We start from the raw sequence: 54,391 nt of genomic DNA on the forward strand, positions 1-54,391 counted from the left end.
GAGGGCCAGGCCGCCTTCCGCGCCGGCCTCGCCGCCATGACCATCGACGGCACGTTCCGGCTGGGCGCCTTCCGCTCCATCGAGAACTTCGAGTGGGGCGTCACCGAGCTGCCGGCCGGCCCCGACGGCACGCGCTCCAACTATTCGAGCTACTTCGCCAACGGCATCGGCGCGTCCGCCGAGGGCGAGGAGCTCGAGGCGGCGGAGAAGTTCCTGGCCTACATCACATCCCCCGAGGCGATGGAGATCTGGCTCGAGACCGTGGGCGAGCTGCCCGCGCGTCGCGAGGTGGCGCTGACCGAGGCGAACCTCGCCGACCCGATCTACGGGCCGTTCCTGCGCGGGCTCGACTACGCCCACACCACGCTGTTCGTGGACGAGGCGGCGCAGCGCCAGCTGATCATCGACGCCACGAACCGCATCCTCCTCCAGGACGTCGCGCCGGCCGACGCGCTGGCGGACGCGGCCGAGGAGGAGCAGGAGCTCATCGACGCGCGCAACTGAGCGCTCGACGATCCGCATGGAAAACGGGGGAGGGAGGTCGATCATGGCGCAGACGAACGATGCGAGCGCCGCGCTGCGGGCGCCCTCCCCCGGCCTCGCCGAGGAGCCGGCCCGCGGCTGGCATCGGCTCTCCATGAGCCAGAAGCAGGTCGTCTGGGCGTGGGGCTTCCTCGCCGTGCCGATCCTGTTCTACGCGGGCATCCGCTTCTACCCGACGCTCGACGCGTTCTGGCTGTCGCTTACGGACTGGAACCTCTTGCGTCCCGCCCGCTTCATCGGGCTCGAGAACTACGCGGAGCTCGTCTCCGATCCGGACTTCTGGCAGGTGTTCGAGAACACCTTCGCCTACCTGCTCATCGGCACGCCCACGAGCATCGTCATCGCCTTCGTGATCGCCTACTACCTCGATCGCGTGCGGTTCATGCACGGCTTCATCCGGGCGCTCTACTTCCTGCCCTTCCTGACGACGGCGGCGGCCATGGCCTGGGTCTGGCGCTGGTTCTACCAGCCCCCGCCCATCGGCGCGATCAACGGCTTCCTCGGCAGCTTCGGCATTCCCGCGCAGCCCTTCCTGCGCTCCACCGAGCAGGCGCTGCCGGCGATCATGGTCACCGCGATCTGGGCCGGGCTCGGCTTCCAGATCATCATCTTCATGGCGGGGCTGCGGGCGATCCCGGGCACGTACTACGAGGCCGCCCGTATCGACGGGCTCGGCGAATTCGCGATCCTGCGCAAGATCACGCTGCCGCTGCTCAAGCCGACGACGGTGTTCCTCGTCGTGCTCTCCTCCATCGGCTTCCTGCGGATCTTCGACCAGGTCTACAACATGACCACGAACGATCCCGGCGGGCCGCTCGGCTCCACGAAGCCGCTCGTGCTGATGATCTACCAGAGCGCCTTCTCGTCCTACGAGATGGGCTACGCCGCGGCGCAGACCGTGGTGCTCTTCTCGATCCTGCTCGCGGTCTCGCTCCTGCAGCTCTGGATCCTGAGGGAGAGGACATGAGCGCGCGTACCGACATCCTCGACGCGCCGGCGGGCCCGCGCCCGCTGCGCCCCGGCCGCATCGTCGCCTGGACGCTGCTCCTCATCGGCGGCGTCGTCATGGTGACGCCGCTCCTCTTCATGTTCTCGACCTCGCTGAAGACGGCGGGCCAGGTCTACGACCTGCGGCTCATCCCGGCGAACCCGACGCTCGCGAACTACGTCGAGGTGCTGTCCGACGGGCGCTTCCTGCGCTGGTTCGTGAACTCCACCATCGTCGCCGTCGCCGTCACCCTGTCGAACCTCTTCTTCGACAGCCTGGTGGGCTACACGCTGGCGAAGTTCCGCTTCCGCGGGCGGATGATCGTCTTCATCGCGATCCTCTCGACGCTGATGATCCCCACCGAGATGCTCGTCATCCCCTGGTACCTGATGGCGAGCCAGCTCGGCTGGCTCGACACCTATTGGGGCATCATGTTCCCCGGCATGATGACGGCCTTCGGCACCTTCCTGATGAAGCAGTTCTTCGAGGGCGTGCCCGACGACTTCCTGGAGGCGGCGCGCATCGACGGGCTCAACGAGTTCCAGATCTGGTGGAAGGTGGCGATGCCGCTCGTCACTCCCGCCCTGTCCGCGCTCGCGATCTTCACCTTCCTCGGCAACTGGACGGCCTTCTTCTGGCCGCTGATCTCGGTGACGAGCCGCGAGCTCTACACGCTCCCCGTCGGGCTCTCGAGCTTCGCCGTCGAGCAGTCGATCCAATGGGAGATGATCATGACGGGCGCCGCGCTCGCCACCATCCCGACGCTCCTCGTCTTCATCGCGCTCCAGCGCTACATCGTGCGCGGCGTCATGCTCGCGGGGCTCAAGGGATGAGCGAGACTTCCCCGCAGGCGCGCGACGCGAGCGTCTTCCCCGATCCGGTCTACGCCCGCACGGTGCTGGCGCCGCTCTTCGACGCGGCGAAGACCTCCCACGTCGAGGGCTTTCGCGCCGTCGACGCCGCCCATTGCGTCATGCTCGCCGAGACCGGCATCCTGACGCGGCAGGAGGCCGGCGCCATCGCGCGCGCGCTCGCGGCGATCGAGCGCGAGATCGAGCCGGCTACCCTCGTCTATACGGGCGAGGTGGAGGACTATTTCTTCCTCGTCGAGCGCGAGCTGAAGGCCCGCGTCGGCGCCGATCTCGGCGGGCGGCTCCACACTGCGCGCTCCCGCAACGACATCGACCACACGCTCTTCAAGCTCGCGCTCAAGGCGCGCCTCGACGCGATCCTCGCCCGCGCGCGCACGCTGCTCGATGCGCTGATCGAGACGGCGAGCCGCGAGCGCGCCACGATCATCGTCGCCTACACCCACGGCCAGCCGGCGCAGCCGACCACCTTCGGGCATTATCTCGCGGCCATGATCGAGGTGCTGCTGCGCGACATGGCGCGGCTGGAGGAGGCGCGCGGCATCGTGGATCTCTGCCCGATGGGCGCCGCCGCGATCACGACGTCGGGCTTTCCCATCGACCGCGGGCTCGTCGCCCGTCTCCTCGGCTTCTCCGCGCCGCTGCGCAATTCCTATTCCTGCATCGCGGCGGTGGACTACCAGACGGCGACGTTCTCGGCGCTGGAGCTGCTCTTCCTGCATCTCGGCCGGCCGATCCAGGACTTCCAGGTCTGGTCGAGCTTCGAGGTGGGGCAGCTCTACGTGCCCAACGCGCTCGTGCAGATCTCCTCGATCATGCCGCAGAAGCGCAATCCCGTGCCCATCGAGCACCTGCGGCATCTGGCGAGCCAGGTCGTGGGCCGCGCCCGGGCGATGCGCGACGTGATGCACAACACGCCCTTCACCGACATGAACGACTCGGAGGGCGAGACCCAGGAGATGGGCTACCAGGCCTTCGCGGTCGCCGAGCGCGCGCTCGACCTCCTCGCCGCGCTCGTCGCGCAGGTGAGCATCGATCCCGCGCGCGTCGCGACCAACATCGCGCGCTCGTGCATCACCATCACCGAGCTCGCCGACACGCTGGTGCGCCGCGAGGGCCTCTCCTTCCGCGAGGCGCACGAGATCGCGGCGCAGACGGCGAAGGCGGTGGTCGCCGCCGGCGGCGATCTCGCCGCGAACGGCTTTTCGCCCTTCGCCGAGGCGTTCCGGCACGCGACGGGTCGCGCGAGCGCGCTCGACGAGGCGGCGTTCGCACAGGCCGTGTCGCCCGAGCATTTCGTCGCCGTGCGCGACCGGTTCGGCGGGCCGGCGGCGGCGCCGATGGAGGAGGCGCTTGGCGCCTATCGCGCGGCGTCCGACGGCCTCGCCGCGCGGGCGGCGGCGCGCGCGGCGCGCGAGCGCGAGGCTGCGGCCGAACGCACCCGGGCCTTCGAGGCCCTGATGGAGGTGAGGTGAGATGGCGACGATCGAGCTCGAGAACATCGTCAAGCGCTTCGGGTCGGCCACCGTCGTCCACGGCCTCGACCTCGCCATCGCCGACGGCGAGTTCGTCGCCCTCGTCGGGCCGTCGGGCTGCGGCAAGTCGACGACGCTGCGCATGATCGCGGGGCTGGAGGACGTCTCCGCGGGCACGCTGAGGATCGGAGGGGTCGTCGTGAACCATCACGAGCCCAAGCGCCGCAACGTGGCGATGGTCTTCCAGAACTACGCCATCTACCCCCACCTGACGGTGCGCGAGAACATCGCCTTCGGCCTCTACACGTCGGGCCTGCCCAAGGAGAAGAAGGCCGCGCGCGTCGACGAGGCGGCGCGCATCCTCGGGCTCGAGGACCTGCTCGAGCGGCGCCCGGCGGCGCTCTCGGGCGGGCAGCGCCAGCGCGTCGCCATCGGCCGCGCCATGGTGCGCAACCCCTCCGCCTTCCTGTTCGACGAGCCGCTCTCGAACCTCGACGCCCAGCTGCGCAACCAGATGCGCATCGAGATCAAGCGCCTCCACCAGCGCATCGGCGCCACCACCGTCTACGTCACTCACGACCAGGTCGAGGCGATGACGATGGCCGACCGCATCGTCGTCATGCGCGACGGGCGCATCCTGCAGATCGGCTCGCCGAGCGATCTCTACGACGCGCCCGCCGACGTCTTCACCGCCCGCTTCATCGGCACGCCGGCGATGAACCTCCTGCCCGCGCGCCACGCGGGCGAGGCCATCGCCGTGGACGGCGCGACGGGCACGATCCCCGCGCCGCCCTTCACGCGGGGGAGCGAGCGGCTCCTCGTGGGCGTACGCCCGCAGGACATGCGGGTCGCGTCGGACGAGGACGCGCAGGGCGCGCTCACGCTCACGGGAACCGTCACGGCCGTGGAGCCGCTGGGGCCGGAGACGCACGTGCATCTCGACACCGCGGGCGGCCCCGTGATCGCGCTGGCCGAGGGGCGCGGCGCGCCGGCCGTGGGCGCGCCGGCGACGGCGTTCGCACGTCTCGAGACGCTGCACTTCTTCGACGCGCAGACGGAGCGGGCGCTCTCCGGCAGAGCTGGCGCCGACGGCGCGCGGCGCACATGAGCGCGGGACGGGCGACGCACCACATGAGGCATCGCGACCGACGCACCGGCGCCGTCCTCTGCGTGGGGCGCATCTATTGCGATCTCGTCTTCACCGGCATCGAGGGCTTTCCCGCACTCGGCCGGGAGGTCTATGCGCGCGACATGGCCCTCGTCGCCGGCGGGGGCGCCTACATCGCCGCCGTGCACGCGGCCTCGCTCGGCCGCCGCACGGCCCTCGTGGCGCGCCTCGGGACGGACCGCCTCTCGACGGGGCTCGAGGACGAGCTGGCTGCGAGCGGCATCGACCTCTCCTTCCTCGACCGCGCGGCGCAGGCCGGCCCACAGGTGACGGTGGCCATGGTCGCGCAAGGCGAGCGCGCCTTCCTCACGCGGCGCGCCGGCCACGTCCTGCCCGCGACGCTCGACGCCGCCCTCGCCTGGGACGAGGCGGTGCATCTGCATATCGCCGAATACGCGACGCTCGCGGAGATCCCCGACCTCGTCGCCCGCGCTCGCGCGCAGGGGCTTTCGATCTCGCTCGACCCGAGCTGGGACGACGCGCTCATCCGCACGCCGGGCCTCGTCGAGGCCTGCGCCGGCGTCGATCTCTTCCTGCCCAACCTGGAGGAGGCCACCGCCATCACCGGCGAGACGAGCCCGGACCGCGCGCTCGCGGCCCTCGCCGCCCGCTTTCCCGCGGTGGCGCTGAAGGCCGGGGCCGACGGCGCCTTCTTCGCGGGCGGGGGCGTGCGCCTCCATCGCGCCGCAGAGCCCGTCCCCGTGATCGACACGACGGGCGCGGGCGACGCGTTCAACGCGGGCTTCGTCCACGCCTGGCTGTCGGGCGCGCCGCCGCAGGACGCGCTCGATCGCGCCATCGCGGCGGCGAGCGTCGCGATCCAGGGGCCCGGCGGGCGAGGCGCGCTCGTCTTCTGATCAGCTTTGCCCGAGAAGCGCGTCGATCTCGGCGCGCGTCGGCATGGAGGCCGCCGCGCCGGGGCGCGTGACGGAGATGGAGGCCGCCGCGCAGCCGAAGCGCGCGGCCTCGACGAGATCGCGCCCCTCCGCCAATGCCGTGGAGAAGGCGCCGGTGAAGGCGTCGCCCGCCCCCGTCGTCTCCACCACCGGGCCGACCTCGAAGGCCGGCAGTTGGACGCTGCGGGATCGATCGTGGACGAGCACGCCGCGGGCGCCCAGCGTGATCACCGCCGCGCCGGCACCGCGTGCGATGAGCGCGTCCGCCGCCCGCGCGGCGTCCTCCAGCGTCTCGACGGCGATGCCGGTGAGCGCCTCGGCCTCGCTCTCGTTGGGCGTGACCATGTCGCAGAGCGCGAGCGTCGCGTCCTCGAGGGGCGCGGCGGGCGCCGGGTTCAGGATCGTGCGCACGCCGGCCGCGCGCGCGATCTCGAGGGCGCGGATCGCGGCGGGCATGGGCTGCTCGAGCTGCGTCACGAACACCGCCGCGCCTTCGAGGAGCGCGGCCTGCGCCTCCACGTCGGCGGGAGTGAGCGTGCCGGCCGCGCCGGGCGCCACGATGATGGCGTTGTCGCCGCTCGCCTCGTCCACGAAGATGAAGGCAGCGCCCGTGTAGCTCCCGGCGTCCTGCGTCACGGCGGGGGTCACGCCCGCCTCGCGCCAGGTGGCGAGCGCCATCTCCGCGAAGGTGTCGCGCCCGAGCTTCGTGACGATGTGCGCGTCGCCTCCGGCCCTGGCCGCGGCAACGGCCTGGTTCGAGCCCTTGCCGCCGGGCCCGAGCGCGAAGGAGCGCCCGAGGATCGTCTCGCCCATGCGCGGCTGGCGCGCCGCGCGATAGGCGGTGTCGGCGACGAAGACGCCCAGGATCACGATCCGCCCGGCCATGCCCAGCCCCTCCCCGTCGTCCTGCGCGCCTCAGCCCGCCTCAGCCAGCCTCAGCCAGCCTTGGCGACCCCGATCTCGATCTCGCCGCCCTTGAGCGCGCCCTTGGCGAGGAAGCCCGCGGGCGTCTCCTCCGTCCAGCGCAGGGAGGCGGCGAGGGTCTCGCCCGTGACCATCGCCTCGAAGGCGGCCACGTCGGCGCGCGCGCCGTCCTCCCCGCGCAATTCGAGCACGATGCGATCCGCCACGTCGAGGCCGGCATCCTTGCGCGCCGTCTGCACGAGGCGGATCAGGTCGCGCGCCACGCCCTCGCGCTCGAGCTCGGCGTCGAGCGCCGTGTCGAGGACGACGACGCCCGTTCCCGACGCGAAGGGCATTGCGTCGACGCCGCCCTTGGCCTCGAATCGGAACTGGAACTCGCCCGGCTCGATCACCGCCCCCTCGACGGCGACGCGTCCCGCCTCGCCCGGCGCCCAGGCGCCGTCGAGACCCGCCTTGCGCACCGCGCCGAGCGCCTTGCCCAGCCGCTTGCCGACCTTCGGGTCGACGGCGACCACGGTCTTGCCGAAGCGGCCGGGATCGTCGACGAGGACGACCTCCTTCACGTTGACCTCGTCGGCGACGAGATCCTTCATCGGCGCGAGCGTCGCGCAATCGGCGAAGGCCACCGTCAGCGAGCGCAGCGGCTGGCGCACGCGCAAGCCCTTCTCGGTGCGGATCGAGAGCGCCGCCGAGCAGACCTCGCGGGCGAGGTCCATGCGCCGCACCAGCTCCGGGTCCGACGGGATCGCGGCGGCGTCCGGCCAGTCCGCGAGGTGCACGCTCTCCCCGTCGCAGAGCACGGAATGGACGTGCTCGGTGAGGAAGGGCAGGAACGGCGCGAGCGCCCGCGTCGCCGTCACGAGCACGGTGTAGAGCGTGTCGTAGGCGTCGCGCTTGTCGGGCGTCATCTCCGCGCCCCAGAACCGGTCGCGCGACCGCCGGATGTACCAGTTGTTGAGCGTGTCGATGAAGGGCAGGTAGGCGGCGCAAGCCCGCGGAATGTCGAGCTCGTCGAGCGCGCCCTCGACGCCGCGCACGAAATCGCCGGTCTTCGCGAGGATGTAGCGATCGAGCTCGCCCGTGGCGTCCGTGCGGTACGTGGCGCGGTAGCCGTCCGTGTTGGCGTAGAGCGAGAAGAAGTACACCGCGTTCCAATAGGGCAGCATCACCTGCCGCACGGTCTCGGCGATGGCGCGTCCGTCCTTGGGCATGGCGAGGTCGCCGCCGGTCAGGAGCGGCGAGGAGACCATGTACCAGCGCAGCGCATCCGCCCCGTGCGTGTTGAACACGTCCACGGGGTCGGGATAGTTCTTCAGTCGCTTGGAGAGCTTCTGCTTGTTCTCGTCGAGCACGACGCCGTGGCAGACGCAGGACTTGAACGGCGCGCGGTCGAAGAGCGCGGTGGAGAGCACCATCAGCGTGTAGAACCAGCCGCGGGTCTGGGCCACGTACTCGACGATGAAGTCGCCGGGGAAGTGGCTCTCGAACCAGTCCTTGTTCTCGAACGGATAGTGTACCTGCGCGAAGGGCATGGAGCCCGATTCGAACCAGCAGTCGAACACGTCCTCGATGCGGCGCATGGTGGACTTGCCGGTCGGATCGTCCGGGTTCGGGCGCGTCAGCGCGTCGATGGCCGGGCGGTGCAGGTCCTCGAGCTTCACGCCGAAGTCCCGCTCCAGCTCCTCGATGGAGCCGTAGACGTCCACGCGCGGATAGTTCGTGTCGTCCGACTTCCACACGGGAAGCGGCGAGCCCCAGAAGCGGTTGCGCGAGATGTTCCAGTCGTGCGCGTTCTCCAGCCACTTGCCGAAGAGGCCGTCGCGCACGTGATCGGGCACCCAGCGGATGTCCTTGTTCAGCTCGACCATGCGGTCACGGAAGGCCGAGACCTTCACGTACCAGGACTGCACCGCCTTGTAGATCAGCGGCTGATCCGTGCGCCAGCAATGCGGATAGGAGTGGTCGTAGCTCTCGTGGCGCAGCACCCGCCCCTCGGCCTTGAGGTCGCGGATGATGTCCTTGTTGGCCTCGAAGACGTTCTTGCCCGCATAGGGCGGCACCTGGTCGGTGAAGTTGCCGGCGAGGTCCACGGGGTCGATCACCGGGATGCCGGCGGCGGTGGCCACCCGCATGTCGTCCTCGCCGAAGGCGGGCGCGAGATGCACCACGCCCGTGCCGCCGTCGAGCTCGACGAAGTCGCCCGCGATCACCTGGAAGGCGTTGGGCGCATCCTCGAAGAACGGGAAGAGCGGCGTGTAGCGGCGCCCGACGAGGTCGGAGCCCTTCACCGTGCCGACCGGCTCGTAGCCCTCGAGCTCCTTCGCATAGGCCTCGACCCGCGCCTGCGCGACGATCGCCCGCTCACCGCCCTTGGCGAGCACCGCGTAGTCGGCATCGGGATTGACCGCGAGCGCGAGGTTCGAGGGCAGCGTCCAGGGCGTCGTCGTCCAGGCGTAGAGCTTGGGCGCGATCTCCTCGCCCGGCGCCTTGTCCAGCGTGAAGCCGACCGTCAGCGCCGGGTCCTGGCGCATGCGGTAGGAGTTGTCGAGCCGCGTCTCGAAGTTCGAGAGTGGCGTCTGCACGGCCCAGGAATAGGGCACGACGCGGTAGCCCTCGTAGATCAAGCCCTTGTCCCACAACGTCTTGAACGCCCACAGCACGCTCTCCATGAAGGAGCGGTCCATGGTCTTGTAGTCGTTGCGGAAATCGACCCAGCGGCCCTGGCGCCCGACGTAGTATTCCCAGTCGTCCGTGAACTGCAGCACCGAGCGCCGGCAATGCGCGTTGAAGCGCTCGATGCCGTATTCCACGATGGACTGGCGGCCGGAGAGGTTCAGCTCCTTCTCCGAATGCAGCTCCGCCGGAAGCCCGTGGCAATCCCAGCCGAAGCGCCGGTCCACCGCCTTGCCCTTCATGGTCTGGTAGCGCGGCACCAGGTCTTTCACGAAGCCGGTGACCAGGTGCCCGTAATGCGGCAGGCCGTTGGCGAAGGGAGGCCCGTCGTAGAAGACGAATTCCTCGGCTCCCGCCTCCTTCCTCTGCTCGATCGAGCGCTCGAACGTCCGCTCGCTCTTCCAGCGCGCGGCGATCTTCTCCTCGAGATCGGGGAAGTTCGGGTTCTGCTCGACATTGGCGTAGGCGCGGGTCACGGGGCGGCCTCTTCATCTGTGCGGACCCGGTGAATTAAGCCCTCCCGCGCGGCGATGCAACGATGTGCGAAACCCCGCGGGCGCAAGGCGGACATGCGCCGCCCTCGCGGCGGTCGACAAGCCGCTCCGCCTCCCGCATCGTGCGCCGCGTTCGATCACGCGAGACGAGACGGAGGCGATCATGGCGGCAGCGGCACCCGGAGACGAGATCGGCGCGCGGGCGATGGCGATGATCGCCGATCTCGCCCGCCACACGGACGAGCCCGGCCGCCTCACCCGCCTCTACCTCTCCCCCGCCCATCGCGCCTGTGCGGACGCGACCGCCGCGCTCATGCGCGATGCCGGGCTCGCCGTGAGCGAGGACGCGCTCGGCACGATCGTCGGGCGCCGCGAGGGCCCGACGCCGGACGCGCCGACGCTGATGATCGGCTCGCATATCGACAGCGTCGTGAACGCCGGCATCTACGACGGGCCGCTCGGCGTCGTCTGCGGCATCCTCGCCGCCGACCTCCTGCGGAACGAGAGCCTGCCCTTCGCCCTCGAGATCCTCGCCTTCGGGGACGAGGAGAACGTGCGCTTCCCCACCTCCCTCGCCTCCTCCTCGGCGCTCGCCGGACATTTCAAGCCGGAATGGCTCGAGGGGCGCGACGCGGGCGGGACCAGCCTGCGCGAGGCGCTCCTCGCCTTCGGCGGCGATCCGGAGGGCATCGCGGCCATCGCCCGCGACCCGGCGCGGACGCTCGGCTATCTCGAGGTCCACATCGAGCAGGGCCCGGTGCTGGAAGCGCGCGACCTCGCGGTGGGCGTCGTCACCGCGATCAACGGCGCGACGCGCGCGCGCTGCACCGTCGAGGGCATGGCGGGTCACGCGGGCACCGTGCCCATGGGCATGCGCCAGGACGCGCTCGCGGCCACCGCGGAGATGATCGCCCTCGTCGAGCGCGCCGGCACCGCCGCCCGCGACGCGGTCGCGACCGTCGGCGTGTGCGAGGTCGAGCCCGGCGCGCTCAACGTGATCCCGGCACGCACGCGCTTCACCCTCGACATCCGCGCGCCCGACGACGCCGTGCGCGCCGCCCTCGTCGAGGAGATCGTCTCGGGCTGCCGCGCCATCGCCGAGCGCCGCGGCGTGACCTTCGCCGAGGAGCGCTTCATGGACCAGGCGGCCACCGCCATGGACGAGCGCCTCGCCGCCGCGCTGGAGACCGGCGCCGCCCGCGCCGGCGAGGCGACGATCCGCCTCCCCTCCGGCGCCGGCCACGACGCCGTCGCCACCGCCCGCCTGTGCCCCTCCGCCATGCTCTTCGTGCGCTGCGCGGGCGGCATCAGCCACAACCCGGCCGAGAGCATCGATGCGGCCGATGCGGGGGCGGCGGTGCGGACGCTGGTGGAGGCGGTGCGGGTGCTGGGGCAGGGGGCGGGGGGCTGACGTCCCCATTGCGCCGCGGCCCCGCTTCGCCCATCGTGGCGCGCCGGCGGTGGTGACCGGCGGCTCATACGTCCTTCGGATCGATCGGGGGGGAGATGGCGGTCGAGCTGATACCGCACGAGCTGCGCGCGCGGGTGCTCGCGGAGGTGCACGCGCGGCCGTCCGCGTCCATGGACGCGCCCCGGCGCATCCTGCACTACGCCTTCATGACCGACGGCGAGGCCGCTCAGCGCGATCGCGAGGCGCTCGCGGCCTTCTGCACGAGCCTCGGGCTCGAGGGGCCGGGCGCCGGCGCCAAGCACCATCGCGTGGCGTTCTCGGGAACGCTGCTGCGCTGGGAGAGCCACAGCGAGTTCACCACGTATTCCTGGGAATTCGGCGACGCGAGCGTCACCGACGCGCCGGCGCCCCAGCCCTTCCGCCCGGCGGTGGACGGGCTCATGGGCGTCATGCGTCTCGTGCCGCAGCCCGGTCCCCTGATGGTCGCCGCCGACCTGCACCTCCTGCCGGCCGAGGCCCTGCCGAAGGGGCCGCAGGGCGTGTTCGGCGACGTCCACCTCGCCGCCGCCACTGTCGAGGGCGGCTCGGCCACCATCGCCACCGATTTCCGCACGGACGCCCACGGCTTCGTGCGCATCCTCGTCGTCGACAACGGCATGGAGCGCACCCAGGCCGGTGCCATCGTCCAGCGCGTGCTCGAGGTCGAGACCTACCGCACGCTCACGCTCCTCGGCCTGCCGGAGGCGCAGCGCATCGGCCCCTCCGTGCGCAAGATCGAGACGGACCTGCCCCTCGTCATGAGCGCCATGGAGCGCTCGGACGGGCTCGCCCGCAATCGCGAGCTCCTCGACCGCATCACCGGTCTCGCCGCCGAGCTCGAATCCGGCGCGGCCGCGGCGCTCTTCCGTTTCGGCGCCACGCGGGCCTATTCCGATCTCGTGCGCCTGCGCCTCGGGGCACTGGAGGAGAAGGCGCTCGCGGGCACCGATTCCTGGTCGGAATTCCTGGATCGGCGGCTGCAGCCGGCGATCCGCACCTGCGCCTCCATGGAGGAGCGCCAGGCCAACCTCTCGCGCAAGCTCACCCGCGCCGCCCAGCTCCTGCGCACGCGCATCGACATCGAGCTCGAGAGCCAGAACCGCGACCTCCTGCGCGCCATGAACGAGCGCGCCCGCATCCAGCTGCGCCTCCAGCAGACCGTCGAGGGGCTGTCGGCGGCGGCGATCACCTACTACATCTCGGGGCTCATCTTCTACGTCCTGCGCGGCCTCCAGGAGGGCGGCGCCTCGGCGGTCGATCCCTATGTCGGCACGGCGATCGCGGTGCCGATCGTGCTCGCGCTCATTCTCCTCCTGGTGCGGCGGCTGAGAAAGCGCCATATGGACGAGGACGAGCACGAGACGACCCGCACGAAGGAGGAGGATCGGCGATGAAGGACCTGATGGGGCTCATGAAGCAGGCCCAGGCCATGCAGGAGAAGATGCAGGAGACCCAGGCCGAGCTCGAGGAGATGATCGTCGAGGGCCAGGCCGGCGCCGGCGCCGTCACCGTGCGCCTCTCCGGCAAGGGCGCGCTCAAGGGCGTCACCATCGACCCCTCGCTGATGGTGCCCGACGAGAAGGAGATCCTCGAGGACCTCATCGTCGCCGCCTGCAACGACGGTCGCGCCAAGGCGGAGCGGGCGATGCAGGAGCGGATGTCCGAGATCACCAAGGGCCTGCCGTTGCCGCCGGGCATGAAGCTGTTCTGAGCGGCGCGTAGCGAGAGCACACAGACCATGGCCCGCGGCGTCGCCGGTCCCGAGATCGAGCGCCTGATCCAGCTTCTCGCGCGCCTGCCGGGCCTCGGCCCGCGCTCGGCGCGCCGGGCGGCGCTGGCGCTCATGCAGAAGCGCGAGGGGCTGCTCGTGCCGCTGGCGGAGGCGATGCGCATCGCCGCCGAGCGCGTCGTCGTATGCTCCACCTGCGGCAACGTCGACACGTCGGACCCCTGCGCCGTCTGCGCCGACCCGAGCCGCGACCCGTCGATCATCGTGGTGGTGGAAGACGTCTCCGACCTGTGGGCGCTGGAGCGCGCGGGCGCCCTGCACGCGCGCTATCACGTGCTCGGCGGCGTGCTCTCCGCGCTCGACGGCATCGGGCCCGACCAGCTGACCATCGCGGGCCTCCTCGCCCGCGCCCAGGATCCCGCCGTGCGCGAGGTGATCGTCGCGCTCGGCGCCACCGTCGACGGCCAGACCACCGCCCATTATCTGACGGAGGCGCTCGCGAGCCTCCCCGTCAGCGTCACCCGCCTCGCCCACGGCGTCCCCGTCGGCGGCGAGCTCGACTATCTCGACGAGGGCACGCTGTCCGCGGCGCTGAAGCGGCGAACGGCGGTGTAGGAGAGGCGCTTCTCCGGCGAAACCTTCTCCGGCGAAACCTTCGCCGTCGCCACCCGTTCTCGCCGCATGACCAGCACCGCCACGCTCCCCCGCCTCGCCCTCGCCGCCGCCCTCCTCGCCGCCACGGCTCTCACCGCCGCCGCGCAGGACGTGCGGACCGGCGACCTTTCCGCGCTTCGCGAGGAGGCGCTCGCGGAGGTTAACGCCGCGCGCGAGGCGAACGGGCTCGCCACGCTCGCGGCCGGGCCGACGCTCGACGAGATCGCGCAGGGCCATGCCGAGGACATGCTGGCGCGGGGCTATTTCGCCCATGTCTCGCCCGACGGCGAGAGCGTCGCCGACCGCTTCCACGAGGCCGGGGGCGCGCGAAGCGAGATCGTCGCCGAGAACCTGGCGCGTTGCGACGGCTGCGACATTCCCCCCGACGTCGCCCGTGTGGAGGCCTTCCAGGAGGGGCTGATGGAGAGCCCCGAGCATCGCGACAACATCCTGCGAGGCGGGCTTTCGCGCTTCGGCTACGGCATCGCCGCCGATCCGGCGAGCGGCCGCACGGTCGCGGTGCAGACCTTCGCCGGCCCGGGTACGCCGCGCGGGCTCGATGCGGGCGCGAGCGCCGAGCCCATCGGGCCGGACGCGCGCGTCGCGGCGGCGCGCGAGGCCCTGAACGCCCTGCGCGCGGAAGCGGGCGTCGCCTCGCTCGACGCGGACGAGGCGCTCGTCGCCGCCGCCCGCGATCTCCTGCCGCAGACGGGGGGATCGCTCGAGCCGCCCGCCCTCGATCTCGCCGGAGCGCTGCCGGCGGACGCCGCACGCCGCTTCGCGGGCGTCCGCGCTCTGGCGGCGACGTGCTCCGGCTGCGGCGCGGAGCCGACGCGGGCGGACGTGGAGAGCTTCGTCGCGCAGTGGGAAGAGGCCCGCGGCGAGACGCTGACGGGCGCCGATCTCGACCGCTTCGGCTTCGCGCTCGGTGCGGACGGAGCCGGCGCCAAGACGGCGGTGCTGCTCCTCGCAGGCACGCGGTGAGCGCCGACGTCAGGTCGGCGGCGACAGGGTCGCGTAGACGTCGCCGGAATTCGCCTCGTGCGGCAGCGTGTGGATGCGCTCCGCCATGGCGGCGGCTCCCATGAAGCCGGGCTCCTCCAGGCGCGCGCTCTCGCCGAGCGAGAGGGCGAAGCGGTAGTTCCCGAGCCCGGCGAGGCGCGTGAGGCAACGATGCGCCACGTCCCGCGCGATCGTGGTGAACTCGAAGGAGAGCGCGGCCACCGGATAGGAGAGGCCGGCGAGCACCTTGTCCTCGAACCCCTCCACGTCGATCTTCACGAAATCGGGCCGGCCGTGGGCGTTCACCAGGGCGTCCAGCGTCACGCAGGGGACGACGATCTCCGCGTCCCAGGCCTGCCCCTCCCAGCCCCGCGCGCCCGCGGCAGCGGCGACGAAGTCGCGCGAGGCGGTGGAGACGGTCGGATTCGCGCTGTTGACGGCGAGGCGGATCTCGCCGGCCGCGTCCCCGACGGCGGCCTGGACGAGCCGTACGCCCGCGTCGCGGCCGTGGATGAGGCGCAGCGCCCGGAAGCAGGCCGGCTGCGGCTCGAGCGCCACCACCCGCGCGCCGAGCCGCCGGAACGACGCCGTGCGATCGCCCACATGCGCACCGATGTCGAAGGCGAGGCCGCCCTCCGGGACGTGGGGGCGATAGAGCGCGTCGAGGGCGGCGGCGCGCGCCGGATCGCCGTGATAGAGGCGCAACGAACGCCCGACGGTGGTCGCGCGGCGCGTCATGCGGCGGCCCGCCGTGGTCGCGCCGGCACGGGGAGCGTCCGCTCGCCGGCGAGCGCGCGGATCTCGGCCGGCGGATCGATCTCCTCGGGGATCGCGCACAGGCCCGCCCGCGCCAGCGCCCGGCCGGCCTCCGGCGCGGCGGTGAGGACGGCGAAGGGGATCGCGAGAAGATAGCCGGCGCACATCACCAGCGCCACGGGCCAGGCGGCGGGCACGAGCCAGAGCACGAGCCCCATCATGCCGATGCCGAAGGCGGTCGTCGACCAAAGCCCGCGGGCGGCGTCGCGCCAGGAGAGCCCGTGCGCGTCGCGCGCCTGGCCGTTCCAGACGGTGGCGCGGCCGAAGGCGAGGCCGATCATGAAGAGGGTGAGCCGCAGGGAGGCCGCGGCGCCGAGCAGGGCCGAGAAGACGAACTCGATCGCCCCGCTCGCGAGGAAGCGACGCCGCCCGCCATAGGCCGCCATGCCGCCGGGCGTGAGCGCGACGTCGAGCAGGCCGAGCGCGCGCGGCGCGAGCGAGAGCGCGAGGAAGGCCGTGTAGAAGGCGATCGCCGCGCCGACGGGGAAGACATCCGGGTCGGTCGTCGCGGCGACGAGGGGCGCGAGGGCGAGGATCGCCGTCATGGCCGGCACGGCGGCGAACATCATGATCGCGCTGATGAGCTGCATGCGGCTCGTCGGCAGGAGACCCTTCATGAGGAGGAGAACGGGGCTGAGGTATTGAAGGTTCCCTTGGCACCACCTCAGATCGCGCTTCGAGAAGTCGAGGAAGGTCGGCGGATTGTCCTCCCACGACCCGCCCTCGCGCGGGATCACCCGAACCTCGTACCCGGCGCGACGCATCAGCACCGCTTCCACCTGGTCGTGCGAGAGGACATGGCCGGCGAGCGGGCCGCTGCCGGGCAGGGTCGGCAGCCGGCAATGCTCCCGGAACGGCGCGATGCGCACGAGCGCATTGTGCCCCCAATAGGGGCCGCATTCGGCCGTCCACCAGGCGGAGCCCAGCGTGTAGGGGCGCATGCCCTGGCGCATGCCGAACTGGAAGATGCGCGCGAAGGCGCTCGTCGAGGGCGCGCCGACGACGAGGCTCTGGAGGATGCCGATCTGCGGATGGGCCTCCATGATGCGCGTCATGCGCACGATCTCCTCCCCCGACATCAGGCTGTCGGCGTCGAGCGGCAGCATGAGGTCGAAGCGCGCGCCGTGCGTCTCGACGAAGTCGCGCACGTTGCCGGCCTTGAAGCCGATATTCTCCGAACGGCGGCGATAGAGGATGCGCGCACCGGCGCCCGCGTCGCGACGCCAGGCGGCCACCTCCGCCTCCTCCGCCGCGGCGATCGCCGGATCGGAGGTGTCGCTCAGCACGAGATACGAGTAGGCCTCGCCCTCCCCCGTCGCCTCCAGGCTGTCGCGCACGATGGCGAGCCGGCGAACGGCGCGCGCGGGATCCTCGTTGCGCAGGGTCATGAACACGCCGACGCGCCCGCGCACCGGCACCGGGCGTGCGCCGGCCGCCGCGAAGGGCGCCACCGCGAGGACGGGATCGGCCGCGCGCCGGGCGATGACGAAGCCGATCGTGGCGTTGACGAGGCCGAGCACCGTCCACGGCGCCGCGAGCGCGAAGCAGACGAGCATCACCGCGTCGAGCAGCGTGAGCCCTTCCGCCGCGAGAATCGCCGTCGCCGGGACGATCAGCGCGAGGACGCCCGCGAGCGTCAGCCCCGCCACCAGCCGCCTGCGCCCCCGCACGGTCGCGCTGGTCCGGACGGGGGCCGCGCGCGTATGGGAAGGAACCGGCGCCGCAGCGGCGGCGTCATGCCTACGCTCGGCGAGCGGGCGCAGGTCGGGCGATCGCACGAGATCGTTCATCGAGCCGTCCTCAGGAAGACATCGGGGAAGACGCTGGAGGAGCCATGCCGCGCGACGGCGAGACGAAGGAGCGATACGCCGTGACGGACGCCTCGGAGGAGACCCGAGCACGCGCACTGTGGTACGTGTCGAAGGGCCGTGCGGTTTTGTGCGAGGAGGGGATCGGGGCGAAAAAGCCCGATCACGTTCGCGTGCGCACGCTCTGGAGCGCGCTTTCGCGGGGTACCGAGCGGCTCGTGGCCGAAGGCCGCGTGCCGGCCTCCGAATACGGCCGCATGCGCGCGCCGCTGCAGGAGGGCGACTTCCCCTTTCCCGTGAAATACGGCTACAGCGCCGTCGGCCGCGTCGAGGACGGGCCGCATGCGCTCGTCGGCCGCCTCGTCTTCGCGCTCGCCCCGCATGCGGAGATCTTCGACGCGCCGCTCGCCTTCGTGCAGCCCGTGCCCGATCACGTTCCCGCACGGCGCGTCGTCCTCGCGTCCAACATGGAGACGGCGCTCAACGCGCTGTGGGACGGCGGCGCGGCACCGGGCGACCGGATCGTCGTCGTCGGCGCGGGCGTGGTGGGCTGCCTCGTGGCGTCGCTCGCCGCGCGCATTCCCGGCGCGGAGGTGACGCTCGTCGACGTCGACCTCTCCCGGCGCGAGATCGCGCAGGCGCTCGGCTGCCGCTTCTCGAAGCCGCTCGATTCGCCCGGCGACGCCGATCTCGTCGTCCACACCTCGGCGACGTCGGCCGGCCTCTCCTGCGCGCTGGCCTGCGCCGGCGACGAGGCGCGCGTCGTCGAGCTCTCCTGGTACGGCGAGGCGACGACGGAGGTCTCGCTCGGCGCGCGCTTCCATTCCGCGCGCCTCGCGCTCGTCTCGAGCCAGGTCGGCCGCGTCGCGACGCCCAAGCGCGCGCGCTGGAGCCACGCCCGGCGCCTCGCCAAGGCGATCGACCTCCTCGACGATCCGCGCCTCGACGCGCTGATCACGCACGAGATCGCCTTCGACGATCTCCCCGACGCGATCCCCCGCCTGCTCGCCCCGGGTGCGCCGGGGCTCGCCACCGCCATCCGCTATTCCTGAACGCCATCACACGAGGAGCTCTCCCGCATGTACGCCGTCGAAGTCCGCGACCACGTCATGATCGCCCATTCGTTCAAGGGCGATCTCTTCGGCCCCGCCCAGAAGCTGCACGGCGCGACCTTCGTCATCGACGTCGCCTTCTTCCGCGAGAGCCTGACCGCGGACGCCGTGGTCGTGGACATTGGCCGCGCCCACGATGCGCTCAAGGCGACGCTCACGCCGCTCAACTACCAGAACCTCGACGAGCTGCCGCAATTCGCCGGCGAGAACACGACGACGGAATTCCTCTGCAAGCACGTCTTCGACGCCATGGCGTCCGCGGCCCGCGAGGGCCGGCTCGGGCCCGGCGGCGAGGGGATCGCCAAGATCCGGGTGAAGATCGAGGAGAGCCACGTGGCGCGGGCCTGGTACGAGGCGGCGCTCTGACGATGGCGACCCTCGCGGCGGCCTTCGCCGTCCCCGGCGCCCTCGAGACGCCGACCGGCGGTTACGCCTATGCGCGCGAGATCCTCGCGCGCTTTCCCACCCACGGGATCGACGCGCAGGTCGTGCGGCTGCCAGGCGGCTTCCCGAACCCGACGACGGAGGATCTCGTCGAGACGGCGCGTCTCCTCGCCGCGGTGCCCGGCGAGGCCGCCCTCCTCGTCGACGGCCTCGCCTACGGCGCCCTGCCGGCGGCGACGCTCGACGCCTTCGCGCGCCCGCTCGTGGCGCTGGTGCATCATCCGCTCGGCCTGGAGAGCGGCATCGCGCCCGACCGCGCCGCCGCCCTGATCGAGACGGAGCGCCGGGCGCTCGCGCGAGCGACGCGGGTCGTCACCACGAGCCCGACGACGGCGCGCACCCTCGTCTCCGATTTCGGCGTCCCGCCCGATCGCCTCACCGTCGCCGAGCCCGGCACCGAGCCGGCGGCGCGGGCCGCGGGAGCGCCCGCGGGCGCGCCGCCGGCGCTCGTCGCCATGGGCGCCGTCACGCCGCGCAAGGGATACGACGTCCTGATCGCCGCCCTCGCCCGCCTCGCAGACAGGCCGTGGAGCCTCACCATCGTCGGCGCGACGGACCGCGCGCCGGACCTCGCGGCCGCGCTCGCGGCGCAGGTCCGCGAGGCCGGGCTCGCCGAGCGCATCCGCTTCACCGGCGCCGTCGACGACGCGACGCGCGACGCGCTGATGGCGGGGGCGGACGCCTTCGTCTCGGCCTCGCTCTACGAGGGCTACGGCATGGTGCTGGCCGAGGCCATGGCGCGCGGCCTGCCGCTCGTGGCCTCCACCGGCGGGGCGGCGGCGGAAACCGCGCCGGACGCGGCCGCGCTGAAGGTGCCGCCCGGCGACGTCGACGCCCTCGCCGACGCACTCGCCCGCATGCTGGGCGACGACGCCCTGAGACGGCGCCTCGCGGACGCCTCCTTCGCCGCGGGACGGCGCCTGCCCACCTGGGACGACACGACGGCGCGGATCGCCCGCGTCCTGCACGACAGCCTGGAGACCACCCGATGAGCGGCTTCTCGCCCGATTGGCTCGACCTGCGTGAGGGAGCCGACCACCGCGCGCGCGACGCCGCGCTGGAGGCGCGGCTCGCAGACTACCTCGCCGGGCGCGAGACGATCACGGTCGTCGATCTCGGCTGCGGCCTCGGCTCGAACCTGCGCGGGCTCTCCCGCGTGCTGCCCGGTCGCCAATCCTGGCGGCTCGTCGACCACGATCCGACGCTCCTCGCCGGCGCACGCGAGCGCCTCGCCGCCTGGGCCGACGCGGCCCGCGACGACGGCGGCGGCGGGCTGAGGCTGGAGAAGGACGGCCGGCAGATCACGGTCTCCTTCGCGCAGGCCGACCTCGCGGGCGACCTCGACGGCGCCCTCGCTTGTAGCGCCGGCGGCGCGCCCGACCTCGTGACGGCGGCGGCGCTCTTCGATCTGTGCGGTGCGAGCTTCCTCACGCGCTTCGCGCAGGCCGTGGCGGCGCGGCGCGCGGCCTTCCACACGGTGCTCACCTACGACGGCCGCGAGACCTGGGAGCCGGCGCACCCCCTCGATGCGGCGTTCCGCGACGCCTTCGTCGCGCATCAGGGCGAGGACAAGGGCTTCGGCCCGTCGCTGGGCCCGGCGGCGACGGCGCATCTCGCGCGCGCCTTCGCGGATGCCGGCTATGCGGCGCACCAGGGCGAGAGCCCGTGGCGGCTCGAGGCGCCGCGGGACGCCGCCCTGATCCGCGCGCTGGCGGAGGGACAGGCGCAGGCCGTGGCGGAGACGGGCCGGCTCGCGCCCGACGCCGTCGCGTCCTGGCGCGCGGCTCGGATCGAGGCGCCGCGCGCCACGATCGGTCACGCGGACCTGCTCTGCCTGCCGTGAGGGCGGCGCGGCCGGCCGAGGCGAGACCAGATCAGGCGAGACCGGATCAGGCGAGCCCGGCTCAGGCGAGTCCCTGGACGAAGCGCCGGTCGATGCGATCCTTCAGCCACCAGACGAGCCGCCCCTCCAGAGCGAGGTGTCGCCCGCGCGCGGCGATGGCGCGCCCGTCGGCGGTGGACATGAGGACGAGCCAGTTCGTCTGCGGGGAATAGGGCACGAGCGGCTCGCCGCGAACGGCGCGACGCAGGTTCTCGGCGAGGATCGGCCCCTGGCGCACGGCGAAGACGCCGGCCTTCGGGCGCGGATCCGTGACGGAGCCCGCGCAATCGCCCGCCGCGAAGACGCGCGGATCGCCGACGCTGCGCAGCGTCGCGTCAACCGCGAGGAAGCCGCGCGCGTCCGCCGCGAGCCCCGATCGCGCGACGAGGGGCGGCGGCGCGGCGCCCACCGCGACGAGGGTCGCCCGCGAGGCGATTGTCCGCCCGCTCGCGAGAATGACGGCCTCGGGCTCGACGCGCGCGACGCGGTCGTTCTCCACGAGCGCGATCGACGCCTGCGCGAGCCGCGCGCGGGCGATGCGGCGGGCGCGGCCGTTGAGCTCCGGCAGCAGGGCGTGCGCCGTGACGATTGTGAGGGTCGGGCCCTGCTCACTCCTAGCCTCCGCCCGCAGGCGGCGCGCCAGCGCGAAGGCGAGGCACAGCCCCGCCGCCCCGCCGCCGACGACGACCACGTCTCGTGGGCCGTCCGGCTCCCTCACCGCGGAAATCAGGCGATCGATCTTGGCGAGGAGATCCCCGATCGGCTTGACCGCGATGGCGTGCTCCCGCGCGCCGGGGATGCGAGAGAGATCCGGCGTGATGCCGATGTCGAGCGACACGAGATCGTAGGGCACGTGCGCGCCGTCCCCGAGCACGACCTCGCGCGCGTCGCGATCGATGCGCTCGGCCGCGCCCAGCACGAAGCGACCGCCGGCCTCTTCGACGAGGCGGCGCACGTCGATGTGCATCGCCTCGCGCGCATAGAGCCCGGCGACGTGCCCTGGCAGCATGCCGGAATAGGGCGAGGTCTCGGCCGGCGAGACCAGCGTGAGCGCGATCCCCGGCTCCGGCCGCTTGCGCAGCGCATCGAGCACCAGGGCGTGGCTGTGCCCGCCGCCCACCAGAACCAGCTTCGTCATGCTCCCCCCATACGCCCGTCCCGCGCCTCGAGGCCCGCGCCGGATACCCGCGCCACCATGGTCTCCTTCGCTCTCGCAGGCGAAGTGTTGCATCCCGCCCACAGGTTTGCGCGTCTCCCCTCTGATATGGTCGCTTTTCTCAACCCGTCAGGCCCCGCGAGAATGGCGCGTCAACGCTCCCCCCAGAGAGATCCCGCCGCGGACGCGGCCGCGCTCCTGCGACGCCTCGGCTTCGCCATCCTAATGATCGGCCTGCCGATCGCCGCCCTCGTGGCGCGCCGCGGCGTCGTGGTGATGGCGCCTGTGGGGATCGCTCTGCTCGTCATCGCGGCGCTGATCGACGGCGAGCACCGGCGCGTGTCGCACGCGGTCCAATCCCTGGCCGGGCGGCTCGCCGGCATCGCCGGGATCGTCGTCCTGGGCTGGGCGCTGCTGTCGCTGGCCTGGGCGCCCTTCGCCGCGCCCGCGGCGGAGCGCCTGGGCAATCTCGCGGCGACGCTGGCCGTCGGCGTCGCCGGCTACCTCGCGCTGCCGGTGCGCATGCGCTCGGCCAACCTCTACCCGCTCGCCATCGGCGTGGGCGCCGCGGCGCTCCTCGCCATCGGGCTGCTCGCGATCGAGGACCGTCCCGCCTGGGACGAGGAGACGATCACCCGCGATCGCGGCGTCGTGGCGCTGGCGCTCCTGGTCTGGCCCGCCGCCGCCTGGCTGCATTCGCGCGGGCGCGACCTCCAGAGCGTCGCGATCGTGATGGCGGTGGCGGTCGCGACCGGTCTCGCGCCCACCCCGCTCGCCTTCGCGGGCTTCGCCACGGGCGCGGCCGTCTATCTCGTGGCGGCCTCCCGCCTCGTTCTCGCGGCGCGGATCGTCGCCTATGGCGGCGCGGGCCTCGTCCTCGCCGCGCCGCTCCTCGCGCTCGCCCTCGCCTCGCTCGATCCGGCGCTGGCCACCTGGCGGGAGATGATCGCGAGCGTGCCGGTGCGGCTCGTCACCGGCTACGGCTTCGAGACGGCTCTGCGCGGCCCGAGCGTCGGGCTGGTGCCGGCGGGCGGGCCGGAGACGACGCTCTTCGAGATCTGGGTCGATCTCGGCCTCGTCGGCGCCGCCGCGCTGGCCGTGGCGGTCTGGTCGGCGGCGCTGGGCGCGAGCCGCGTCGACGCCGCCGTGGCGCCCGGCGCGCTCGCCGCCGTCGCCGCGGGCCTCGCCCTCGTGGTGACCGGGGCGAGCTACACGGAGATGTGGTTCGTCACGAGCGCCGTGGTCGCGGCGCTCCTCTTCGCCGCCGTGGAGCGCGGCCAGTTCCGCACCCAGCGCCCGAAGGCGATCCTGAGCGCGATCCTGCGCCGGGGGCGGCGGGCGGAGCGGTGAGCGGGCCTATCCATGTCTTGACGATCGGACATGAATGTCCGATATGACTTCGTAGTGGGTCGACCTTGGACAAGCGAGAGCGGTTCATCGCGGAACTTCGCCAGGAAGCGAAGGCTCGAGGCTTCTTCTTCGAGGTGACGCGCGCTCGCGGCAAAGGCGGCCACGTCATGATCTGGGTCGGAGACCGGGTGACGACGCTTCCGTCACGCGAGATCGATCCGAAGACCGCTCGCAAGATCCGGAAGGTACTGGATCTCGATTGATCGCCTGGAGGCACGCATATGCGGACCTACACCTATCCGGCCCTGATCGAGGACGGTGACGAGCATGGGCTCGTCGTCACCTTCCCGAACGTGCCCGAAGCCGTGACCCAGGGCGACGATCGCGACGATGCGCGCGCCATGGCCGTTGAGGCTCTGGGGCTCGCTCTGCTCACCTATCCGAAGCGCGGGCTCGCGCTCCCACCCGCGTCGGCCGGGCTCGAGGGGCACGAGCCGATCACGGTCGATGCAGAGACCGCGGCGAAGCTCGCCGTGCTGGAGGCGTTCGTCGCGTCCGGCATGGGGAAGGTCGAGCTCGCCAAGCGGCTCGGCAAGGACGAGAAGGAGGTCAGGCGCATCCTCGATCCGATGCACCCGACCAAGCTGCCGACGCTCGAAGCCGCCCTCAATGCGCTGGGCCGCCGGCTCGTCGTCGGCATCGTCGACGTCTGACGGGCCTCAAGCCGCGTCCTTCACCGCGAGCCGGCCCTCGTGCACCGCGTGGCAGGCGACGCCGCCGGCGAGCGGGGGGCGCTCCACGCGGCAGCGCTCGTTGGCGAAGGGGCAGCGCGGATTGAAGGTGCAGCCCGAGGGCGGGTTGATCGGGTTGGGGATCTCGCCCGCCACCGGCTCGCGGTCGCGACCGGACATGGCGAGGTCGGGCACCGCGTCGAGCAGCATGCGCGTGTAGGGGTGCTTGGGGTTCTGGAACATCTCCCGCCCGCCCGAGATCTCGACGATGCGGCCCAGATACATCACGCCGATCCGCGTCGCCATGTGGCGCACGACGGCGAGGTTGTGGGAGATGAACAGGTAGGTGAGCCCGAACTTGTCCTGCAGGTCCCGCATCAGGTTGAGGATCTGCGCCTGGACCGAGACGTCCAGCGCCGAGGTCGGCTCGTCGCACACGAGGAATTCCGCTTCCGACGCGAGCGCGCGGGCGATGGCCACGCGCTGACGCTGGCCGCCGGAGAACTCGTGGGGGTATTTCACCCCGTCGTCGGGATGCAGGCCCACCAGAGTCAGCAGCTCGCCCACGCGCGCGCGGATGTCCGCCTCGCCCTCGACGAGCTTGAAGGCTCGGATCGGCTCGGCCACGATCTGCTGGACGCGCCAGCGCGGGTTGAGCGAGGCGTAGGGATCCTGGAACACCATCTGGATGCGCCGGCGCAGGAGCTGGCGCTCGACCTGCGCCTTGGTGTCGCTCATCGAGATGCCGTCGATCGTCACCCCGCCGCCCGAGGGCGGCAGGAGGCCCACGACCATGCGCGCCACCGTGGACTTGCCCGAGCCGGATTCGCCCACGAGCGCGAAGGTCTCGCCGCGGGGAATGTCGAAGGAGACGCCGTCCACCGCCTTGAGGTACTGCTTCTCGCCGCCCTCGATCACACGGTTGAGCCACGGCTTCGAGACGTCGAAGGAGCGGGAGAGATCGCTGACGCGGACGAAGGGGGTGGTCATCACGCGGCCTCCTCGGGCTTCTTCGCGGCGGCGAGGGTCTTGCCCTCGCCGAGGAAATGCGGCCCGGAGGCCGCGTCGTAGAGATGGCAGGCGACGCGATGCCCGCGCCAGGGCAGCGGGTCGGGCCGGTCCACCGTGCAGCGCCCGAAGCGGTAGCCGCAGCGCGGGTTGAAGGCGCAGCCCGGCGGGATGCGGTTCAAGCGGGGCATGGAGCCCGGGATCTGCACGAGCCGCGCGTCCTCGCCGGCGAGCGTGGGGATCGCGCCCATCAGCCCCTCCGCATAGGGATGGAGCGGGTTCTGGACGACGTCGTGGACGGGGCCGATCTCGGCGATGCGCCCGGCATACATCACGGCCACGCGGTCGGCCGTCTCGGCGATGACGCCCATGTCGTGGGTGACGAGCATGATCGCCGTGCCGTGCTCGCGCCCGAGCCGCTTGAGGAGCGTGATGATCTGGGCCTGGACCGAGACGTCGAGCGCCGTCGTCGGCTCGTCGGCGATGATCAGCTCGGGCTCCGCGCACAGGGCGAGCGCGATGACCACGCGCTGGCGCATGCCGCCGGAGAACTCGTGCGGATAGGAATCGATGCGCTTCTCCGGCGCCGGGATGCCGACCTCCGCCAGCAGGTCGACGGCGCGCCGGCGCGCCTGCGTCGGCGAGAGGTCGGTGTGCGTCGTGATCGTCTCGATGAGCTGCTCGGAGATCTTGTAGAGCGGGTTGAGCGAGGTCAGCGGGTCCTGGAAGATCATGCCGATGCGCTTGCCGCGCACCTTGCGCATCTCCTCGGGCGGCAAGTTGTCCACGCGCTGCCCCGACAGCAGGATCTCGCCCCCGGCGATGCGCCCGGGCGGGTCGATGAGCCCGATCACCGCCGAGCCCGTCACCGACTTGCCGGCGCCCGATTCGCCCACGACGCCGAGCACCTCGCCCTTGCCGATGTCGAAAGAGACGCCGTCGATCGCCTTGAGCACGCCGCGGCGGGTGTGGAACTCGACCCGGAGGTCGCGGACGGAGAGGACGGGGTCGCTCATCGATGGTGCTTTCCGGCTGCGGCCGTGCTATAAGGCGTCAAAACGTGGAGGCCGTTCATGTCGGGTCCTATCATCATTCTCGTCTGACGAAGCTCACTGCGGGGGCGAGGCGAGATAGCGGTCGATTGCCTTCTGGGCCTGGTCTGCCGCCGATAGCATGTCTTCGCCGAGGCGCATCAAGCCGTCGACTGCCGCACTCTGCCGATCGTCCGCGAGATGCTCGTACATTCCGGCTGAAAACGCTCGTACCAACGCCGTCATCCTGCGGTCATGATCGAAGAACGCGACGATCGCGTCAATTACGTCGACCGGCAATAGGTCGAGGTCGCCCTTCAGGTCGTCGAACGCGATCAGCATCTCGATTGCCGCTCCTTGGGGCGTCTCTTTCTCCTCGGACGCAGCGTCCGTTGTGGCGGCTTCGCCCTTCGCCTTCGTGGAGACGTTCTCCAAAAAGGTCCGGCGCGTCTGCTCGATGACATCAGCGGAAAATTGCTGACGAAGGGGCAGGGCAGCGATCGCAATGACGCGTTGCGTCGCCACGAGAAGCCCTCGGACACGATCGCGTCGCCTCCTCAGCTCCATTTCGCGCTCGATCTCCTTCTCGGCGCGCACGCGATGGCGCCAAAGGTATATGGAGGCAAGCGCGGCGACGACGCCGCCGAGCGCAATGATGAGCGCAGCGCTGAGGGACCCGGTCGACATTTCACCTCAGCTTCGGATTGAGCGCGTCCCGCAGCCAATCCCCGAGCAGGTTGATGGACAGGGCCAGGAGCACCAGTGCCATGGCCGGGAAGAACAGGATCCACCACTCGCCCGAGAACAGGAATTGCTGGCCGATGCGGATCAGCGTGCCGAGCGAGGGCTGGGTCGGCGGCATGCCGGCACCCAGGAAGGAGAGCGTCGCCTCCTCGATGATGGCGAGCGCGAGGTTGATCGTCGCGATCACCAGCACCGGCCCCGTGACGTTCGGCAGCACGTGCTTGACCATGACGACGAAGGGCTTGAGCCCGATCAGCCGCGCGGCGTCGACATAGACCTTCGACTTCTCGACGAGCGTCGTCGCGCGCACCGTGCGGGCGTATTGCGCCCAGTTCGAGATGCCGATGGCGAGGATGAGCACGAACAGCGTCGCCTGCTCCTGCTGCGCCGGCGGGATGACGCCGCGCGCGATGCCGAAGACGAGGAGCGCGACGAGGATCGCCGGGAAGGAGAGCTGGATGTCCGCGACGCGCATGATCAGCGCCTCCGTGCGCCCGCCGAGATAGCCGGCGAGGAGGCCCAGCGTCACGCCCACGGTCAGCGAGAACAGGACCGAGGCGACGCCCACGAGGAGCGACACCCGCGCGCCGTAGAACACGGCGGAGAACATGTCGCGGCCCTGCGGGTCCGTGCCGAACACGTAGGTGTTGCCGGTGAACTCGTTGACCTCCCCGGGCGGCGTGAAGCCGTCCATCAGGTTGAGCTGGCTCGCGTCGAACGGGTCCTGCGGCGCGATGAGCGGCGCGAAGACGGCCGCCAGGATCATCGTCAGCGCGACGAGGGCCGAAAGGATCGTCACCGGCGAGCGCCGGAAGGAATAGGCGACGTCCGAATCCCAGGCGCGGGCGAGAACGCCCATGCGCGCGGCGGGCGTCTCGATCATGTCGCCGGTGGTGGGGCCGTGCGCCGTGTCGACCACGGGCTTCGATCCGGGAGTGGTGTCCGCCATCGCCGCCTCCTTACTTCGCGAGCGCCTTGCCGCCGCGCAGACGCGGATCGAGCAGGACGTAGGTGAGATCGACGAGGAGGTTCACGACGACGAAGACGAAGGCGACGAAGACGAGATAGGCCGCCATCACCGGCACGTCGGCGAACTGCACGGCCTGCACGAAGAGCGAGCCGAGACCGGGCCACTGGAACACCGTCTCGGTGACGATGGCGAAGGCGATGATCGAGCCGAGCTGGAGGCCCGCGATGGTCACGACGGGGATCAACGTGTTGCGCAGCGCGTGGCGGAACTCGATCGTCCGCTCCGGGATGCCGCGGGCGCGGGCGAAGCGGATGAAGTCGGCGCGCATCACCTCGAGCATCTCCGAGCGCACGAGGCGCATGATCAGCGTCAGCTGGAAGAAGCCGAGCGTGAGCACCGGGAGCACCAGCGACTTCAGTCCGGATTCGGTCAGGAGCCCCGTCGTCCACCAGCCGATCCGCACCGTCTCGCCGCGCCCGAAGGAGGGCAGCCAGCGCAGCTCCACGGCGAAGACGTAGATCAGGCCGATGCCGATGAGGAAGGTCGGCAGCGAGACGCCGACGAGGGAGACCGTCATCACCACGTTGGCGAGGAAGCCGTCGCGCCGGATCGCGGCATAGACGCCGAAGCCGACGCCGATGACGGTGGCGAAGAGCGCCGAGAGGATCGCGAGCTCGAGGGTGGCGGGCAGGCGCTCGACCATGAGCGCGGAGACCGGCCGCGCCTGGCGGTACGAGACGCCGAAATCGCCCTGCACGGCGTTGCCGACGAAGATCGCGAACTGGACCGGGAAGGGCCGCTCGAGGCCCAGCCGCTCGCGCAGCTCCTGGCGATCCTGCAGCGTCGCTTCCTGCCCGACCATGTTGGCGACGGGGTCGCCGACGAAGCGGAACATGGAGAAGGCGATGAAGGCGACGGCGAGGAGCACGAGCGCGCCCTGCGCGAGGCTCCTGAGGATGTAGGCGATCATCTGGGGCTTGGTGTCCGGGTCCGGTGGAGGGAGGCGGCGGACCGCCTCCCGGGAGCGCGTGCCGCCCGGCGCGAGCGCGCCGGGCGACGTGACGCGGCCTCAGGGCTGAGGCATCTCGACGTACTTCATCTTCGGCTGGTTCTCGGCATCCACCGGGATGTCGATCTCGTCCGACATGGCGTAGGAGAGCATCTGGGTGTGGACGGGGATGTAGATCGTCTCGTCCTTCAGGATCTCCCAGATGTCGGCGATGGTCTCGTTGCGCGCGTCGATGTCCGTGTTCGAGGCGAGCGACTTGATCATCTCGTCCACCTCGGGGTTCGAGTACCCGGTGGGGTTCCAGGTGCCGTAGGAGCCGCCGTCACGCGTATGGTAGAGGAACGAGAAGATGTACTCGCTGTCGAAGGTCGGCACGCCCCAGCCGAGCAGGTAGAGGTCCGTCTCCGGCGGCTCGCGCTGGAGCAGCGGGAAGTGCAGCGAGCGCGACTGGGAGACCAGGTTCACGTCGATGCCGATCTGGCCGAAGGCGCTCACCGCCGCCTGGCAGATCGCCTCGTCGTTCAGGTAGCGATCGTTGGGGCAGTGCATCGTCGCGGTGAAGCCGTCGCCGTAGCCGGCCTCTTCCATCAGCGCGCGGGCGGCCTCGATGTCGGCCGCCGGGTACTCGTCGAGCGCCTCGGTCCAGCCGTTGACGAAGGGCGGCGAGATGATGCCCGCGGGCATCGACTGGCCGCGCATGACCACGCGCTGGATGGCATCGCGGTTGATCGCCATGTTCATGGCCTGGCGCACGCGTACGTCCGCGAACGGGTTGGCGCCCTCGACGTCGTCGGTGGCGAGATCCTCCGAGCCGACGTCCATGCCGAAGAAGATCACCCGGTTCTCGGCGCCGAGATTGACCCGCAGGCCGCTCTCGGAGGAGAGGCGCTCGATGTCCTGGACGGGCACGTCCTGGACGAAGTCGACCTCGCCCGACAGCAGCGCCGCCACGCGGGTCGCCGCCTCGGTGATCGGGGTGTAGACGATCTCGGCGGCGCCGACGGGGAACTGGTCGAGACCCCAGTAATTCTCGTTGCGGCGAAGCACCGTGCGGACCTCGGCCTCACGGGACTCGAGCGTGTAGGGGCCCGTGCCGTTGGCATTGCGCACGGCGTAGGTCTCCTCGCCCTCCGCGTAGTTCTGCGGCTCGACGACGTCGTTCTCGACCGACCACTCCTCGTCCATGATGAACGTGTTGGTGAGGTTGTTCGGGAGCAGCGGGTTCGGCCCCGAGGAGACGATGCGCACCGTGTAGTCGTCGATCTTCTCCGCGCCCGTCACCGTGGAGTGCAGGCCCTTCATGTCGGAGGTCGGCGAGGTGGCGCGCTCGATGGAGAACACGACGTCGTCGGCGTTGAAGGGGTTTCCGTTGTGGAAGGTCACGCCCTCGCGCAGGTCGAAGATCCAGGAATTCGGGTCCTCGGGATCGATCCGCCAGTCGGTGGCGAGCACGCCGACCATCTCGCCGGCCTGGTCGCGGCTGATGAGGGTCTCGTAGATCTGGTGGTTGAGGGTGTGCGTCGGGCCCTCGTTCTGCGCGTGCGGGTCCATGGTCAGGGCGTCGCCGACGCGGGCCCAGCGGAGCGTCTGGGCATCGGCCGAGACGGCGGTGAGACAGGTGGCCCCGAGCAGCAGCGCGGCGAGGGTGGTGCGAGTGGCTGACATCGTCCTCTCCTGGTGGTGGCCCGGCGCGTTCTAAGGTGCGCGCCGCGACCGATGGCGCGGATCATAGAAGGCCCGTTGTCGTTTTGTCACGGGCGCTTAAGGACATTTCCGGAGAAAGCCGCCGGCCTCGCGCAAGAGTGGCGCGGGTCTGCTCACCGGAGCTTCGGATTGAGCGCGTCGCGCAACCAGTCGCCGAGAAGATTGATGGCGAGCACCAGCACCGCGAGCGCGATGCCGGGGAAGGCCACGATCCACCACTCGCCGGAGAAGAGGTAGTTGTTGCCGATGCGGATCAGCGTGCCGAGCGAGGGCATCGTCTCGGGCATGCCCGAGCCGAGGAAGGAGAGCGTCGCCTCGGTGATGATGGCGAGCGCGAGGTTGATCGTCGCGATGACGAGGACGGGGCCCATCACGTTGGGCAGGACGTGGCGCGCCATGATCACCGGCGCCGGCAGGCCGATGAGCTTCGCCGCCGCGACGTAATCCTTGTTCTTCTCGACCATGACCGAGCCGCGCACCGTGCGTGCGTACTGGACCCAGAACGAGAAGCCGATGGCGAGCACGAGGACGACGAGGGTCGTGCCCTCGTCGAGCTGGCCGCCGAGCGCGGATTTCGCGACGCCGTCGACGAGGAGCGCGATGAGGATCGCGGGGAAGGTGAGCTGCACGTCGGCGATGCGCATCACCACCGTGTCGACGACGCCGCCGAGATAGCCGGCCATGAGGCCGAGCGTGATGCCGATGCCGGCGGCGAGGAAGACGCCGAGGAAGCCCACCAGCAGCGAGATCCGCAGGCCGTAGGCGATGGCCGAGAACATGTCGCGGCCCTGCTCGTCGGTGCCGAGCAGGTAGGGCAGCATGCCCATCTCGTCCCAGATCGGGGGGAGGCGCGAGTCGAACAGGTCGAGCTGGGCGGGGTCGAACGGGTTCTGCGGCGCGACGAGATCGGCGAAGATCGCGAGCAGGAAGAAGGCGAGCGTCAGGATCGCCGCGACGATGGTCATCTTCGAGCGGCGGAAGCTCGCCATCATGTCGCTGTCGAGCGCGCGCACGAGCAGCGAGGGCTGGCGGTCGATCGCCGCTTTCTCCTCGGTCTCGAGGTCGGTCGCGGGCGTGGGGCTGGGCGAGGGGTTGTGCATCGTCGTCGCCCCTCAGGTCGGCGCGCGCAGGGAGCTGCGCAGGCGCGGGTCGACGATCGTGTAGAGGATGTCGACGACGAGGTTGATGAAGACGAAGATCGCCCCGACGAACATGAGATACGCGGCCATGATGGGGATGTCGACGTTCTGGACGGCCTGCACGAAGAGCAGCCCCATGCCGGGCCACTGGAAGACGGTCTCGGTGATGATGGCGAAGGCGATGACGGAGCCGAACTGGAGGCCGGCGACCGTGATCACCGGCACGAGCGTGTTCTTGAGCGCGTGACCGAAATGGATCGCCCGGTTGGTGAGCCCGCGCGCGCGGGCGAAGCGGATGTAGTCCGTGCGCAGCACCTCGAGCATCTCGGCGCGCACGAGGCGCATGATCAGCGTCATCTGGAAGAGCCCCAGCGTGACCGCCGGCATGACGATCGCCGCCCAGCCCGAGCCGGTGAGCAGGCCCGTGGTCCAGCCGCCGAGCCGCACCGTCTCGCCCCGGCCGAAGGAGGGCAGCCAGCCGAGCGAGACCGAGAAGACGTAGATCAGCAGGATGCCGATGAGGAAGGTGGGCAGCGAGATGCCGATCAGGGACACCGCCTGGAAGGCCTTGGCGAGCGCCGTGTCGCGCCGGAGCGCGGAATAGACCCCCATCAGGATGCCCACGACGAGCGCGAAGATCGTGGCCACGACGGCGAGCTCGAGCGTCGCCGGCGCGCGCGAGGCGAGGAGATCGGAGACCGGCTGGCGGAATTGGTAGGAGATGCCGAAATCGAACTGCGCCGCCTCGACGATGTAGCGGGCGAACTGGAGCGGCACGGGATCGTCGAGCCCCAGCGCCTGGCGCAGCGCCTCGCGCTCGGCGGCCGGCGTGTCGATGCCGACGAGCTGGTTCACGGGGTCGCCGGCGAAACGGAACATCGAGAAGGCGATGAGGCCCACCGCGATGAGGACGCCGATCGCTTGAAGGATCCGGCGGATGATGAAGGCGATCATGCTCGTGTTGTCTTCTCGGGCTCTCGTCTCGCGTCGGCGCACGCGGCTCGCGCGAGCCGCTGCCTTCAAGCGAAGCGGCGCGCGACCGAGGGGGTCGCGCGCCGCTCGTCACCGCGGGATCACTCGCCCTTGCGGGCCCAGTACAGCAGCACCTGGTTGTCGGCGCGCTGGACGAGATCGACGCCGTTCGCCACGCCCCAGGCGAGCGCCTGCTGGTGCAGCGGCACGTAGGCGAACTCGCCCGTCGTGATCTCGTAGGCCTGACGGATCAGGTCGTTGCGTGCGTCCTCGTCGGATTCGACGAGGATCTGCTCGATCAGCGCATCGACCTCCTCGTTGCAATAGCCGCCGAGATTGGTCTCGCCGCGGGGGGAGCCCTCGGCGCGGCAGCCGTGCAGGTCGTTGAGGACGTTGTGCGAATCGAACGTGCCCGGCGTCCAGCCGAGCAGGTAGAACGAGGTGTCGTACCCGCCCGAGCGCAGCACCTTGGCGAAATACTGCGCCTTGGGCTGGGCGTTCAGGTTCACGGTGATGCCGACGCGCGCCAGCATCGAGACGACGCCCTGGCAGATCGCCTCGTCGTTGACGTAGCGGTCGTTCGGGCAGTCCATGCCGACCTCGAAGCCGTCCGGATAGCCGGCCTCGGCGAGAAGTGCGCGGGCGCGCTCGGGATCGTAGCCCGGACGCTCGAACTCGTCGGAATAGGCGAAGAGCTCGGGCGCGATCATCAGGGCGGAGGGCGTGGAGAGCCCGCGCATGACGCGGTCGCGGATCAGGTCGGCGTCGATGGCGAGCATGAACGCCTCGCGCACCCGCGGATCCTTGAAGGGGTTCTCGCCCTCGACGTTCGAGTAGAGCAGCTCGTCACGCTCCTGGTCGAAGCCGAGGAAGATCGTGCGCAGCTCGGGACCCGTGAGCACGGTGGCGCGGTCGGAGGAGCGCACGCGCTCGATGTCCTGGATCGGAACCGGCTCGATCACGTCGACCTCGCCCGAGAGCAGCGCCGCGACGCGGGTCGCGTCCGACGAGATCGGCGTGAACACGATCTCGTCGAGATTGTGCTCGGGCTCGTCCCACCAATCCTCGTTGGCCGTGAAGACCGTGCGCACGCCCGGCTCGTGGGTGGTCACCTCGAAGGGACCCGTGCCGTTGGCGTTGAGCGCGGCGTAGCTCGGCGTCTCGGCGGAGGCCGGGGTGGGCTTCTCCACGCCGTGCTCCTGGGCCCATTCCTGGTCCATGATGTACCACGTGTCCCACTGATAATGCAGGATCGGGTTCGGGCTCGGCAGCACCACGTCGATCGTGTAGTCGTCGACCTTCTCGAAGACGGCGCCGGCGGGGACGCGGGTCTGGAAGTTAGAGCCCTCCGAGCGCACGCGATCGGCGGAGAAGATCACGTCGTCGGCGGTGAACGGGTTGCCGTTGTGGAAGGTCACGCCCTCGCGCAGGTTGAAGCGCCAGCGCTTGCCGTCCTCCAGCACCTCCCAGCTCTCGGCGAGACCCGGCTCGATGGCGAGATCCTTGCCGCGCTTCGTCAGGCCCTCGTAGACGTGGCCGAGATGCGCGTTCGCCGTGGTCTCGTTGAGCGTATAGGGATCGAGCGAGCGCAGGTCGCCCTGGTTGGCGTAGCGCAGGGTGACGGCCGACGCCGAGAGCGCCGTCGCGCAGAGCAGCGCGGCGGACGTCGCGGCGAGCACGGAAATGTGTTTGGTCATGTGCGGTCGTTCTCCACTGGAGGGCCCGTCTGGCGCGGGCCTCGTCTCGCGAGCCGGCCCGCAGACGACGGCGGCCGGCCTCCGTTTCATCCTAGAGCGGTGTTCGTCGTGCGGTCCAGTGCGCAGGCCCCGGCGAACCGCGGCGGAAGGAAGGCGCGAAGAGCCTACGCTGCCCGTGGGTGAGGCTCGGCTCGCGGGCATGCCCAGACGATAAGTGCGATGTCGCACGGAACATGATGCGTATTCAGGAGAGCCGTGCGGGTTCGCCCAGCACGAACGCGTCCATCGCGCCGATTGACCGGGCACCGCACCCTTGCTTGTCTGGTGGCCGACCGCATTCGCCTCCACCGACACCAAGGAAACAACCCGATGCCCGTCATCAACCGCGTGGCCGAGATGGCCGACGAGATCGCCGTCTGGCGCCGCGACTTCCACGAGAATCCCGAGCTGCTCTTCGACGTGCATCGCACCGCGGGCATCGCCGCTCGGATGTGCCGCGATTTCGGTTGCGACGAGGTGGTGGAGGGCATCGGCCGCACGGGCGTCGTCGCCGTCATCAAGGGCCGCTCGAACGCGAGCGGGCGGGTGATCGGCATCCGCGCCGACATGGACGCGCTGCCGATCGAGGAGGCGACGAACCTCCCCTACGCCTCGAAGACCCCCGGCAAGATGCACGCCTGCGGCCACGACGGGCATACGGCCGTCCTGCTCGGCACGGCCAAGTACCTCGCCGAGACGCGCAATTTCGACGGCACCGCGGTGCTCATCTTCCAGCCGGCCGAGGAAGGCGGCGGCGGCGGCGACGCCATGGTCAAGGACGGCATGATGGAGCGCTTCGGCATCCAGAAGGTCTACGGCCTGCACAACATGCCGGGCGTGCCCGTGGGCACCTTCGCTCTGCGTCCCGGCCCGCTGATGGCGGCGGCGGACCATTTCGACATCCACGTCGAGGGCAAGGGCGGGCACGCCGCGCGCCCCCACGAGTGCATCGACACCGCGCTCGTCGTCTCCCAGCTCGTCACGGCGCTGCAGGCGATCGTCTCGCGCAACGTCGACCCGCTCAAGAGCGCGGTGATCTCGATCTGCATGATCAAGACCGGCGACACCTACAACGTCATTCCGCAGACGGCGCATCTCAAGGGCACGACCCGCACCCTCGAGGAGGACGTGCGCGACCTGTGCGAGACCCGCATCCGGCAGGTCGTGGACGCGATCTGCGCCGCCCACGGCGCGACGGGCCGCGTCGACTATCGCCGCGGCTACCCGGTGACGAAGAACGACCCCGAGGAGACGCAATTCCTCGCGAGCGTCGCCGAGGCGATCGGCGGCGCGCGCTCCGTCGACCAGACGATCGAGCCGCTGATGGGCGCGGAGGACTTCTCCTACATGCTCGAGAGCCGGCCGGGCGCCTACATCTTCCTGGGCAACGGCGACACGGCGGGCGTCCACCACCCGGCCTACGACTTCAACGACGCGGCGATCCCCTACGGCGTCTCGCTCTGGGCGAAGCTCGTCGAGACGGCGATGCCGGCTTCCTGAGGGCGCTCACGCGCGAAGGCCCGCCTCGATGACGAGGCGGGCCTTCTCGTTACGGTTCCGGTCGCGATCGGCTCACGCCACCGCGTGCGCGCGGCGGCGGTCCTGGGCGGCGACGAGGCGCTCCATCTTGCGCAGGTCCGCGGGGCCGAGCTGCATGGCGGCGTCGACCCACATCTCGACGATGTCCACCATCTCCGCGAACTCGAGCGGGCGCGCCCGGCGCGCCGCGGCGTGCATGGCCGCGTGCGCGTTGTGCCGGCGACGGTTGCGGGCGATGTAGGCCTCCACCGCAGCATCGCCCTCGCCGGGCTCCGCCACGATGTCGACGAGGCCCAGCGCGTGGAGCTCCTCCGCATCGTAGAGCCGGCCGCTCTCGATCATGTCGCGCATGGTCGCGCCGGGCACCTTGCGCGCCAGGAACGAGTAGGCGCCCATGCCGGGGAAGAGGTTGAAGAGCACCTCCGGGAAGCCGCACTTCGTGCCGCGCTCCGCCACCACGACGTCGCAGGAGAGCGCCGCCTCGAATCCGCCGCCGAGCGCGTCGCCCTGGACGAGGCCGATCGTGACGATCGGCAGGCCGTAATTCTCGTGGTTGGCGTAGACCACCTCGATGCAGGCGCGGGCGTAGGCCGAGAGCCCCTCGCGATCGCCGGCACGGATGCGCCCCGCGAAGAGGGCGAGATCGCCGCCGAGGTTGAACACGCCGGGATGGTCGGACTTCACCACGAAGTAGCGGAACGGCGGCTCGCTCCCCTCCGGCGCGGCGGCGAACAGGTCGACGAGGGAGCGCTGCATCGCCTGCAGCCCGCGCAGCAGCCCGGGCGTGTAGGAGGGCCGCCCGGAGGGCGACATCGTGCACCAATAGGTCTCCGACTCCTGGTCGAGACGCACCTCGACCTCCTCGAAGCGATCCGCCGCCACCCGCAGATGCGCCGGCACGGTGCCGGCGGCCTTCAGCCCGTCGAGCGCCTCGAGCGGCGTCGGGCGTCGCTGCGCCGCAGCACGGCGCCAGCCGCCACGCGCGATGGGAAGATCGCGGCCGGCGCGCGCCTCGCGTTGCTCGAGGGTCTCGAACAGCTCGCCGATCGGCTCGGCGCCGCCGAGCACCGCGCGGAAATCCATGGTGTGCCTCATCTCGGTGACCGCCCCTGACGAGGCGCCTCTCCGTCCGTTCGCTCGCAACTATCCATTGGCGGCGCCGAAAAGGAAACCGCTCGAATGCGATCGAGCGCGGAAAGGTTTCGTTAGGGTTAACTCGCGGCCTTCGGGTTCTCGACGGCAATTAACGGCTGCGAAGCGTCGGCTGTCAAATGGTTCATGCAATTTTATGCGAAATGCACGCGAGCGTGTTCGTCGCGTGCGATGGGGCAAGCGTGGCAATTCAAGACTTTAGCCGTTTGACCAACCAAGAGATGCGATGATTCGCCGCGCTCAGGTCGGTGCTGCAGCGCAATGCGCGCCGGACGGTGCCGCCCCCGATCCGAGCGCCGCGGGCGGCGGCGCACGGAAGGGATCGAGCGGCGCGCTCGTGCCGATATCGGCGGCGACGAGGAGCGCGAGCGCCGCGAGGAGCGCGAGGCCCACGGTCTGGCGGCGGGGAAGCGGACGCGATGACATGTCTCTCCCCCTCTCTCAGCGCGCCGTCTCGAGCCGCGCCGGCGCCGTCGGCGCCGTTTGCAGCCAGGCGAGGATGCGCACGCCGAGGATCGAGCCGACGAAAGCGGCGGCGAACCAGGCCCAGCCGTGCAGCGAGCCCGTGGCGATGCCCGAGAAGAAGGCGCCGACGTTGCAGCCGAAGGCGAGGCGCGAGGCGTAGCCCATGAGGAGCGCCGCGACGACGATGCCACCGACGAGCCGCGCCGCCGGGCGCGCGGGCGCCGGATCCATCACCCGCCGCCAGCGTGCGGCGATGAAGGCGCCGGCGACGAGGCCGAGATTGGTGAGCGAGGTCACGTCGGTGAGGAGCGAGGAGGCGAGCCGCTCGGCATTGCCGGGCGCCGCCCAGAAGGCCGTCTGCGAGAGATCCGCCCCCGCCGCGCTCGCGACCTTCGCGCCCCACAGGCCGAGCCCGTAGACGATCCCCCAAGGCTGGCCGGCGACGACGAGGTTGAGGACGGCGAGGCCGGCCAGCAGGCCCGCCGCCAGGAACAGCCGCCCCTGCGGCAAGCGTGCGCCCTTCTCGGCACGGAACGCCACGATCACGGCCACGGCGGCGAGCGCCGCGAGCGTCGCGGCGAGCGCGCCCTCGGCGCCCAGCAGTCCGGACAGCGTCAGCACCGGCAGGGAGGCGAGATCCGTCCACCAGGCGAGGTGGAGCGTGCCGAGGAACGAGCCGACGACGAAGAAGACGAGCGCGAGGAGCCCCAGCGCGTTGCCCGAGCCCGCATTGACGAGCGTCCCCGAGCCGCAGCCCATGACGATCTGCATGCAGGCGCCGAAGACGAAGGCGCCGGCGATCATCGCCGCCCCGACCGGCGCGTGCGCGCCCATCAGCTCGCCCGGCGCCGCTGCCAGCAGCGGCAGCGCCACGGCCGCGGTGAGCCCGATGGCGAGGAGCTGAGCCATCACGCCGCGCCCGTCGCGGCGAAGGACGAGCGCCTTCCACGGCCCGGCGAAGCCGAAGCGCAGCCCCTCCAGCGTGAGGCCGAAGCCGACGCCGATCAGGAACAGGAACGCGAAGCGCAAGCCGACGAACAGAGCGAGGAAGGCCGCGACGACGAGGGCGAGGAGGACGAGGCCCGTGCGCGTGAGGAGCATCGGAGGGTCCTTGTGCTTGAGATGGGTGCGGCCCGCCGGCGAGCGGCGGGCCGTCACGGCCGTCGGTGCGTGGTGCCCGGCTCGCGTCAGAGCACGTCGGCGAGCCACTGGCGCGTGGACATCAGGAGCCACTCGACACGCCCCGGCTCGTTGTCGAGAGCGCGCCCCGTGTTCGACCACTCGACCACGCTCTCGGGATAGAGCTTCACGCCCTCGATCCCGGCGAGCTCGGAGAGCGCGAACCAGTTCGTCGCCGCCCAATGGCCGGTGTTGCAGAACGAGACCAGTGTCGCGCCGTCGGCCAGCCCCGCGCTCTGCGCGATGGCGCGGGCGCGCTCCTCGTCGACCACGAGCGGGCCGTCGTCGACGAACCAGGCGGCGTGGCTGAAATTCTCGGCGGTCGGCAGCGTGCCGGGACGCGCCGCGGCGCCGTGCCAGAGCTCGCCCAGGAAGAAGGGCGCGGGCCGGGCGTCCACGAGGCGGGCGTCGCCGCTCTCGATGGAGGTCTCGATCTCCTCGACGCTCGCGCGCCACTCGTCGGAAAGAACTGCGTCGAAGATCGTGGGATCGGGGCGCACCGGCTCCGTCGACAGCGCGTTGCCGGCGGCGACCCAGCCACGGACGCCGCCGTCGAGGATCGCGATCCGCTCGACGCCCAGCGACTTCAGCGTCCAGTAGACGCGCGCGGCGGAGCCGAAATCGGAGGAATCCGCCCCCTGGTGGACGATTACGACGGGCGTCGTCTCGTCGATGCCGCTCTCGCCGACGAGCACGGAGAGCAGCGCCGGCTCGGGGAGCGCGCCGGGATTGCCGGTGGGCCCGCGCCATTGCGTGTAGGGCGCGTTGACGGCACCGGGAATGTGCCCCTCGGCGAAGGCGGCCGCGGCCCGGATGTCGAGGACGACGGGGTCGGCCGTCTCCTCGAGCGCGACGAGCTTCGTGGGATCGACGAGCTTGTCCCACCCCTCCTGCGCGGAGGCGGGCGTAGCGAGGGCGATGCCGGCCGCGAGCGAGAGGCCGAGGGCGGCGGCGGCGAGGGTGGTGCTGTGGGCGGTCATGCGGACCTCCTCGGGAAGCGACGTTGTCGACGTATATAGGCGACTATTCCCGTGGTGTCACGCGTATTCTCTTATTTCACAGTTTTCTGAGTGTTTAACGGGCGGAACCGCCGCACCGCGCCCCCCGTTCTCTCTCTAGAGACACTTCATCGAAAGCGGAAACCCCGTCCCATGGCAGATTTCCTGCGCATCCTCATCGCCATCCTGCTGCCGCCGCTGGGCGTCTTCCTGCAGGTGGGCCTGCGCGGCCCGTTCTGGCTCAACATTCTCCTGACGATCCTCGGCTACATCCCGGGCATCATCCATGCGGTCTGGGTGATCGCGAAGTACGGCCCTACCGCGGAACAGCGAGCGAGATCGTGATCCGCGCGTCGTCGAGCGCGAACGAGATTCCGCCCTGCGCGAAGGCCCCGCGCACGCGCTCGACGTTCGCAGCCGTCGAGCGCAGGGGCCCGCGGGTCGGGTCCTCCATGCGCTGGATCGTGGGCAGCGACAGGCCCGCCCGCATGGCGAGGTCGGCCTGCGTCCAGCCCACGAGGTCCCGCCCGGCCTTGATCATTCCGCACGTCAGCATCGTCCGTCCCATCCGGCTTGCCCATCCGGCTTGCGAGGCCATGATGTCCGGCGAAGCTTGAGCCGAGCCGACCGCGGGCGCGTGCACGCGCCTCTCGACTCTCGCCCTCTCGATTCTCGGCGCGCGCTCGGCTATCGAGGGCGCCCGACAGGGACGGCGAGGGACGGCTTCATGCAGACGATCGAGGACCCGCGCGGGCGCATCGAGCGGCTCGAGGTCGAGATCGCTGCGCTCGAGGAGAGCGCCGAGCGCTGCGGCAAGATCATGCTGGCGAGCCGCATCGCGATCGTCGCGGGCGCCGTGATCCTGGCCGCGACCTTCCTCGGCTTCCTGCGGCTCGGCGGGCTCGGCTTCGTCGCCTCGGTCTCCGCCATCCTCATCGGCATCGTCGCCTACGGCTCGAACCGCTCCACCCGCGAGACCCTGCGCGCCGACATCGCCAGGCGCCGCGAAACGCGCGACGCGTTGATCGACGCGGTGGGGCCGCGCACGGTGCATTGAGGCTGCGTGCCGCACCACGCCGCGAGACCGGTCGCGGGGCGGCCGGCGCTCAGCAGACGGCAGCCTCTTCCGGCACGGTGACGATGCAGGCCTCGCCGAACGCACCGGGCTCCGGCGTAACCACCGCGACGGTCGCCGGCGTCGCGAAGACCTCCGCGAGGTAAGCGGCGAACGCCTCCACGTTAAGCCCCTCCAGCGCCTCCGCCATGGCGGCGACGCCGCCGTCGAGCCCCTCCGCCCGCCGGGCGAGGATAGCCTGGACCTGCGCGTTCGGATCGCCCGCGGCCTGCGCGAGCGCCTGCGCCTCCCGCGCCGTCGCACGCGCGAAGACGTCGGGCGAGATCTCCTCCGCAAGCGACGCGAAGGTCTCGCGCATGGCGGCGACGACCTCGGCCGCGCGCTCCGGCGGGACCGGCGCGCCGAAGCCGACGAGCGCCTGGTCGGGCGTGATGGGATAGACGCGCAGGCCGACGTCGTAGGCCGCGCCGAGGCGGGTGCGGAGCGCCTCGAACAGGATCGACCCCGGACCGCCCGCGAGCGCGCCCACCAGCATGCGGTCGTAGAGGTGGTGCGCCGGCGTCGCGATCGCCGCGAGCACGATCGCCTGCGTCGCCTCCGGCGCCTCGACGACGACCGTCTCGCCGAGATTGCGCCAATCCGCCGGCTTCGGCTCGGGCGATGCGGCGCTCTCGTCGGGCAGGGGCGCGAGCACGGCGTCGATGGCGGCCTCCATGGCAGCCAGGGGCTGCGGCCCCGCGGCGACGGCGATCGGCCGGCGATCGAAGACCGCGTCGCGCCAGGCCGCGACGTCCTCGCGCGTCACCGCCTCGACCGTGCGTGGGGGGCGATTGCTCAGCGCGGCGAGGCGCGGGTCGCCCGCGCCGACCAGCGCGCCGAGTGCGCGCTCGGCCATGAAGGCGGGATTGCGCTCGCCGGCGGCGAGGTTGTCGAGGACGTTGCGCTGGAGCCGCGCCAGGTCCTCCGGCGCGAGATCGGCGCGCACGAGCATGTCCGCCGCGACCTCCGACACGCGCGAGAACGCGTCGTCGCCCGTCCGCTCGGAGACGAGCGCGAGCCGCGTCTCGAAGAGGCTGTTGGTGAGGACGAAGCCCTGCCGCTCGTCCTGCAGCGCCTCGCCGAGCGTGCGCATGGGCTCGCCCGCGATGCGCTCGCCCATGAGCGGCGGCGCGAGCGAGAGCAGCCCCTCCCGCCCCGGGCGCTCGAGCGCGTGCGTGTTGGGCCAGGTCAGCACGATGGTGCCGTACGCCGCGTCCGGGAGCGCGACGTGGAGGTAGGGAACGCCGCCCGGCGTCGTGCGCGCCACCGGGTCGCTCGCCTGCGCTGCCGTCGTGCCGATCAGGGCGGCGAGGGCGAGGGCGAGGGCGCCGAGCAGCGCGGACGGACGCGGCAGGGTCGTGCGCGGGTGCGTGCGGGGAGGCATCGTCATGGCTCTCGTCTCGTCTCCGGTTGTCGTGTCGTCTCCGGGAGAAGGTCGGCGGCGACCAGCCTGTGCGCTGTGGCCAGCGCTCGCGCGATCGCGGCGATCTCCGCGGGCGCGACGGCGGCCGCCGTCTCGGGGCGCGTCTCCCAGGAGGCGAGGTCGCGTCCCGCGGCGGTCCATTCCGCGAGCGCGACGCTCGTCCCGACGGGGCGCGCCTGCGCCGCACGTGCGCGGGACACGGCACGCTGCGACAGGCGGACGAGGATCTCGCGGTCGAGACCCTCCCTCGCGATCTCGGCGAGGCGCGCGCGGACGACCGCCTCCAGGCGATCGAGCGCATCCGCCGGTACGCCCGGCCGCGCGGCGAGGCGGATCTCGAAAGCCGTCCATCCGGGCGCGAGGCGGGACGCTCCGAATCCGACGGCGCGCAAGAGCGCGTCTTCCTGCGCCTCCAGCGTCGGGCGCGGCGCGCCGGGGAGATCGCTCGTGAGATAATCGAGGAGGAGCCCGACCGCCGCCGAGCCGGCGGCGTCGTCGGGGAAGCGCACGAGGGCGGCGAGGATGCGCTCCGGCGCGCCGATGGCGGGATCCGCGCTCACGATCGCGACGCGCTCTGCCGCCGGCGGCACCGGCTCCAGCGAAAGCGGCGGCTTCGGGCGCGCCTCTGCCGTCCCCAGGACCTCGGCGACGCGCGCCTGCAGCACCTCCGGACGGACGTCGCCGCCCACGACGAGGACGGCCTCGTCGGCGCGGTAGTGCGCGGCATGGAAGGCGATCGCGTCCTCCAGGCGCAGCGCCTCGACGTCCTCGCGCGTGCCGATCGGGTCGCGGCCGAGCGGCGAACCGCCCAGCAGCGTTGCGCCGATCCGTGCAGCGATGCGGCTCTGCGGGCTCGCGCGCCGCGTCTCCCGCTCGCGCAGGATCGCTGTGCGCTCCCGCGCCAGGGCCTCCGCCGTGAAGGCGGGCGTACGGAAGACGGCGAGCAGGGCGTCGACGACGTCGAGCGCCTCCCGCGCCGACGTCGTCGCGACGTACGGCGTCGCGACGGCGGAGACGAAGGCGTTGCCGTGCTCCGCGACGGGGGCGAGATCGGGCGCGTGCAGGAGGAGCAGGTGCTCCAGGAGATGCGCCGCGCCGGCCGCGTCGGCAGGGTCGTCCGCGGCGCCGGCGGGGATACGCAGGACGATCTCCACGACGGGCGCGGTCTCGTCCGGCAGGACGCAGAGCGTGATCCCTTTCGCGCTGCAGACCGGGCTCGGCACTTGCGGCCAAGCCTGGGTCGACCAAGCCTGGGTCGACGAGACGACGACGCCGAGAGCGAGCGTGATCGCGAGCATCAGCGCCCGGGAGGTGCCGTGCGCGTCGGGTCGTCTGCAGAGCATGATGGGCCGCGCGTCTCGTCGTGACCGAACCGCGACGGACCCTCCACATGCACGACCCGATTGTCAAGACGCGCGACGCGCCATCCTAGAGATCGACCCCGTCCACCTCGCGGGAGAGCTTCGCGACGATGGCGTCGATGCGGGGGAGGTGGGGGTGGATGGCCAGGGCGCGCTCGAAGCTCTCGAGCGCGCCGCGCTCGTCGCCGGCGCGCATGAGCAGGTTGCCCAGGCCGGCCCAGGCCGCGAAGTGGCGCGGCTCCAGCGAGACGACGCGGTAGATGTCGGCGATGGCCGCCACGGGGTCGTCCAGCATGGTGAAGGCGATGGCACGACGGTTCCAGGCCTCGGCCCAGCCGGGCTCGATGACGAGGATGCGATCGATCAGCTCGATGGCGAGCGCCGGGTCGCGCCCGCGCATGGCCTGCCGGGCCCGCTCCATCAGGAGGTCGGCGGTGGGCGAGCCGGATTCGAGCCAGCGACGCTGGATCAGGAGCGCGATGCCCCGCGCCTCGGACGCGCTCTCGGTGGCCGCCAAGCGATCGTAGAGCTCGGCGACGCGGGTATCCGCGTTCGTCGACGCCTCCTGCGCGCGCACACCGGCGCCGAGCGGCAAAGCCGCGGCAAGGGAGCCGAGAAGCAGCGTAGTCGCGATGAGAGCCAGCCGAAAACGACGCATGCCGGATGATCGCCTCATCCGGCATGCGTCGTCAATCGCGTGAGGCCGCGCGCGCCTGCGGCGGATCGGCCCGCTGGGAAGCGGTGCTCAGCCCTGGCGGGCCTTGAAGCGCTTCTGCGTCTTGTTGATGATGTAGACGCGGCCCTTGCGGCGCACGATGCGATTGTCGCGGTGGCGCGTACGCAGCGACTTCAGCGAGTTGCGGATCTTCATGGCTCTTCTCCTCGGCGGCGCGATGCGCCCCGGCGCCGATGCGTGCCGGCGCCGCGCCGCGGGGACGCGAAAACCGCTCGCACGCGGCGCCCGCGTGACGTTGGGCGGGGAGATAGCCGGAACGGAGCGCGCGGTCAACGCCTCGCGCGCGGCTCTTTCGTGACGCGCGAGGGCGATCGCGGGGCGCCGCGCACTTGACGCTCGCCTCCGCGCGCGCTTGATCTGCGCCACGTCGGAGCGAGACGCGCCGACGCACCTGGTTCAGTTCCGGCGCGCCCCGCGCCGGCGACGCTGACCGACCGCCCGTAGGCCGAACGCTCCGAGGACCCGATGACCGACCTGACCGAGCTCGAACGCGACATCCTCGCCCGGATCGAGGCCGCGACCGACGAAGCCGCGCTCGAGTCCGTGCGCCTGTTCGCGCTCGGCAAGAAGGGCGTCGTCTCCGAGCGGCTGAAGTCGCTCGGCGGCATGTCGCCCGACGAGCGCAAGACCATGGGCCCGCAGATCAACGGCCTGCGCGACGCGGTGCAGGGCGCCATCGCCGCGCGCAAGGTGACGCTCGAGGAGGCGGCTCTCGCCCAGCGGCTCTCCGCCGAGCGCGTCGACGTGACGCTGCCCGTGCGCGAGAGCGCCGAGCAGCGCGGGCGCATCCACCCGCTCAGCCAGGTCTTCGACGAGCTCGTCGCGATCTTCGCCGACATGGGCTTCTCCATCGCCGACGGCCCGGACGTGGAGACGGACTACTACAACTTCACCGCGCTCAACTTCCCCGAAGGCCATCCGGCGCGGGAGATGCACGACACGTTCTTCCTGCGCGAGGACGCGCAAGGCCTGCGCAAGGTGCTGCGCACCCACACCTCCCCGGTGCAGATCCGCACCATGGAAGCGGTGAAGCCGCCGATCCGCATGATCATCCCCGGGCGGACCTACCGGCACGATTCGGACCAGACGCACACGCCGATGTTCCACCAGGTCGAGGGCCTCGTCATCGACGAGGGCGCGACCATGGCGAACCTGAAGTGGGTGCTGGAGGAGTTCTGCAAGGCCTTCTTCGAGATCGACGACGTGAAGATGCGCTTTCGCCCGTCCTTCTTCCCCTTCACCGAGCCGTCCGCCGAGGTCGACATCCAGTGCGACCGCTCGGGCGGGGAGATCCGCTTCGGCCAGGGCACGGACTGGCTCGAGATCCTGGGATGCGGCATGGTGCACCCCAACGTCTTGCGCAATTGCGGGCTCGACCCGGACGTCTACCAGGGCTTCGCCTGGGGCATGGGCATCGACCGCATCGCCATGCTGAAATACGGGATCCCCGACCTGCGCGACATGTTCGAGGCCGACAAGCGCTGGATCGAGCATTACGGCTTCCGCCCGCTCGACCTGCCGACGCTGGCCGGCGGGCTGTCGAGCTGAGCGCACGTGAGGCCGAAGGGCGAGGTCATGACGGACGAGGAGATCAGGCGGCTCGTCGAGCCCATCCTGCGCAAGCATCTCGGGCCCTTCGGCTTCGAGACGGCGGAGGTCGTCTCCGGCCGGGACCACGACGGGGACCCGGCGATCTTCGTGCGGGCGCATTATCGCCCGAGCGACCCGAAAGCGGCGGGAAAGGCGCGTATCCACGCCTCCATCGCGATCGCGGACGCCCTCTCGGACCGCGGGGAGGAGCGCTACCCGTATCTGCGTCACCTCATCCCCGACGCGGAAGTCAGCCCATGACGCCCGCGGATCTCATTGCGACGGCGCGCTCGCTCGCTCGCGGACGGCGCGGCCGTCCGCGTCAGGCAAGCCTGAAGCGGGCCGTCAGCACCGCCTACTACGCCTCCTTCCATGCGACGGCGCGCCTTTGCGCCAACGCTCTGGTGGGCGCCTCGAAGGCACGCACGGACGCGTGGGCCCTGACGTATCGCGGCATCCAGCACGGCTTCGCCAAGGACGTTCTCTCGCGGCGCGAGACCCGAGCGCTTCACGCGGGCGTGCACGAGTTCGCGAGCGCCTTCGTGCTGCTTCAGGAGATGCGTCACCAGGCCGATTACGACCCGCGTGCGAGCTTTACCCCCGCGGAGACGGTGGCCGCGATAGACGATGCCGAAAGCGGCATCGCCGCCCTCACCGCCGTCCCCGCCGACATCCGCCTCGACCTCGCCGCCCGCCTCCTCTTCAAGCCCCGGCCCTGACCGGGGCGCCGCCGACACGAACGGACGATCCGATGAAGTTCACCCTCTCCTGGCTCAAGGAGCACCTCGAGACCTCGGCGTCCCTCGACGAGATCGTCGAGACGCTCACCCGCATCGGCCTCGAGGTCGAGGGCGTCGAGGACAAGGCGAAGGCGCTCGCGCCCTATCGCATCGCCGCCGTGCTCACCGCCGAGCAGCACCCCAACGCCGATCGGCTGCGGGTGTGCACCGTCGACCTCGGAGACGGTGCCGCGCCGACGCAGGTGGTCTGCGGCGCGCCCAATGCGCGGGCGGGGATGAAGTCGGTCTTCGCGCCGCCCGGCACCTACATCCCGGGCAAGGACATCACGCTCGGCGTCGGCGTGATCCGCGGCGTCGAGAGCGCGGGCATGCTCTGCTCGGAGGCCGAGCTCGAGCTCTCCGAGGATCACGACGGCATCATCGACCTGCCGCAGGACGCGCCGCTCGGCGCGGCCTATGCCGCCTATGCGGGCCTCGACGATCCGGTCGTCGAGATCAACCTCACGCCGAACCGCCCGGACTGCACCTCGGTGCGCGGCATCGCCCGCGATCTCGCGGCGACGGGGCTCGGCGCCCTGCGCCACGTCCCCGAGCCGCCGGTGGAGGGCGCCTTCCCGCTCGGGACGAAGGTGGTGCGCGACCTGCCGGAGCACCTCTGCCCGGCCTTCGCCCTTCGCCTCGTGTGCGGCGTGCGCAACGGGCCCTCGCCGGCCTGGATGCAGCGCCGGCTCAAGGCCATCGGGCTTCGCCCCATCAACGCGCTCGTCGACATCACCAACTACGTCACCTTCGATCGCGGCCGCCCGCTCCACGTCTTCGACGCCGCCAAGGTGAAGGGCGACCTCGTCGTGCGCGCCGCGCGCGCCGGCGAGAGCATCGTCGCGCTCGACGGGCGCACCTATGCGCTCGACGAGAGCATCGTCGTCATCGCCGACGAGAACGGGCCGGAATCCATCGGCGGCGTCATGGGCGGCGAGCACACGGGCTGCGACGAGACGACGACGGACGTGCTCATCGAATCCGCCCTGTGGGACCCGCTCGACATCGCCCGCACCGGCCGCAAGCTCGGCATCGTCACCGATGCGCGCTACCGCTTCGAGCGCGGCGTCGATCCCAACGACACGCTGCCCGGCCTCGATCTCGCGACGAAGCTCGTGATGGAGCTGTGCGGCGGCACGCCGTCCGAGCACGTTCTGTCGGGACGCATTCCCGACACGAGCCGCATCATCTCCTTCCCGTGGCGGGAGACGAAGCGGCTCTCGGGCCTCGACGTGCCGCAGCCGGAGGCGAAGGTGATCCTCCAGGAGCTCGGCTTCCACCTCTCGGGCACGGGCGACGCCGTGAAGGTGCTGCCGCCGTCCTGGCGCCCGGACATCGAGGGCAAGGCCGACCTCGTCGAGGAGATCGTGCGCATCGCCGGCCTCGACCGCGTCACCGCGCGCCCGCTGCCGCGCGCCGGCGGCGTGGCGAAGCCCGTGCTCACCCCGATCCAGAAGCGCACCCGTGCGGCGAAGCGCCTCCTCGCCTCGCGCGGCATGCTCGAAGCCGTGACCTGGTCCTTCATCGCCAAGAGCGAGGCGCTGCTCTTCGGGGGCGGCGATCCCTCGCTCGAGCTCGCCAACCCCATCGCCGCCGATCTCTCCGACATGCGCCCCTCGCTCCTGCCCGGCCTGATCCGCGCGGCGCAGCGCAACGCCGATCGCGGCTTCCCGGACGTCGCCCTCTTCGAGGTCGGCCAGTGCTTCGCCTCCGATGCGCCCGAGGGCCAGACCATGCGCGCCGCCGGCGTGCGGCGCGGCACGGCGCGGGCGGAGGGCGTGGGCCGCCATTGGGACGGCGGCGCGCGCGTCGTCGACGTCTTCGACGTGAAAGCGGACGCGCTGGCGCTGCTCGGCGCGCTCGGCCTGCCGGTGGGCTCGCTGCAGATCGTGGCGGGCGGGCCGGATTGGCTGCATCCCGGCCGTTGCGGGCGCATCCAGCTGGGGCCCAAGGCCGTGTTCGGCCATTTCGGCGAGGTGCATCCCTCGATCGCCAAGGCGCTCGACGCCAAGGGCCCGCTCGTCGCCTTCGAGATCGTGCTCGACGCGCTGCCGCTGCCCAAGGCCAAGGCGACGAAGACGAAGCCCGCCCTCGCGCTCTCGGGCTTCCAGCCGCTGACGCGCGACTTCGCCTTCGTGGTGGATTCGGGCGTCGAGGCGGCGGCGATCGTGCGCGCGGCACAGGGCGCGGAGAAGGCGCTCGTCACCGACGTCTGCGTCTTCGACGTCTACGAGGGCGAGCACGTCGAGGCCGGCAAGAAGTCCGTCGCCATCGCCGTCACGCTCCAGCCGCGCGAGAAGACGCTCACCGACGTGGAGATCGAGGCGATCTCGCAGAAGATCGTCGGCGAGGTGGCGAAGAAGACCGGGGCGATGCTTCGCGGGTGACGCGCTGCGCGCCAGGTCACGGCACCGCGCGAAACAGCTGCGCGGGCAGCCCCCGCGCGTCGGTCTCGATGCGGAAGAGATGGCCCGCCAGCGGATCGTGCGGCCGCGCGCGCGCCGCGGTGGCGACGTAGAGCGTCGAGAGGTCCGGGCCGCCGAAGGTGGCCTTGGTGATGTCGGGCGTCGGCAGGACGAGGACGTCCTTGCGCACGCCCTCCGCGTCGACGCGAAGCAGCCGCCCGGCCCCGTGCATGGCGATCCACAGATCGCCCTCCTCGCCGATCGTGACGCCGTCGGGCACGCCCGCCTCCTCGCCGAGATCGAGAAAGAGCGATGCGGGCCCCAGCCGCGCATCGCCGTCCTCCGCGAGGACGGCGCGCATGGTGATGCGCTTTCCCGTCGTGTCGATCGTGTAGAGGGTCCTGCCGTCCGGCGAGAGCGCCGGGCCGTTCGTCACGACGAAGCCGTCCTCGATGGTGGAGACCGCGCGCCCGTCGAAGGCGTGGAAGGCGCCCGTCTCGGCGGTCTCGCCGGCGTCCATCGTGGAGAACCAGAGCGTCCCGTCGAGCCCGACGACGGCGTCGTTGCAGCGATTGCCCGGCAGCGCCGGCTCGACCGGGGCGAGATCGCGCAGCGTGCGGTCGATCAGGTCGAAGGCGACGAGGCGCGTTTCGAGCCCGGCCACCACCACGTCCGGATCGGGAGTGAGCGCCACGAATCCGGCGCGCTCGGGCAGCTGCGTCGCGTGCGCTTCGCCCGCGGCCACGTCGAGCCGCCAGATCGTCGCCGCCGCGATGTCGACCCACAGGACGGCGCCGATCCGGTGATCCCAGACCGGCCCCTCGCCGAGCCCGGCGCCGCAGGCCGCCGCGATCTCGGGCGTTCCCGTCCGCGTCGCACCGTGTGCCCCCGTTCCTCCAATCGAGCCCGAACCACCCGAAACCATGGCACCCCTCCCCCGCCGGCTTCCCGAGATTGCGTCCCTATGTCGAATGCCAAGCGCGGCCATGGGTTCCCTTCCCCACGGGCAGCCGGACGCCGAGCACGGCGCCGCGTTGCCCCCGTACGACGAACGTTGTAACCACGGGCGTGCCGTCGCGGGCCCGCTCCGGTCCCGCACGTCGGCTCCCCTGCGTCATCGGGCTCGCACCCGACGAAGAGGACACGCCCATGCCCGTTCCGTTCCCGCTCACGCGCCGCGCCGCCTTCGGCGCGTCCCTCGGCGCCGTCGTCGGCCTCGCGCTCGCTCTCGCGCATCCCCACGGGGCGCACGCGCAGGCGAGCGGCGAGCCCGTGCGGCTCGGCGAGCTGAACTCCTACTCGAACTTCGCGGCCTTCACCGTGCCCTATCGCCAGGGCTTCGAGATGGCCTTCGAGGAGATCAACGAGGCCGGCGGCGTGCTCGGCGGGCGGCCCATCGAGGTGCTCTCGCGCGACGACGGCGCCTCGCCGGCGGACGCGACGCGCGTCGCCGAGGAGCTCGTCACCCGCGAGGGCGTCTCGCTCATCTTCGGGAGCCTGCTCTCGAACGTCGGCGTGGCGCTGGCCGATTTCGCCGCCCAGCGCGAGATCCCCTACATCGCCGCCGAGCCGCTCTCGGACGCGCTCACCATGGAGCAGGGCAACCGCTTCACCTACCGCATCCGCCCCTCCACCTACATGCAGGTGGGCATGCTGGTGGAGGCGGCGAAGGCGTCGGGTGCCAAGCGCTGGGCGATCGTGGCGCCGAACTACGAGTACGGCCAGTCCGCCGCCGCCGATTTCGAGAAGCTGCTGCTCGAGGCCATCCCGGACGCCGAGATCGTGGCGGAGCAATATCCCGCGCTCAACCGCATCGATGCCGGCGCCACCGTCTCGGCCATCGAGCAGTCGAACCCGGACGGCATCTTCAACGTCCTCTTCGGCGCCGACCTCGTGCAGTTCGTGCGCCAGGGCGAGACCCGCGGCCTGTTCGAGGACCGCACCATCGTGAGCCTGCTCACCGGCGAGCCGGAATGGAACCTGCCGCTGGGCGAGGAGGTGCCCGACGGCTGGATCGTCACCGGCTATCCCTGGCAGGACATCGAGGAAGAGGAGCACCGCGCCTTCATCGCGGCCTACCAGGAGCGCTGGGACGAGACCCCGCGGCTCGGCTCGCTCCTCGGCTACGTCGTCGCGAACATGATCGCCGACGCCATCGAGACCGCCGGCTCCACCGAGACCGAGGCCATCCTCGCCGCCTTCGAGGGCGCGACCTTCGACACGGTGATCGGCGAGGTCTCCATCCGCCCCGAGGACAACCAGGCCGACATGGGCGCCTGGGTCGGCCTGCTCGAGCCCCGGGACGGCGTCGGCGCCATGCGGGAGTGGAGCTACAAGCCGGGCGCGCCCTACATGCCGCCGCTCGACGTCGTGCGCGCCGCCCGCCCGGACCTCTGAGGCTCCCGCACCCGGCCTCCCGCACCCGCGCAAGCCTGGAGCAAGCCTCCCCCTCTAGACCTCGTCGCATCGCAATGCCGACGAGGTCGAGATGCTCGTGCCCCTCAGGCTGACCGGCGCCGCCGCCTTCGCGCTCGGCGCCGTCCTCCTCCCCCCGCTCGCCTCCGCCCAGGAGGCCGAGGCTCCGCCTGCACGCCCGGCGGAGATCGCCCTCTATTGCGAGGCCATCCGCGACGAGGCGCAGGAAGCCCGCGCCCGCTGGCAGACGCAGGCGCTGGCCGATATCGAGGCGCGGCTCGAGGAGCGCCTCGCCGACCTCGAGCGCCTGCGCGTCGAGGTCGAGGCCGCGCTCGCCCGCCGCGAGGAGCACCTGCGCCAGGCGGAGGAGGGCATCGTGGCGATCTACGCCCGCATGCGCCCCGACGCCGCCGCCGCCCAGCTCGCCGCGCTCGACGCGGAGATGGCCTCCGCCGTCCTCGCCAAGCTCGGGCCGCGCCAGGCGAGCGCCATCCTCAACGAGATGGAGCCCGGCCGCGCCGCCCAGCTCGCCCGCACCGCCACCGAAACCGCCCTGACCGACGCCCAAGAGCAGGAGCAGTCCCTATGACGCGTCCCTTCCTCACGCGCACGGCGGCCGTGCTCGCGCTGACCGCGCTCGCCGCCTGCTCCTCGACCACGAGCGACATCAACCAGGCGCCGGGCCTCACCCCCGTCGGCGCCGGGCTGACGACGGCGCACGCCGCGCTGCCCGTCTCCACCTCGCCCGCCGAGGGGCCGCGCGCCTACCATTCGCTCTGGAATTCGCAGCGCGACAACCTCTTCGCCGACAGCCGCGCCATGCGGGTCGGCGACGTCCTGACCGTGCGCATCGCCATCGACGACGAGGCGAGCCTCGACAACCAGACGAGCCGCTCGCGAGATTCGGGCGCGGGCTTCGGGTTGGGCTTCGCCTTCGGCGTCGACGGGGCGGGCACGAGCGGCGATTTCGGCGCCGACCTCTCCGCCAACAGCCGCAGCCGCGGGCGCGGCAGCGTCGGGCGCTCGGAGCGCGTCGTGGTCTCCGTCGCCGCGGTGGTCACGCAGGTCCTGCCCAACGGCAACCTCCTGATCTCGGGCTCGCAGGAGGTGCGGGTGAACTACGAGGTGCGCGTCATCTCGGTCGCAGGCATCGTGCGCCCGCGCGACATCTCCCCGCGCAACATCGTGCTCGCCGACCAGATCGCGGAGGCGCGAATCTCCTACGGCGGCGCGGGCCGCTCCACGGAGGTGCAGCAGCCCGGCTGGGGCCAGCAGCTCTACGACCGCGTCTCGCCGTTCTGAGGAGATCCACAATGGCGCGCGAGCCGCAGATCGCAGCCCTGCCCGCCCCCGCCCGCCTGCGCGGCGAGGGCGCGGAGGGCGAAGGCAAGGCGAGGAAGGGACGCGAGAGCGGCTCGGGAACGGCCTTCGCCGGCGCCCTCGTCCTTCTCACGCTCTTCGGCATCGGCACCGGCGTCGGGCTCGGCCTGACGCTGGGCGAGATCGCCCCACCCGCCGTCATAGCCCGTGCGGACGGGGCGCCCGCGTCGGCCGCGAGCGACGCCGACGTCTCTCTCGTGCGCATGGAGCCCGTGGTCGCCAACCTCGTCGACCCCGCGGACGTGTGGGTGCGCGTCGACGGCGCGCTGCTCACCGAGGGCGTGGCGCCCGAGGAGGCGGACGCGCTGGCCGCACGTGTCGCCGGCGACACGCTGGCATACCTGCGCACGCTCCCCCTCGCGCGCCTCGAAGGCGCGACCGGCCTCGCGCATCTGCGCGAGGACCTCACCGAGCGCGCCCGCACCCGCTCCGAGGGCCGCGTGCGCGAGTTCGTCATCGAGAGCCTCGTCGTGCAATGAGCCGCACCCGCGCCTTCCTCCTCGGCCTGCCGCTCGCGCTGTGCGGCCTCCTCCTCGCCGCACCCGCGCTGGCGCAGGGCTTCGATCTCGCGAGCCTCCTGCCCGAAGGCGAGGGCTCGACCACCGGCCGGATCGTCCAGCTGGTGGCGCTCCTCACGGTGCTCTCCATCGCGCCGGGCCTGATGATCATGGTGACGAGCTTCGTGCGCTTCGTCGTCGCCCTCTCCTTCCTGCGCTCGGGGATGGGCCTGCAATCGACGCCGGCGAACCTCGTCCTCATCTCGCTGGCTCTCTTCATGACCTTCTACGTCATGGCGCCGACCTTCGACCGCGCCTGGGCCGAGGGCATCCAGCCGCTCATCGCCGAGGAGATCTCCGAGGAGGAGGCCTTCGCGCGCACGGTCCAGCCGTTTCGCGAGTTCATGCTCACGCACGTGCGCGAGGAGGACCTCGCCATGTTCCAGGAGCTGGCGAGCGCGAGCTTCGTCTCGGAGGCGGTGGCGCAGGAAGGTGGCGCTCGGGAAGGCGGCGCGCCTGCCGCACCGACGGCCGCGGCGGACGACGAGATCGACCTGCGCACCCTCATCCCCGCCTTCATGATCTCCGAGCTGCGCCGCGGCTTCGAGATCGGCTTCATCATCGCCCTGCCCTTCCTCGTCATCGACATCATGGTGGCGACGATCGTCATGTCGATGGGCATGATGATGATGCCCCCCACCGTGATCTCGCTGCCCTTCAAGATCCTGTTCTTCGTCCTGATCGACGGCTGGAACATCCTGGTGGGCGGGCTGGTGCGGTCGTACTTCTAGCGCCGGCGATGAACGGCCGTTAACCCGTCCGATCGCCATGGATAGATAGTTTCACGCCGCTCGTTAAGTCCCTGGTGAGGACGCGGAAGG

General features: G+C 71.4%; 54 protein-coding genes (1 of these 54 only partly in view). 30 read left to right on the top strand and 24 right to left on the bottom strand.

Annotation, left to right across the window (positions count from 1 at the left end; all coding sequences use genetic code 11):
• The 6 genes from IEX89_RS15305 to IEX89_RS15330 all read left to right on the top strand — a co-directional run.
• On the top strand, positions 1-504 hold the 3' portion of the coding sequence (locus IEX89_RS15305; protein WP_188914115.1) for a sugar ABC transporter substrate-binding protein. 747 nt of this gene lie to the left of the window's left edge; 504 of the gene's 1,251 nt are visible here — the last part of the coding sequence; its start codon lies beyond the left edge, outside the window; its stop codon occupies positions 502-504.
• Positions 505-637: 133 nt separating this feature from the next.
• A complete protein-coding gene (locus IEX89_RS15310; protein ID WP_188914285.1) occupies positions 638-1,510 on the top strand; it encodes a carbohydrate ABC transporter permease in 873 nt (290 codons plus the stop codon).
• The gene (locus IEX89_RS15315) at positions 1,507-2,364 is read left to right on the top strand and encodes a carbohydrate ABC transporter permease (protein ID WP_188914116.1); all 858 of its coding nucleotides are present in this window, start codon (positions 1,507-1,509) and stop codon (positions 2,362-2,364) included. The genes IEX89_RS15310 and IEX89_RS15315 overlap by 4 nt, the downstream gene beginning before the upstream one ends.
• On the top strand, positions 2,361-3,875 hold the full coding sequence (gene argH / locus IEX89_RS15320) for an argininosuccinate lyase (protein ID WP_188914117.1): 1,515 nt from the start codon (positions 2,361-2,363) through the stop codon (positions 3,873-3,875). The genes IEX89_RS15315 and argH overlap by 4 nt, the downstream gene beginning before the upstream one ends.
• Before the next feature lies 1 nt (position 3,876).
• The gene (locus IEX89_RS15325) at positions 3,877-4,983 is read left to right on the top strand and encodes an ABC transporter ATP-binding protein (RefSeq protein WP_188914118.1); all 1,107 of its coding nucleotides are present in this window, start codon (positions 3,877-3,879) and stop codon (positions 4,981-4,983) included.
• Positions 4,984-5,006: 23 nt separating this feature from the next.
• Complete coding sequence (locus tag IEX89_RS15330) at positions 5,007-5,900, top strand: carbohydrate kinase family protein (protein WP_188914119.1); 894 nt, start codon at positions 5,007-5,009, stop codon at positions 5,898-5,900.
• Here IEX89_RS15330 and rbsK read toward each other — a convergent pair whose 3' ends face one another.
• Both rbsK and ileS read right to left on the bottom strand, forming a co-directional pair.
• Positions 5,901-6,824 carry a ribokinase gene (gene rbsK / locus IEX89_RS15335; RefSeq protein WP_188914120.1) on the bottom strand — a complete coding sequence of 308 codons (924 nt, stop codon included), beginning with the start codon at positions 6,822-6,824 and terminating at the stop codon, positions 5,901-5,903. It lies immediately after the preceding gene.
• Between the two features lie 50 nt (positions 6,825-6,874).
• A complete protein-coding gene (gene ileS, locus IEX89_RS15340; RefSeq protein WP_188914121.1) occupies positions 6,875-10,012 on the bottom strand; it encodes an isoleucine--tRNA ligase in 3,138 nt (1,045 codons plus the stop codon).
• 181 nt (positions 10,013-10,193) lie between these two features.
• Here ileS and IEX89_RS15345 point away from each other — a divergent pair, with 181 nt between their 5' ends.
• From IEX89_RS15345 to IEX89_RS15365, 5 genes are all read left to right on the top strand, one after another.
• Positions 10,194-11,441, top strand: coding sequence for an allantoate amidohydrolase (locus tag IEX89_RS15345; protein WP_188914122.1), 1,248 nt, complete (start codon positions 10,194-10,196; stop codon positions 11,439-11,441).
• 95 nt (positions 11,442-11,536) lie between these two features.
• Positions 11,537-12,874 (top strand): DUF3422 family protein, encoded by a 1,338-nt coding sequence (locus IEX89_RS15350; RefSeq protein WP_188914123.1) that lies wholly within the window; start codon positions 11,537-11,539, stop codon positions 12,872-12,874.
• Positions 12,871-13,191: a YbaB/EbfC family nucleoid-associated protein gene (locus IEX89_RS15355; RefSeq protein ID WP_188914124.1), complete on the top strand. Its 321-nt coding sequence runs from the start codon at positions 12,871-12,873 to the stop codon at positions 13,189-13,191. The genes IEX89_RS15350 and IEX89_RS15355 overlap by 4 nt, the downstream gene beginning before the upstream one ends.
• A gap of 27 nt (positions 13,192-13,218) precedes the next feature.
• Positions 13,219-13,824 (top strand): recombination mediator RecR, encoded by a 606-nt coding sequence (gene recR, locus IEX89_RS15360; protein ID WP_188914125.1) that lies wholly within the window; start codon positions 13,219-13,221, stop codon positions 13,822-13,824.
• Between the two features lie 66 nt (positions 13,825-13,890).
• Positions 13,891-14,847, top strand: a complete 957-nt coding sequence (locus IEX89_RS15365; RefSeq protein WP_188914126.1) for a CAP domain-containing protein — start codon at positions 13,891-13,893, stop codon at positions 14,845-14,847.
• A gap of 9 nt (positions 14,848-14,856) precedes the next feature.
• Here IEX89_RS15365 and IEX89_RS15370 read toward each other — a convergent pair whose 3' ends face one another.
• Positions 14,857-15,603, bottom strand: a complete 747-nt coding sequence (locus IEX89_RS15370; protein ID WP_188914127.1) for an FkbM family methyltransferase — start codon at positions 15,601-15,603, stop codon at positions 14,857-14,859.
• Positions 15,600-17,471 carry a glucans biosynthesis glucosyltransferase MdoH gene (gene mdoH / locus IEX89_RS15375; RefSeq protein WP_188914128.1) on the bottom strand — a complete coding sequence of 624 codons (1,872 nt, stop codon included), beginning with the start codon at positions 17,469-17,471 and terminating at the stop codon, positions 15,600-15,602. The genes IEX89_RS15370 and mdoH overlap by 4 nt, the downstream gene beginning before the upstream one ends.
• Positions 17,472-17,515: 44 nt before the next feature.
• Here mdoH and IEX89_RS15380 point away from each other — a divergent pair, with 44 nt between their 5' ends.
• The 4 genes from IEX89_RS15380 to IEX89_RS15395 are packed head-to-tail and all read left to right on the top strand — an operon-like array spanning position 17,516 to position 20,888.
• Positions 17,516-18,541 (top strand): zinc-dependent alcohol dehydrogenase, encoded by a 1,026-nt coding sequence (locus IEX89_RS15380; protein ID WP_244645492.1) that lies wholly within the window; start codon positions 17,516-17,518, stop codon positions 18,539-18,541.
• A 27-nt stretch (positions 18,542-18,568) separates the two neighbouring features.
• Complete coding sequence (locus IEX89_RS15385) at positions 18,569-18,967, top strand: 6-pyruvoyl trahydropterin synthase family protein (RefSeq protein WP_188914129.1); 399 nt, start codon at positions 18,569-18,571, stop codon at positions 18,965-18,967.
• A gap of 2 nt (positions 18,968-18,969) precedes the next feature.
• The gene (locus IEX89_RS15390; RefSeq protein ID WP_188914130.1) at positions 18,970-20,037 is read left to right on the top strand and encodes a glycosyltransferase family 4 protein; all 1,068 of its coding nucleotides are present in this window, start codon (positions 18,970-18,972) and stop codon (positions 20,035-20,037) included.
• Positions 20,034-20,888 (top strand): class I SAM-dependent methyltransferase, encoded by an 855-nt coding sequence (locus IEX89_RS15395; protein ID WP_188914131.1) that lies wholly within the window; start codon positions 20,034-20,036, stop codon positions 20,886-20,888. The genes IEX89_RS15390 and IEX89_RS15395 overlap by 4 nt, the downstream gene beginning before the upstream one ends.
• Positions 20,889-20,949: 61 nt before the next feature.
• Here IEX89_RS15395 and IEX89_RS15400 read toward each other — a convergent pair whose 3' ends face one another.
• Complete coding sequence (locus tag IEX89_RS15400; RefSeq protein WP_188914132.1) at positions 20,950-22,065, bottom strand: FAD-dependent oxidoreductase; 1,116 nt, start codon at positions 22,063-22,065, stop codon at positions 20,950-20,952.
• Positions 22,066-22,227: 162 nt separating this feature from the next.
• Between IEX89_RS15400 and IEX89_RS15405 the strand changes: the two genes are divergently transcribed.
• The 3 genes from IEX89_RS15405 to IEX89_RS15415 all read left to right on the top strand — a co-directional run bounded on the left by IEX89_RS15405 (position 22,228) and on the right by IEX89_RS15415 (position 24,146).
• Positions 22,228-23,433, top strand: a complete 1,206-nt coding sequence (locus IEX89_RS15405) for a peptide ABC transporter permease (RefSeq protein ID WP_188914133.1) — start codon at positions 22,228-22,230, stop codon at positions 23,431-23,433.
• Between the two features lie 65 nt (positions 23,434-23,498).
• Entirely contained in the window at positions 23,499-23,696 is a 198-nt protein-coding gene (locus IEX89_RS15410; RefSeq protein ID WP_188914134.1) for a hypothetical protein, read from the top strand.
• Positions 23,697-23,714: 18 nt separating this feature from the next.
• Positions 23,715-24,146 (top strand): type II toxin-antitoxin system HicB family antitoxin, encoded by a 432-nt coding sequence (locus IEX89_RS15415; protein WP_188914135.1) that lies wholly within the window; start codon positions 23,715-23,717, stop codon positions 24,144-24,146.
• 6 nt (positions 24,147-24,152) lie between these two features.
• Here IEX89_RS15415 and IEX89_RS15420 read toward each other — a convergent pair whose 3' ends face one another.
• From IEX89_RS15420 to IEX89_RS15460, 9 genes are all read right to left on the bottom strand, one after another.
• Complete coding sequence (locus IEX89_RS15420) at positions 24,153-25,154, bottom strand: ABC transporter ATP-binding protein (RefSeq protein ID WP_188914136.1); 1,002 nt, start codon at positions 25,152-25,154, stop codon at positions 24,153-24,155.
• Positions 25,154-26,188 carry an ABC transporter ATP-binding protein gene (locus IEX89_RS15425; RefSeq protein ID WP_188914137.1) on the bottom strand — a complete coding sequence of 345 codons (1,035 nt, stop codon included), beginning with the start codon at positions 26,186-26,188 and terminating at the stop codon, positions 25,154-25,156. Before IEX89_RS15425 ends, IEX89_RS15420 begins: the two co-directional genes overlap by 1 nt.
• Before the next feature lie 93 nt (positions 26,189-26,281).
• A complete protein-coding gene (locus IEX89_RS15430) occupies positions 26,282-26,890 on the bottom strand; it encodes a hypothetical protein (RefSeq protein ID WP_188914138.1) in 609 nt (202 codons plus the stop codon).
• A gap of 1 nt (position 26,891) precedes the next feature.
• Positions 26,892-27,806, bottom strand: coding sequence for an ABC transporter permease (locus IEX89_RS15435; RefSeq protein ID WP_188914287.1), 915 nt, complete (start codon positions 27,804-27,806; stop codon positions 26,892-26,894).
• 100 nt (positions 27,807-27,906) lie between these two features.
• The gene (locus IEX89_RS15440) at positions 27,907-28,887 is read right to left on the bottom strand and encodes an ABC transporter permease (RefSeq protein ID WP_188914139.1); all 981 of its coding nucleotides are present in this window, start codon (positions 28,885-28,887) and stop codon (positions 27,907-27,909) included.
• Positions 28,888-28,986: 99 nt separating this feature from the next.
• On the bottom strand, positions 28,987-30,591 hold the full coding sequence (locus tag IEX89_RS15445) for an ABC transporter substrate-binding protein (RefSeq protein WP_188914140.1): 1,605 nt from the start codon (positions 30,589-30,591) through the stop codon (positions 28,987-28,989).
• Between the two features lie 152 nt (positions 30,592-30,743).
• Positions 30,744-31,730, bottom strand: coding sequence for an ABC transporter permease (locus IEX89_RS15450; RefSeq protein ID WP_188914141.1), 987 nt, complete (start codon positions 31,728-31,730; stop codon positions 30,744-30,746).
• 12 nt (positions 31,731-31,742) lie between these two features.
• Positions 31,743-32,723 carry an ABC transporter permease gene (locus tag IEX89_RS15455; protein ID WP_188914142.1) on the bottom strand — a complete coding sequence of 327 codons (981 nt, stop codon included), beginning with the start codon at positions 32,721-32,723 and terminating at the stop codon, positions 31,743-31,745.
• A 119-nt stretch (positions 32,724-32,842) separates the two neighbouring features.
• Positions 32,843-34,438, bottom strand: coding sequence for an ABC transporter substrate-binding protein (locus tag IEX89_RS15460; protein ID WP_188914143.1), 1,596 nt, complete (start codon positions 34,436-34,438; stop codon positions 32,843-32,845).
• 369 nt (positions 34,439-34,807) lie between these two features.
• Here IEX89_RS15460 and IEX89_RS15465 point away from each other — a divergent pair, with 369 nt between their 5' ends.
• Complete coding sequence (locus tag IEX89_RS15465; protein WP_188914144.1) at positions 34,808-35,977, top strand: M20 aminoacylase family protein; 1,170 nt, start codon at positions 34,808-34,810, stop codon at positions 35,975-35,977.
• A 72-nt stretch (positions 35,978-36,049) separates the two neighbouring features.
• Here IEX89_RS15465 and IEX89_RS15470 read toward each other — a convergent pair whose 3' ends face one another.
• The 4 genes from IEX89_RS15470 to IEX89_RS15485 all read right to left on the bottom strand — a co-directional run bounded on the left by IEX89_RS15470 (position 36,050) and on the right by IEX89_RS15485 (position 39,792).
• Positions 36,050-37,099, bottom strand: a complete 1,050-nt coding sequence (locus tag IEX89_RS15470) for a crotonase/enoyl-CoA hydratase family protein (protein ID WP_188914145.1) — start codon at positions 37,097-37,099, stop codon at positions 36,050-36,052.
• 309 nt (positions 37,100-37,408) lie between these two features.
• Positions 37,409-37,594 carry a hypothetical protein gene (locus IEX89_RS15475; protein ID WP_188914146.1) on the bottom strand — a complete coding sequence of 62 codons (186 nt, stop codon included), beginning with the start codon at positions 37,592-37,594 and terminating at the stop codon, positions 37,409-37,411.
• Between the two features lie 15 nt (positions 37,595-37,609).
• On the bottom strand, positions 37,610-38,734 hold the full coding sequence (locus tag IEX89_RS15480; protein WP_188914147.1) for a YeeE/YedE family protein: 1,125 nt from the start codon (positions 38,732-38,734) through the stop codon (positions 37,610-37,612).
• 86 nt (positions 38,735-38,820) lie between these two features.
• The gene (locus IEX89_RS15485; protein ID WP_188914148.1) at positions 38,821-39,792 is read right to left on the bottom strand and encodes a sulfurtransferase; all 972 of its coding nucleotides are present in this window, start codon (positions 39,790-39,792) and stop codon (positions 38,821-38,823) included.
• A 171-nt stretch (positions 39,793-39,963) separates the two neighbouring features.
• Between IEX89_RS15485 and IEX89_RS15490 the strand changes: the two genes are divergently transcribed.
• The gene (locus IEX89_RS15490) at positions 39,964-40,155 is read left to right on the top strand and encodes a YqaE/Pmp3 family membrane protein (RefSeq protein WP_188914149.1); all 192 of its coding nucleotides are present in this window, start codon (positions 39,964-39,966) and stop codon (positions 40,153-40,155) included.
• On the opposite strand, the gene IEX89_RS15495 is transcribed toward IEX89_RS15490, so the two are convergent.
• The gene (locus IEX89_RS15495) at positions 40,127-40,366 is read right to left on the bottom strand and encodes a helix-turn-helix domain-containing protein (RefSeq protein ID WP_188914150.1); all 240 of its coding nucleotides are present in this window, start codon (positions 40,364-40,366) and stop codon (positions 40,127-40,129) included. The genes IEX89_RS15490 and IEX89_RS15495 overlap by 29 nt on opposite strands.
• A gap of 171 nt (positions 40,367-40,537) precedes the next feature.
• On the opposite strand from IEX89_RS15495, the gene IEX89_RS15500 reads away from it, so the two are divergent.
• Entirely contained in the window at positions 40,538-40,867 is a 330-nt protein-coding gene (locus IEX89_RS15500) for a hypothetical protein (protein WP_188914151.1), read from the top strand.
• A gap of 49 nt (positions 40,868-40,916) precedes the next feature.
• Here IEX89_RS15500 and IEX89_RS15505 read toward each other — a convergent pair whose 3' ends face one another.
• The 4 genes from IEX89_RS15505 to ykgO form a co-directional block, all read right to left on the bottom strand.
• Complete coding sequence (locus tag IEX89_RS15505) at positions 40,917-42,314, bottom strand: M16 family metallopeptidase (RefSeq protein ID WP_188914152.1); 1,398 nt, start codon at positions 42,312-42,314, stop codon at positions 40,917-40,919.
• Positions 42,311-43,690, bottom strand: a complete 1,380-nt coding sequence (locus IEX89_RS15510) for a M16 family metallopeptidase (protein ID WP_188914153.1) — start codon at positions 43,688-43,690, stop codon at positions 42,311-42,313. The genes IEX89_RS15505 and IEX89_RS15510 overlap by 4 nt, the downstream gene beginning before the upstream one ends.
• An 85-nt stretch (positions 43,691-43,775) precedes the next feature.
• Complete coding sequence (locus tag IEX89_RS15515; protein ID WP_188914154.1) at positions 43,776-44,366, bottom strand: tetratricopeptide repeat protein; 591 nt, start codon at positions 44,364-44,366, stop codon at positions 43,776-43,778.
• Between the two features lie 87 nt (positions 44,367-44,453).
• Positions 44,454-44,579, bottom strand: a complete 126-nt coding sequence (gene ykgO, locus IEX89_RS15520; RefSeq protein WP_029030085.1) for a type B 50S ribosomal protein L36 — start codon at positions 44,577-44,579, stop codon at positions 44,454-44,456.
• A 330-nt stretch (positions 44,580-44,909) separates the two neighbouring features.
• Here ykgO and pheS point away from each other — a divergent pair, with 330 nt between their 5' ends.
• The 4 genes from pheS to pheT are packed head-to-tail and all read left to right on the top strand — an operon-like array spanning position 44,910 to position 49,200.
• Complete coding sequence (gene pheS / locus IEX89_RS15525) at positions 44,910-45,992, top strand: phenylalanine--tRNA ligase subunit alpha (protein WP_188914155.1); 1,083 nt, start codon at positions 44,910-44,912, stop codon at positions 45,990-45,992.
• A gap of 27 nt (positions 45,993-46,019) precedes the next feature.
• Positions 46,020-46,295 (top strand): hypothetical protein, encoded by a 276-nt coding sequence (locus IEX89_RS15530; RefSeq protein ID WP_188914156.1) that lies wholly within the window; start codon positions 46,020-46,022, stop codon positions 46,293-46,295.
• Entirely contained in the window at positions 46,292-46,753 is a 462-nt protein-coding gene (locus IEX89_RS15535; protein ID WP_188914157.1) for a hypothetical protein, read from the top strand. The genes IEX89_RS15530 and IEX89_RS15535 overlap by 4 nt, the downstream gene beginning before the upstream one ends.
• A gap of 32 nt (positions 46,754-46,785) precedes the next feature.
• Entirely contained in the window at positions 46,786-49,200 is a 2,415-nt protein-coding gene (gene pheT, locus IEX89_RS15540) for a phenylalanine--tRNA ligase subunit beta (RefSeq protein WP_188914158.1), read from the top strand.
• A 16-nt stretch (positions 49,201-49,216) separates the two neighbouring features.
• Here pheT and IEX89_RS15545 read toward each other — a convergent pair whose 3' ends face one another.
• On the bottom strand, positions 49,217-50,143 hold the full coding sequence (locus tag IEX89_RS15545) for an SMP-30/gluconolactonase/LRE family protein (protein ID WP_188914159.1): 927 nt from the start codon (positions 50,141-50,143) through the stop codon (positions 49,217-49,219).
• A 224-nt stretch (positions 50,144-50,367) separates the two neighbouring features.
• Here IEX89_RS15545 and IEX89_RS15550 point away from each other — a divergent pair, with 224 nt between their 5' ends.
• The 5 genes from IEX89_RS15550 (at position 50,368) to IEX89_RS15570 (ending at position 54,301) form a co-directional block, all read left to right on the top strand.
• Entirely contained in the window at positions 50,368-51,615 is a 1,248-nt protein-coding gene (locus tag IEX89_RS15550) for an ABC transporter substrate-binding protein (RefSeq protein ID WP_188914160.1), read from the top strand.
• A 91-nt stretch (positions 51,616-51,706) separates the two neighbouring features.
• Entirely contained in the window at positions 51,707-52,222 is a 516-nt protein-coding gene (locus tag IEX89_RS15555) for a MotE family protein (RefSeq protein WP_188914161.1), read from the top strand.
• Positions 52,219-52,935, top strand: a complete 717-nt coding sequence (gene flgH, locus IEX89_RS15560) for a flagellar basal body L-ring protein FlgH (RefSeq protein ID WP_188914162.1) — start codon at positions 52,219-52,221, stop codon at positions 52,933-52,935. The genes IEX89_RS15555 and flgH overlap by 4 nt, the downstream gene beginning before the upstream one ends.
• Before the next feature lie 11 nt (positions 52,936-52,946).
• On the top strand, positions 52,947-53,492 hold the full coding sequence (locus tag IEX89_RS15565) for a flagellar basal body-associated FliL family protein (RefSeq protein WP_188914163.1): 546 nt from the start codon (positions 52,947-52,949) through the stop codon (positions 53,490-53,492).
• On the top strand, positions 53,489-54,301 hold the full coding sequence (locus IEX89_RS15570) for an EscR/YscR/HrcR family type III secretion system export apparatus protein (RefSeq protein ID WP_188914164.1): 813 nt from the start codon (positions 53,489-53,491) through the stop codon (positions 54,299-54,301). Before IEX89_RS15565 ends, IEX89_RS15570 begins: the two co-directional genes overlap by 4 nt.
• Positions 54,302-54,391 lie beyond the last annotated feature (90 nt).

Origin of the sequence: Salinarimonas ramus (genome assembly GCF_014645695.1) — a bacterium.
Classification (GTDB): Bacteria; Pseudomonadota; Alphaproteobacteria; order Rhizobiales; family Beijerinckiaceae; genus Salinarimonas; species Salinarimonas ramus.

What these genes read in the sequence shown, in the direction of transcription:
- IEX89_RS15350 (WP_188914123.1), top strand. Translation starts at nt 11,537, where the DNA reads ATGGCGGTCGAGCTGATACCGCACGAGCTGCGCGCGCGGGTGCTCGCG.
- IEX89_RS15355 (WP_188914124.1), top strand. Translation starts at nt 12,871, where the DNA reads ATGAAGGACCTGATGGGGCTCATGAAGCAGGCCCAGGCCATGCAGGAG.
- pheS (WP_188914155.1), top strand. Translation starts at nt 44,910, where the DNA reads ATGACCGACCTGACCGAGCTCGAACGCGACATCCTCGCCCGGATCGAG.
- IEX89_RS15365 (WP_188914126.1), top strand. Translation starts at nt 13,891, where the DNA reads ATGACCAGCACCGCCACGCTCCCCCGCCTCGCCCTCGCCGCCGCCCTC.
- IEX89_RS15495 (WP_188914150.1), bottom strand. Translation starts at nt 40,366, where the DNA reads ATGCTGACGTGCGGAATGATCAAGGCCGGGCGGGACCTCGTGGGCTGG.
- ykgO (WP_029030085.1), bottom strand. Translation starts at nt 44,579, where the DNA reads ATGAAGATCCGCAACTCGCTGAAGTCGCTGCGTACGCGCCACCGCGAC.
- rbsK (WP_188914120.1), bottom strand. Translation starts at nt 6,824, where the DNA reads ATGGCCGGGCGGATCGTGATCCTGGGCGTCTTCGTCGCCGACACCGCC.
- IEX89_RS15485 (WP_188914148.1), bottom strand. Translation starts at nt 39,792, where the DNA reads ATGACCGCCCACAGCACCACCCTCGCCGCCGCCGCCCTCGGCCTCTCG.
- IEX89_RS15515 (WP_188914154.1), bottom strand. Translation starts at nt 44,366, where the DNA reads ATGCGTCGTTTTCGGCTGGCTCTCATCGCGACTACGCTGCTTCTCGGC.
- IEX89_RS15530 (WP_188914156.1), top strand. Translation starts at nt 46,020, where the DNA reads ATGACGGACGAGGAGATCAGGCGGCTCGTCGAGCCCATCCTGCGCAAG.
- IEX89_RS15550 (WP_188914160.1), top strand. Translation starts at nt 50,368, where the DNA reads ATGCCCGTTCCGTTCCCGCTCACGCGCCGCGCCGCCTTCGGCGCGTCC.
- IEX89_RS15415 (WP_188914135.1), top strand. Translation starts at nt 23,715, where the DNA reads ATGCGGACCTACACCTATCCGGCCCTGATCGAGGACGGTGACGAGCAT.
- IEX89_RS15425 (WP_188914137.1), bottom strand. Translation starts at nt 26,188, where the DNA reads ATGAGCGACCCCGTCCTCTCCGTCCGCGACCTCCGGGTCGAGTTCCAC.
- IEX89_RS15555 (WP_188914161.1), top strand. Translation starts at nt 51,707, where the DNA reads ATGCTCGTGCCCCTCAGGCTGACCGGCGCCGCCGCCTTCGCGCTCGGC.
- IEX89_RS15470 (WP_188914145.1), bottom strand. Translation starts at nt 37,099, where the DNA reads ATGGATTTCCGCGCGGTGCTCGGCGGCGCCGAGCCGATCGGCGAGCTG.
- IEX89_RS15395 (WP_188914131.1), top strand. Translation starts at nt 20,034, where the DNA reads ATGAGCGGCTTCTCGCCCGATTGGCTCGACCTGCGTGAGGGAGCCGAC.
- IEX89_RS15380 (WP_244645492.1), top strand. Translation starts at nt 17,516, where the DNA reads ATGCCGCGCGACGGCGAGACGAAGGAGCGATACGCCGTGACGGACGCC.
- IEX89_RS15475 (WP_188914146.1), bottom strand. Translation starts at nt 37,594, where the DNA reads ATGTCATCGCGTCCGCTTCCCCGCCGCCAGACCGTGGGCCTCGCGCTC.
- IEX89_RS15315 (WP_188914116.1), top strand. Translation starts at nt 1,507, where the DNA reads ATGAGCGCGCGTACCGACATCCTCGACGCGCCGGCGGGCCCGCGCCCG.
- IEX89_RS15465 (WP_188914144.1), top strand. Translation starts at nt 34,808, where the DNA reads ATGCCCGTCATCAACCGCGTGGCCGAGATGGCCGACGAGATCGCCGTC.
- flgH (WP_188914162.1), top strand. Translation starts at nt 52,219, where the DNA reads ATGACGCGTCCCTTCCTCACGCGCACGGCGGCCGTGCTCGCGCTGACC.
- pheT (WP_188914158.1), top strand. Translation starts at nt 46,786, where the DNA reads ATGAAGTTCACCCTCTCCTGGCTCAAGGAGCACCTCGAGACCTCGGCG.
- IEX89_RS15545 (WP_188914159.1), bottom strand. Translation starts at nt 50,143, where the DNA reads ATGGTTTCGGGTGGTTCGGGCTCGATTGGAGGAACGGGGGCACACGGT.
- argH (WP_188914117.1), top strand. Translation starts at nt 2,361, where the DNA reads ATGAGCGAGACTTCCCCGCAGGCGCGCGACGCGAGCGTCTTCCCCGAT.
- IEX89_RS15450 (WP_188914141.1), bottom strand. Translation starts at nt 31,730, where the DNA reads ATGCACAACCCCTCGCCCAGCCCCACGCCCGCGACCGACCTCGAGACC.
- IEX89_RS15400 (WP_188914132.1), bottom strand. Translation starts at nt 22,065, where the DNA reads ATGACGAAGCTGGTTCTGGTGGGCGGCGGGCACAGCCACGCCCTGGTG.
- IEX89_RS15490 (WP_188914149.1), top strand. Translation starts at nt 39,964, where the DNA reads ATGGCAGATTTCCTGCGCATCCTCATCGCCATCCTGCTGCCGCCGCTG.
- IEX89_RS15310 (WP_188914285.1), top strand. Translation starts at nt 638, where the DNA reads ATGAGCCAGAAGCAGGTCGTCTGGGCGTGGGGCTTCCTCGCCGTGCCG.
- IEX89_RS15480 (WP_188914147.1), bottom strand. Translation starts at nt 38,734, where the DNA reads ATGCTCCTCACGCGCACGGGCCTCGTCCTCCTCGCCCTCGTCGTCGCG.
- IEX89_RS15455 (WP_188914142.1), bottom strand. Translation starts at nt 32,723, where the DNA reads ATGATCGCCTTCATCATCCGCCGGATCCTTCAAGCGATCGGCGTCCTC.
- IEX89_RS15510 (WP_188914153.1), bottom strand. Translation starts at nt 43,690, where the DNA reads ATGCTCTGCAGACGACCCGACGCGCACGGCACCTCCCGGGCGCTGATG.
- IEX89_RS15565 (WP_188914163.1), top strand. Translation starts at nt 52,947, where the DNA reads ATGGCGCGCGAGCCGCAGATCGCAGCCCTGCCCGCCCCCGCCCGCCTG.
- IEX89_RS15440 (WP_188914139.1), bottom strand. Translation starts at nt 28,887, where the DNA reads ATGATCGCCTACATCCTCAGGAGCCTCGCGCAGGGCGCGCTCGTGCTC.
- IEX89_RS15500 (WP_188914151.1), top strand. Translation starts at nt 40,538, where the DNA reads ATGCAGACGATCGAGGACCCGCGCGGGCGCATCGAGCGGCTCGAGGTC.
- IEX89_RS15330 (WP_188914119.1), top strand. Translation starts at nt 5,007, where the DNA reads ATGAGGCATCGCGACCGACGCACCGGCGCCGTCCTCTGCGTGGGGCGC.
- IEX89_RS15435 (WP_188914287.1), bottom strand. Translation starts at nt 27,806, where the DNA reads ATGGGCGTTCTCGCCCGCGCCTGGGATTCGGACGTCGCCTATTCCTTC.
- IEX89_RS15460 (WP_188914143.1), bottom strand. Translation starts at nt 34,438, where the DNA reads ATGACCAAACACATTTCCGTGCTCGCCGCGACGTCCGCCGCGCTGCTC.
- IEX89_RS15390 (WP_188914130.1), top strand. Translation starts at nt 18,970, where the DNA reads ATGGCGACCCTCGCGGCGGCCTTCGCCGTCCCCGGCGCCCTCGAGACG.
- IEX89_RS15385 (WP_188914129.1), top strand. Translation starts at nt 18,569, where the DNA reads ATGTACGCCGTCGAAGTCCGCGACCACGTCATGATCGCCCATTCGTTC.
- recR (WP_188914125.1), top strand. Translation starts at nt 13,219, where the DNA reads ATGGCCCGCGGCGTCGCCGGTCCCGAGATCGAGCGCCTGATCCAGCTT.
- IEX89_RS15405 (WP_188914133.1), top strand. Translation starts at nt 22,228, where the DNA reads ATGGCGCGTCAACGCTCCCCCCAGAGAGATCCCGCCGCGGACGCGGCC.
- IEX89_RS15445 (WP_188914140.1), bottom strand. Translation starts at nt 30,591, where the DNA reads ATGTCAGCCACTCGCACCACCCTCGCCGCGCTGCTGCTCGGGGCCACC.
- IEX89_RS15370 (WP_188914127.1), bottom strand. Translation starts at nt 15,603, where the DNA reads ATGACGCGCCGCGCGACCACCGTCGGGCGTTCGTTGCGCCTCTATCAC.
- IEX89_RS15505 (WP_188914152.1), bottom strand. Translation starts at nt 42,314, where the DNA reads ATGACGATGCCTCCCCGCACGCACCCGCGCACGACCCTGCCGCGTCCG.
- IEX89_RS15325 (WP_188914118.1), top strand. Translation starts at nt 3,877, where the DNA reads ATGGCGACGATCGAGCTCGAGAACATCGTCAAGCGCTTCGGGTCGGCC.
- IEX89_RS15420 (WP_188914136.1), bottom strand. Translation starts at nt 25,154, where the DNA reads ATGACCACCCCCTTCGTCCGCGTCAGCGATCTCTCCCGCTCCTTCGAC.
- IEX89_RS15570 (WP_188914164.1), top strand. Translation starts at nt 53,489, where the DNA reads ATGAGCCGCACCCGCGCCTTCCTCCTCGGCCTGCCGCTCGCGCTGTGC.
- IEX89_RS15535 (WP_188914157.1), top strand. Translation starts at nt 46,292, where the DNA reads ATGACGCCCGCGGATCTCATTGCGACGGCGCGCTCGCTCGCTCGCGGA.
- IEX89_RS15430 (WP_188914138.1), bottom strand. Translation starts at nt 26,890, where the DNA reads ATGTCGACCGGGTCCCTCAGCGCTGCGCTCATCATTGCGCTCGGCGGC.
- mdoH (WP_188914128.1), bottom strand. Translation starts at nt 17,471, where the DNA reads ATGAACGATCTCGTGCGATCGCCCGACCTGCGCCCGCTCGCCGAGCGT.
- IEX89_RS15345 (WP_188914122.1), top strand. Translation starts at nt 10,194, where the DNA reads ATGGCGGCAGCGGCACCCGGAGACGAGATCGGCGCGCGGGCGATGGCG.